The organism is Paenarthrobacter sp. CAP02, from assembly GCF_040137855.1.
Classification (GTDB): domain Bacteria; phylum Actinomycetota; class Actinomycetes; order Actinomycetales; family Micrococcaceae; genus Arthrobacter.
Map to the genome: position 1 here is coordinate 182390 of NZ_JBEEII010000009.1, position 45375 is coordinate 227764.

At 63.3% G+C, this 45375-nt stretch carries 34 protein-coding genes (1 of these 34 running past the window's edge); 19 read left to right on the forward strand and 15 right to left on the reverse strand.

What is annotated here, in order from left to right; all coding sequences use genetic code 11:
* The 5 genes from ABHM97_RS16530 to ABHM97_RS16550 all read left to right on the forward strand — a co-directional run.
* Positions 1-586 carry the 3' portion of an IclR family transcriptional regulator gene (locus ABHM97_RS16530; protein ID WP_349471532.1) on the forward strand. The gene continues 221 nt to the left of window position 1, outside the view, so 586 of the gene's 807 nt are visible here — the last part of the coding sequence; the start codon falls outside the window, past its left edge; its stop codon occupies positions 584-586.
* A gap of 251 nt (positions 587-837) precedes the next feature.
* Positions 838-2211 (forward strand): MFS transporter, encoded by a 1374-nt coding sequence (locus ABHM97_RS16535; protein ID WP_349471533.1) that lies wholly within the window; start codon positions 838-840, stop codon positions 2209-2211.
* Between the two features lie 186 nt (positions 2212-2397).
* Complete coding sequence (locus tag ABHM97_RS16540; RefSeq protein WP_349471534.1) at positions 2398-3537, forward strand: Gfo/Idh/MocA family protein; 1140 nt, start codon at positions 2398-2400, stop codon at positions 3535-3537.
* A 2-nt stretch (positions 3538-3539) separates the two neighbouring features.
* Complete coding sequence (locus tag ABHM97_RS16545; protein WP_349471535.1) at positions 3540-6500, forward strand: oxidoreductase; 2961 nt, start codon at positions 3540-3542, stop codon at positions 6498-6500.
* On the forward strand, positions 6497-8290 hold the full coding sequence (locus ABHM97_RS16550) for an FAD-dependent oxidoreductase (protein ID WP_349471536.1): 1794 nt from the start codon (positions 6497-6499) through the stop codon (positions 8288-8290). The genes ABHM97_RS16545 and ABHM97_RS16550 overlap by 4 nt, the downstream gene beginning before the upstream one ends.
* On the opposite strand, the gene ABHM97_RS16555 is transcribed toward ABHM97_RS16550, so the two are convergent.
* The 3 genes from ABHM97_RS16555 to ABHM97_RS16565 form a co-directional block, all read right to left on the reverse strand.
* The gene (locus ABHM97_RS16555) at positions 8215-10392 is read right to left on the reverse strand and encodes a transglycosylase domain-containing protein (RefSeq protein WP_349471560.1); all 2178 of its coding nucleotides are present in this window, start codon (positions 10390-10392) and stop codon (positions 8215-8217) included. The genes ABHM97_RS16550 and ABHM97_RS16555 overlap by 76 nt on opposite strands.
* A 108-nt stretch (positions 10393-10500) precedes the next feature.
* Positions 10501-11001: a sensor histidine kinase gene (locus ABHM97_RS16560; protein ID WP_235517492.1), complete on the reverse strand. Its 501-nt coding sequence runs from the start codon at positions 10999-11001 to the stop codon at positions 10501-10503.
* Positions 11002-11196: 195 nt separating this feature from the next.
* Positions 11197-11784: a DinB family protein gene (locus ABHM97_RS16565; RefSeq protein WP_349471537.1), complete on the reverse strand. Its 588-nt coding sequence runs from the start codon at positions 11782-11784 to the stop codon at positions 11197-11199.
* 145 nt (positions 11785-11929) lie between these two features.
* On the opposite strand from ABHM97_RS16565, the gene ABHM97_RS16570 reads away from it, so the two are divergent.
* Entirely contained in the window at positions 11930-14302 is a 2373-nt protein-coding gene (locus ABHM97_RS16570) for a polysaccharide lyase 8 family protein (RefSeq protein WP_349471538.1), read from the forward strand.
* Between the two features lie 12 nt (positions 14303-14314).
* On the opposite strand, the gene ABHM97_RS16575 is transcribed toward ABHM97_RS16570, so the two are convergent.
* The gene (locus tag ABHM97_RS16575) at positions 14315-15496 is read right to left on the reverse strand and encodes a substrate-binding domain-containing protein (RefSeq protein WP_349471539.1); all 1182 of its coding nucleotides are present in this window, start codon (positions 15494-15496) and stop codon (positions 14315-14317) included.
* A gap of 140 nt (positions 15497-15636) precedes the next feature.
* Between ABHM97_RS16575 and ABHM97_RS16580 the strand changes: the two genes are divergently transcribed.
* On the forward strand, positions 15637-17136 hold the full coding sequence (locus ABHM97_RS16580; RefSeq protein WP_349471540.1) for a sulfatase family protein: 1500 nt from the start codon (positions 15637-15639) through the stop codon (positions 17134-17136).
* Here the strand turns inward: ABHM97_RS16580 and ABHM97_RS16585 are convergent.
* The gene (locus ABHM97_RS16585; protein ID WP_349471541.1) at positions 17133-18146 is read right to left on the reverse strand and encodes a Gfo/Idh/MocA family protein; all 1014 of its coding nucleotides are present in this window, start codon (positions 18144-18146) and stop codon (positions 17133-17135) included. The two genes, ABHM97_RS16580 and ABHM97_RS16585, sit on opposite strands and share 4 nt — an antisense overlap.
* Before the next feature lie 236 nt (positions 18147-18382).
* Here ABHM97_RS16585 and ABHM97_RS16590 point away from each other — a divergent pair, with 236 nt between their 5' ends.
* The 3 genes from ABHM97_RS16590 to ABHM97_RS16600 are packed head-to-tail and all read left to right on the forward strand — an operon-like array spanning position 18383 to position 21634.
* Entirely contained in the window at positions 18383-19720 is a 1338-nt protein-coding gene (locus ABHM97_RS16590) for an ABC transporter substrate-binding protein (protein ID WP_349471542.1), read from the forward strand.
* Complete coding sequence (locus ABHM97_RS16595; protein WP_349471543.1) at positions 19717-20715, forward strand: carbohydrate ABC transporter permease; 999 nt, start codon at positions 19717-19719, stop codon at positions 20713-20715. The genes ABHM97_RS16590 and ABHM97_RS16595 overlap by 4 nt, the downstream gene beginning before the upstream one ends.
* 10 nt (positions 20716-20725) lie before the next feature.
* Entirely contained in the window at positions 20726-21634 is a 909-nt protein-coding gene (locus tag ABHM97_RS16600) for a carbohydrate ABC transporter permease (RefSeq protein ID WP_235517478.1), read from the forward strand.
* Positions 21635-21761: 127 nt separating this feature from the next.
* Here ABHM97_RS16600 and ABHM97_RS16605 read toward each other — a convergent pair whose 3' ends face one another.
* The 4 genes from ABHM97_RS16605 to ABHM97_RS16620 are packed head-to-tail and all read right to left on the reverse strand — an operon-like array spanning position 21762 to position 26900.
* On the reverse strand, positions 21762-22574 hold the full coding sequence (locus ABHM97_RS16605) for a bifunctional allantoicase/(S)-ureidoglycine aminohydrolase (RefSeq protein WP_349471544.1): 813 nt from the start codon (positions 22572-22574) through the stop codon (positions 21762-21764).
* Between the two features lie 13 nt (positions 22575-22587).
* Entirely contained in the window at positions 22588-23850 is a 1263-nt protein-coding gene (locus ABHM97_RS16610; RefSeq protein WP_349471545.1) for a DUF6986 family protein, read from the reverse strand.
* A 1-nt stretch (position 23851) separates the two neighbouring features.
* Positions 23852-25465, reverse strand: a complete 1614-nt coding sequence (gene aceB, locus ABHM97_RS16615) for a malate synthase A (protein ID WP_349471546.1) — start codon at positions 25463-25465, stop codon at positions 23852-23854.
* 34 nt (positions 25466-25499) lie between these two features.
* Complete coding sequence (locus tag ABHM97_RS16620; protein ID WP_257369697.1) at positions 25500-26900, reverse strand: NAD-dependent malic enzyme; 1401 nt, start codon at positions 26898-26900, stop codon at positions 25500-25502.
* 220 nt (positions 26901-27120) lie between these two features.
* Between ABHM97_RS16620 and ABHM97_RS16625 the strand changes: the two genes are divergently transcribed.
* Complete coding sequence (locus ABHM97_RS16625; protein ID WP_062071662.1) at positions 27121-27876, forward strand: IclR family transcriptional regulator; 756 nt, start codon at positions 27121-27123, stop codon at positions 27874-27876.
* Positions 27877-28064: 188 nt separating this feature from the next.
* Here ABHM97_RS16625 and ABHM97_RS16630 read toward each other — a convergent pair whose 3' ends face one another.
* On the reverse strand, positions 28065-29582 hold the full coding sequence (locus ABHM97_RS16630) for a nucleobase:cation symporter-2 family protein (RefSeq protein ID WP_349471547.1): 1518 nt from the start codon (positions 29580-29582) through the stop codon (positions 28065-28067).
* A 164-nt stretch (positions 29583-29746) separates the two neighbouring features.
* Entirely contained in the window at positions 29747-30661 is a 915-nt protein-coding gene (pucL, locus tag ABHM97_RS16635) for a factor-independent urate hydroxylase (protein WP_349471548.1), read from the reverse strand.
* Between the two features lie 370 nt (positions 30662-31031).
* On the opposite strand from pucL, the gene ABHM97_RS16640 reads away from it, so the two are divergent.
* Positions 31032-31208: a hypothetical protein gene (locus tag ABHM97_RS16640; protein ID WP_014922716.1), complete on the forward strand. Its 177-nt coding sequence runs from the start codon at positions 31032-31034 to the stop codon at positions 31206-31208.
* A 160-nt stretch (positions 31209-31368) separates the two neighbouring features.
* Here ABHM97_RS16640 and ABHM97_RS16645 read toward each other — a convergent pair whose 3' ends face one another.
* On the reverse strand, positions 31369-32304 hold the full coding sequence (locus ABHM97_RS16645) for a hypothetical protein (RefSeq protein WP_349471549.1): 936 nt from the start codon (positions 32302-32304) through the stop codon (positions 31369-31371).
* A gap of 440 nt (positions 32305-32744) precedes the next feature.
* Here ABHM97_RS16645 and ABHM97_RS16650 point away from each other — a divergent pair, with 440 nt between their 5' ends.
* A complete protein-coding gene (locus tag ABHM97_RS16650) occupies positions 32745-34376 on the forward strand; it encodes a hypothetical protein (RefSeq protein WP_349471550.1) in 1632 nt (543 codons plus the stop codon).
* A gap of 124 nt (positions 34377-34500) precedes the next feature.
* On the opposite strand, the gene ABHM97_RS16655 is transcribed toward ABHM97_RS16650, so the two are convergent.
* Positions 34501-35841: an 8-oxoguanine deaminase gene (locus tag ABHM97_RS16655; protein WP_257369704.1), complete on the reverse strand. Its 1341-nt coding sequence runs from the start codon at positions 35839-35841 to the stop codon at positions 34501-34503.
* Between the two features lie 410 nt (positions 35842-36251).
* On the opposite strand from ABHM97_RS16655, the gene ABHM97_RS16660 reads away from it, so the two are divergent.
* The 5 genes from ABHM97_RS16660 (at position 36252) to ABHM97_RS16680 (ending at position 43643) form a co-directional block, all read left to right on the forward strand.
* Positions 36252-36746: a nucleoside deaminase gene (locus tag ABHM97_RS16660; protein ID WP_142937997.1), complete on the forward strand. Its 495-nt coding sequence runs from the start codon at positions 36252-36254 to the stop codon at positions 36744-36746.
* A 6-nt stretch (positions 36747-36752) separates the two neighbouring features.
* On the forward strand, positions 36753-38342 hold the full coding sequence (locus ABHM97_RS16665) for an NCS2 family permease (protein WP_349471551.1): 1590 nt from the start codon (positions 36753-36755) through the stop codon (positions 38340-38342).
* A gap of 330 nt (positions 38343-38672) precedes the next feature.
* Positions 38673-39908 carry an XdhC family protein gene (locus tag ABHM97_RS16670; RefSeq protein WP_349471552.1) on the forward strand — a complete coding sequence of 412 codons (1236 nt, stop codon included), beginning with the start codon at positions 38673-38675 and terminating at the stop codon, positions 39906-39908.
* Entirely contained in the window at positions 39899-40834 is a 936-nt protein-coding gene (locus ABHM97_RS16675; protein ID WP_349471553.1) for an FAD binding domain-containing protein, read from the forward strand. Before ABHM97_RS16670 ends, ABHM97_RS16675 begins: the two co-directional genes overlap by 10 nt.
* The gene (locus ABHM97_RS16680) at positions 40824-43643 is read left to right on the forward strand and encodes a molybdopterin-dependent oxidoreductase (RefSeq protein WP_349471554.1); all 2820 of its coding nucleotides are present in this window, start codon (positions 40824-40826) and stop codon (positions 43641-43643) included. Before ABHM97_RS16675 ends, ABHM97_RS16680 begins: the two co-directional genes overlap by 11 nt.
* A gap of 18 nt (positions 43644-43661) precedes the next feature.
* Here the strand turns inward: ABHM97_RS16680 and ABHM97_RS16685 are convergent, their stop codons facing one another.
* On the reverse strand, positions 43662-44120 hold the full coding sequence (locus ABHM97_RS16685) for a GNAT family N-acetyltransferase (protein WP_349471555.1): 459 nt from the start codon (positions 44118-44120) through the stop codon (positions 43662-43664).
* A 19-nt stretch (positions 44121-44139) separates the two neighbouring features.
* A complete protein-coding gene (gene nboR / locus ABHM97_RS16690) occupies positions 44140-44775 on the reverse strand; it encodes a nicotine blue oxidoreductase (protein ID WP_349471561.1) in 636 nt (211 codons plus the stop codon).
* A gap of 159 nt (positions 44776-44934) precedes the next feature.
* Between nboR and ABHM97_RS16695 the strand changes: the two genes are divergently transcribed.
* Positions 44935-45126: a YegP family protein gene (locus tag ABHM97_RS16695; RefSeq protein WP_349471556.1), complete on the forward strand. Its 192-nt coding sequence runs from the start codon at positions 44935-44937 to the stop codon at positions 45124-45126.
* Positions 45127-45375: the final 249 nt, after the last annotated feature.

Sequence of the window (45375 nt, forward strand, 5' to 3'; positions counted from 1 at the left end):
GGCATCCCGCAGCAATCCCCTGGAGGAGTTCCGGCGTCGTGGCCTGCCGTTCCTGGAAGGTGTCCATGCGGCCGTCCGGGAACACGTGTCCTTATCCATCCCGGATATCGAGTCCAACAGCGTCCTCTACCTCGAACGGCTGGACCGGCACGGGACGGTGATGAACCTGGCCGAGGTCGCCGGGCGCTTGGACATCCACACCACGTCCTCAGGAATGGCCATGATGGCGCACATGCCCGGCTGGGTCCAGGATCGGTTCATCGCCGGGAAGTTGGAGAAGACTACCCCCGCCACGGAGACAGATCCTGCCCGCCTCAGGAGCAACCTCGCCCTGATCCGCGAGCGCGGTTATGCCCGTTTGGTGGGTGTGCTGGTGGCTGAAAATACTGCGTACTCGGTGCCCGTGTTCGGCCAGGGCCAGGCAGTCATAGGTGCCATATCCGTCGTCGTGCCTTCCGTTGACGAAGACGCGGGCCTGATCCTGCCGGTCCTTGTGGCCGCAGGCCGCGGCCTGTCCCGGACCATGGGCGCTGAGCGCCGGCCCTACGGCTCCCGGCCGTGGTTGTCGCAGGCTGGTTCTGCGTAGCAACAGGCAGTATCCACAGGGGGTATCCCGTTCAACGGGAAGTTCGTCCACGCGGTGTGACCTGGGTCCTACAGTCGATCCCAGAGGAACAATCGTCAGTGATCTGGAGCACACATCCGGAGTCGTTATCAACGGCAACATGATGGGCTGCACAACAAAGCGGCAGTCGGCGATCCGGACCTCATCCAATTCTTTGCCGGGCAAGGCACCATGGCGGTGCCACTTCCCGCGGCACTCAATGAGGAGACAGTATGGGACACGTGCAGCAGCACTCGCCCTCGGATGTAAACGAACCGGAAGCACTGCTTGGAACAGCGCCGGTTGAACACGTCAAAATGCCCAAGAAAGCGGCACTTGCCTCCTTCCTGGGATCCACCCTGGAGTACTACGACTTCTTCATCTACGGCACGGCCGCAGCGCTGATCTTCCCCAAGATCTTCTTCCCGGGAGGCGACCCCGTGGTTGCCTTGCTCGGAGCCATGGCGACGTTCGGCGTGGGCTACCTTGCCCGGCCGCTGGGCGGGCTCGTGATGAGCCACTACGGCGACAAGATCGGACGCAAGCAGGCGCTGATGGTCACGCTGGTGATCATGGGCCTCGCCTCGATCGGTATCGGGTTCCTGCCCACGTACGGGCAGATCGGCTACTGGGCAACAGCGCTGTTGCTGGTGGGCCGCCTTGCCCAGGGCTTCTCCGCCGGTGCCGAGTCCGCAGGTGCCTCCACCCTGACCATGGAGCACTCACCGGAGGGCCGCAGGGCTTTCTTCACCAGCTTCGTCATGACCGGCTACGCCTCGGGAATGGTGTTGTCCACCATCGTCTTCATCCCGCTCGCAGCGCTCCCCGAAGACCAGCTTCTCAGCTGGGGTTGGCGGGTACCGTTCTGGCTCTCGGTTGTGGTGCTGGCAGTCGCCTACTGGATCCGGACGCGCTTGGACGAGCCGCCCGTCTTCGAAGAAATCGTGGAGAACAGCAAGCCCAAGTCCATCCCCGCCGTCGCGGTCCTCAAGACCCAATGGCGCGACGTTCTGCGAGTCGGCGTGGTGATGCTGTTCTCCGTCATGCAGACCACTTTCACCGTCTACGCCCTGGCATACGCAACCGGACCGGCCGTGGGCATCGACCGCACGCTCATGCTCACGGTGAACGCTGTGACGATCGGCCTTTCGATGGTCACCATCCCCATCTCAGCCATGATCTCCGACCGCGTTGGCCGGAAGAAGGTCCTGCTGGTGGGTGCCCTCGGCTGCGCACTGACCACGGTGGGCTACTTCTGGGCCATCAGCGAGCAGAACATTGCCTTGGTCTTCCTGTTCGGCTTCCTCAACATGACAGTCTTCTATTCCTGCTGGAACGGCGTGTGGACGGTCTTCTTCCCCGAGATGTTCCCCGCCGCTGTCCGCTACTCCGGCATGGCGATCGGCAGCCAGATCGGCCTCATCCTGGCCGGATTCGCACCCGCTATCGCTACGCTGCTGGCCCAGCCCGGGCCGAACGGTTGGATGCCCGTGGCGGGCTTCACCATCCTTTGCCTGGCGGCCTCTGCCATCGCCATCATGACGGCGCGCGAGACCTACAACGTCCCGCTTGAGGATCTCGGCAAACCGCGCGCGGCACGCAACTAACGAACAAACCACGACGCCGGGCGGCATCTTCCAGCCGCCCGGCACCCGCCGCCGGCGCCAGCCGGCTTCCGGCCCGGCGGAGCGCCTGCGGCTTACGCCCCGGGCGCCGCGCCTGCCCGGCACCACGCCGTCCCCGCGACGTGCCACAACCACCAAGCAACCCCAGTTCCGAAAGTTGGATACCCCATGACTTCCCCAGCACTGGCAACCCGCACCTTCCGCGTTGGAATCGCGGGTTGCGGCGCCATTTCCCGCAATCACCTGGAGGCTTTCAAGGCCCTGGACAACGTCCGGGTGGTGGGCGTCTGCGACGTGGATGCGGACCGCGCCGCGGCAACAGCGAGAGCCTGGGACATCCCCAACGCGCTCACCAGCGTGGATGAGCTCCTGGCGCTGGATGTGGACATCATCTCCGTCTGCACGCCGCACCCCACGCACGAGGAAGTGGTCCTGAAGGCCGCGGCCGCTGGCGTCAACGTCCTCTGTGAGAAGCCCATCGCAACCAGACTGGAGCCCGCCGAGCGCATGGTCGCAGCCTGCGAGGAAGCAGGAGTCCAACTGGGTGTCCTGTTCCAGCGCCGATTCTGGCCGGCGTCGCAGAAGATCCGTGCAGCCATCGACGACGGCACGTTGGGCAAAGCCATCATGGCGCAGTGCTCAGTGATGCTTCACCGGGCGCCGGACTATTACAACCGTGACGCCTGGCGTGGTACCTGGGACAGCGATGGCGGTGGGGTCCTCATGTCCCAGGCTGTCCACCAGATCGACCTCCTCCAGTGGTACCTGGGCGACGTGGCCGAGGTCTACGGGAAGGTCAACACCTACCGCCACGGTGACTACATAGAGGTAGAGGATTCCGCGACGGCGGTGATCACCTTCACCTCCGGTGCCATGGCCACCCTGGAGGCCTCCACTGCCGTATCGCCAAACCTGGGGATCCAGCTCCGAATCACCGGCGAAACAGGTGCCTCGGCTTCCCTGACGGAGTTCCCGGAAGGCAGCGACGGACGGTTGGACCTGTGGGCGGTGGGCGAGCGGATCGTCGTCGAACCTGTCCACCCGGAAGGCGTGGAGCCGAACGTCGATCTCTCCGCCATCAACGGCCAGCTGATCCCATTCCATAAACTCCAGGTCCAGGACTTCGTCCAAGCACTCGAGGCTGGTACCGAACCGGCCATCACCGGTAAGGACGCGTTGAAGTCCCTCCGCATTCTCCTCGCCGTGTACGAATCTTCACGGACCGGCCAACCAGTCCGCTTCGCACCCGTTCACCCCGCACACCAGGCGATCCCGGGGCTCCGCGACCTCCAGAAGGTGGCTGGCTGACCATGGCACAGGCACGAATCGCCGGAACACCCGTGACCCTTGGCCGCAACGGCCGTACCCCCAAGACCCTCCGCAACCGACTGGCCTCCGCGCCCATGGAGCGCAACTACGGCACCACGGACGGCTACATCACGGAGCAATACATCGACTACCTGGTCACCCGCGCCAAAGCCGGACTGGGCATGGTCACCACTGAGGCCACCTACGTCCGGGCCGACGGCAAGGGCCGAACCCACCAACTTGGCCTGCACACGGATGACATGATCCCTGGGCTGCGCCGCCTTACCGACGCTTTGCATGCGGAAGGTGCGCTCGCCGCCGTCGAACTTAACCACGGCGGCCGCACGGCGCAGGCCGCAGTTTCCGGTTTCAAGAACCTCGCGCCGTCGCCGGTTCCATGCCCGACGGCGGGTGGGGAGGTTCCGCGCGAACTCACCGCTGCCGAGTGTTACGAGCTTGTGGCGGCGTACGCGGCCGCAGCCCGCCGCGCTGTTGCCGCCGGGTTCGATGTCATCAACCTCCACGGCGCGCACGGGTACCTGATCCACCAGTTCATGTCGCCCATTTCCAACCACCGGACGGACGAGTTCGCAGCTCCCTGGTTCTTCATGAACCTCGTGATCGACGCCGTGCGGGAGGCCGTGCCGGACACGATTGTGGGCATGCGGGTTTCGGTGGTGGAAGGCCCGGCCGACGGCATCAGCGCCGAGCAGCAAATGGCCATCATCGCCAAGGCCCACCTGGACAAACTCGACTTCCTGGACCTCTCGGCCGGCAGTTACGACGCCGGTGAATGGATCGTGCAGTCGGGGGAGTGGAAGCCCGGGATCCTGGCCGACTATGCCAAGGCATACAGGCAGTTCGGGCTTCCCCTGGGCATGGCTGGCCGCTTGAATTCGCCGGAAATCATCGAAGAAGTCCTGACCCAGGGCACCTGCGACTTCGTGAGCCTGGCCCGTGCCATCCATGCAGACCCTGCCTTTGTTGGCGGCGTCCTTCGGGGCGAACGCTACCGGCCCTGCATCGCGTGCAACGTCTGCATCGATAACCTAGGGCTCGGCCAGGTCACCTGTACGGTCAATCCTGAGGTTGGACGCTCACGGGTCCCTGTTCCTACTCCTGCTGTCCGTCCGGCGTCCCGGGTGTTGGTGGTGGGTGCCGGACCCGCTGGCCTCACAGCCGCCCGCGAACTCGCCGAAGCCGGTGCCCGAGTGACGCTCATGGACGACGGCGTGCGGCCAGGCGGCCAGTTTGCCATGGCTGAGCGCATGAAATCGACGCCGGACTTCCACCGCTTTGCTGAGTGGTCCAGTTCGGAAAACGAGCGGCTGGGCGTGGAAGTCCGTTTAGGAGCCTGCGTTGATATCTCCGACGCCGGCAAGCTGGCCCGCGAGGTCGGCGCCGATGCCGTGGTCCTTGCTACCGGTGGGCTGCGGCCGACGCCAGGGTTTATCGGGGCCGACTTGCCGCAGGTGTCCGATGTCCGGGACTGGCTCGCCGCCCATCCGGACATCCTGGACGGCGATTCATCGGCTGCTGTTCCCGAAGCTGTGACCATATGGGGTGGGGATTCCGTGGCCATGAGTGTGGCGGACACCCTCGCGTCCCTGGGCACAGCCGTGCTGATCGTGGGCCCCCAGGCGGCGCTGGCTCCTGAGTCGGGGCGCCGTGCCAAGATCCTTGCCGTGCCACGACTCGAGGCCAACCCCCAGGTGCGGATTTTCCTGTCCAGCACCATCGAGGAGTATGACGGTTCCCGGGTCCGAATCAGCCGAGCGGGTGTTGAGGACCAGTGGGTTGAGGCTCCGGGCGATCTCCTGGTTTCACGTTCCGTGCTGCCGCTGGATGGTTCCCTCACGCTGGAGGAACGGGAAGCAGGACTCAGCGTGGCTGCGTCCGTGCCGGTCGCGCTGGCCGGGACGGTTGTGGATACCTCTCCGGCTATGGTGTCCAACGCTGTGAAGAGTGGGTACGACGCAGCCCAACGCATCGCTTCGACGCTGGCCGGACGCGGGATGGGCGCCGAGTTCGCGGGAACGGTGCCAGGTCGCTGGAGCTCTCCAGCGAAGCCGCAGGCTTCCGGCGATTTCGGCGCACAGCAGAGCGAACGTCAGCCCCGGCGGCTGGGACTGGCCCAGCTTTCATTGGTCGGCACCGCGCCTCCGGACCTGGTGAGCATCGCAGCCCAGGCAGGATTCGATTTCATTGGCGCACGGGTCCGGCCGGTTACTGCATCCGAGCGACCCTATGACCTTCAACCGGGCTCGCCCATGCTTCGCGAAACCCTGGCCCGCATGGCTGACACAGGGATCACGGTTGAAGACATCGAGTTCCTGCTCTTGGACGGAACAGGGTTGCAGAACGGGACCGATCAGCGCCAGGCGTGGCTGCAGATGATGGAAGCCGGCCAAGCCTTGGGTGCCTCGACCCTGACGGTGGCATGCGCGGACCCGGACCTTGATCGCTTTGGGGACCACCTCGCGCAGATGACCCAGGACGGCAAGGCCTACGGCATCATGCCTACCTTGGAACCCATTGCTTACCAGGCCGTCCGTTCCATACCGCAGGCCGCAGTGCTGGCACGCCGGGCGGGCTGCAAGATCGTAGTGGATGCCCTCCACGTCAACCGCTTCGGCGGTTCACTGGATCAGCTTGTGGCCGCTGCGGACCTTGTTCCTTTGATCCAACTTTGCGATGGACCTTCCTCACCGCCAAGCACCAGGGAGGAACTGATCAAGGAGTCCCGTTCCGAGCGCGGCGTCCCCGGGGAAGGCGAATTCGACCTTGCGTCCCTCGTAGCTGCGTTACCTGCCGGCACTCCGGTCAGTGTCGAAACGCCATCGGACAGCCGGGTCGCGGCCTTGGGCGAATCCGGATGGGCCACACACCTCAAAGCGGCAGCCGGAGCTGTCCTCACCACCCTCACAATCAACAACGCAGCACTTACCGGGAGCACCAAATGAACACCAAGCAACCTCTGCCCACCGTGGACTGCGACGTCCTGGTGATCGGCTCGGGGGCCGGAGGCCTTTCAGCGGCAGTGACGGCCGCGTATCACGGACTGAAAGTCATCGTGGTGGAAAAAGCTGACGTGTGCGGCGGGGCAACATCGTGGTCCGGCGGCTGGGCCTGGGCACCGGGGAATCCCCTGGCCCAAAAGGAAGGTGTCAGGGAGGACAAGGACACCTTCCGCACGTACCTCAGAGGGGTCCTTGGGGAGGACTATCAGGAGGATAAAGTGGATGCCTTCCTGGAGGCTGCCCCGCACATGGTGGGTTTCTTCCACGACAAAACATCCCTGCAGTTCGTTCCCGGCAGCAAGATCAACGACATCTACGGCAAGCTGCCCGGAGCAGGAACCGGCAACCGGTCCGTAGGCCCCAAACCCCTGAACGCCCGCGCCATCAAACCCAGCGTGCGAGCCAGGATGCGCCACCAACTGTACGAAACATCGTTCCTCGGCATGGGCATCATGGCAGGCCCGGACCTCAGCAAATTTCTCTCGGCATCACAGGGAAACCCCAAAGGACTTTTCCACGCGGGCTGGCGTTTCGGCTTCCACCTCCTGGACCTCCTGACGCACCGCCGCAACATGCAGTTGGTCAACGGCACAGCGCTCACAGGCAGGCTCATGAAATCGGCTGATGACCTCGGCGTCGACATCCGCGTTTCCACACCGGCCACAGCGTTACTCAAAGACGACGACGGCACGGTGACTGGCGCCGTCGTGCGTTCACCGGAAGGTGAGCTGCAGATCAACGCTGCCCGCGGCGTCGTGCTGGCGTCCGGCGGCTTCCCCAACGATGTGCAGCGACGGAAAGAGTTGTTCCCCAAAACCCCAACGGGCCGTGAGCACTGGACGCTTGCGCCACGGGAGACCACCGGCGACGGCATCAACCTGGCCCAGTCTGTGGGGGCCAGCTTCAAGACTGCGGTGAAATCGCCTGCCGCGTGGTGCCCGGTGTCCTTGGTGCCCTACCGCAACGGCAGGACGGGGGTGTTCCCGCACATCATGGACCGGGCCAAGCCGGGCAGCATCGGTGTCCGCGCGGACGGTCAGCGGTTCGTGAACGAGGCCAACGGCTACTACGACTACGTCGAGGCGCTCCTGGCCGCAACGCCTGAAGGCGAAACCGTGGAGTCGTGGCAGATCGCGGACAGCCGCTTTGTCCGCAGGTTCCCGCTGGGCATGGCCAAACCTTTGCCCGTGCCTCTGTTCCCGTACCTCCGCTCGGGATACCTGATCAAGGGCAGGACGATCGAAGAACTGGCGGAGAAGTGCGGCATAGACCCCGCCGGTCTACGTCGAACAGTGGCCAGATTCAACGCCAACGCGCGTGCCGGCGTCGACCCCGACTTCGGCCGGGGCGAGACCGCCTTTAACCGGTACGGCGGCGATGCCGGCAACAAGCCCAACCCGTCGTTGGGTCCGATCGAGAAGGGCCCGTTCTATGCCGTGCGGGTGGTTCCGGGCAGCTTCGGCACGTTCGCTGGCGTGGAGACGGACGGCCGCAGCCGCGCCCTCAACCACGACGGCGAACCCATTCCCGGTTTATACGTCACCGGCAATGACCAAGCCAACGTCATGGGCGGCCACTACCCGGCAGGCGGCATCAACCTAGGTCCCGCGCTGACGTTCGGCTACATCGCCGGGCGGGATCTCGCCGGCGTGGACACCTACCGCGGCGCAGTAGGTGCAGGGGTGACCGGAGCCGGTGGGGGAGCCGGTGCAGGGAAGGGACCACTGGGGTAGAGCGCCGTGGCTTCCATCATGTAGTTTGCCCACTGTGGACCTGCGATCATGTAGCCGTCCAGCGACCTGTAGAACTTGCCGTTGATGGTGACGTTTTGGCCCGCCCGTTGCTGGCCCGCCGAGGTATCCCCGAAGAACGACGCCGTAGCGAGCGCCGTGGTGAAGCCGGCCACCCAGGTGGCTCCGTTGTTGTTCGAGGTTCCGGTTTTTGCTGCGACAGGGACCTGGTTCTGAACCTTGGGTTCGATGTAGACGCCGGAACCCATCTTCAGTACGTCCTGCAACACGGCATTGACTCCGCGGGCAACGGAAGGTTTGACGGCATCCCGGCACTCGGGTTGCTGGGCATCGTATTGCCGCCCCTGGGCGTCCTTGATTTCTGTGATGGCGATGGGGGCGCAGTAGGTGCCGTCGTTGGCGAAGGTGGCGTAAGCACTCGCCAGGACCACGGGCGCCACGCCGATGGAACCGAGCAGGTTGCCGATCTGGTGCATGTTGACCGGCGCGTTGTCCAGGCCGCTGTGCAGGCCCACGGTGTCCACCATCCGCTGGATACCGCAGAAATCCAGTTGCGCGGCAGTAGCGAACGTGGCCGTATTGATCGAGTTGTAGAGCCCGTAGTTGATGGGCATGGGACGGTAGTAGCCGGGGTCGTTGTTTTGCAGGTCGTCGTCGGCGCCCAGGTTGGCCGCTTTCTGGGCCGTGCTGTAGCCACCCATCACTTTCCCGCAACTGTCACGCCACGGGAAGCCCACCGGGTAGACCCGGCGGGAAGCATCCACCACCGCGGTTGGATTCTTGCCCTCATTGAGCCACTCGGCATAGATGAACGGCTTCATGGTGGACCCGGGTTGGAAGCCGCCGGCACCGTTGAGGTCGTAGCCGTTCTCGTCCTTGGCATCCACGTTGAAGTTCAGCTGGGTATCGTACTTCCCTTCCTCGGGAACGAACACCGTGTTCTGGGCCATCGCAAGGATTTTGCCGGTACCGGGCTGCACCGTGGTCATGGCCGCGCCCCACTTGTCAGGATTGTCGCCGGCCGAGGCATCGACCTGTTTTTGCGCGGCGGCCTGGAGCCTGCTGTCCAGCGTGGTGGTGATGGTGAGGCCGCCGCGGAACAGGAGCCGCTCGCGTTCCTCCAAAGTTGAGCCATAGGCGTCGTTGTTGAGGATGAGATGCGAAACGTAGTCGCAGAAATACGTGGCGATGGTGGCCCCCGCACAGCCCTGCATGGACGGGGTGATGTTGAGTTCCAGCGGTGCCGCCACTGCAACCCCGTGGTCCACGGCGGTGATCTTGCCCTGCTCCAGCATCCTGTCCAGCACCAGGTTGCGCCGGGCGACTGCGGCGTCCGGGGCAACGGTTGGATCGTAGACGCTGGGCCCGTTCACCAAGCCGGCCAGGAGTGCGGCCTGCGGCAAGGTCAGGTCCTTGGCGGACGTACTGAAGAAGTAGCGCGACGCCGCTTCGATGCCGTAGGCGTTCCGGTTGAAGAAGACAATGTTCAGGTAGCCCTCAAGGATTTGGTCCTTGCTGAACCGCTTTTCCAATTCCAGGGCCAGCTTGATCTCGCGGAGCTTGTCTCCCATGGTCTTTTCGCCGCTCAGGACCACATCTTCCGGCCGTCCCTGGGTGAGCCGTGACTCGTTAAGGACATTCGTCACGTACTGCTGCGTCAGCGTTGAGGCGCCCTGCCTGGTTCCCTTGGTCAGGTTGGAGCTCAGCGCCCGCATGATGCCTTGGGCGTCCACACCCGGATGCTCGTAGAACCGGCTGTCTTCAATGGCGACGATAGCCTCACGGATGAAGGGTGACATTTCCTCCAGCGGAACCTTCACCCGGTTCTCGGCATAGAAGGTGGCAATGTGTTGGCCGTCGGCAGTGACAACAGTGCTGGAAAGGGACGGCGAGTCGACGTTGAGTTCGCTGGGCAGGCTCTCGTAGAACCCGATGGATCCACCCACCGTGGTGCTGGTGAAGGCGACTACGGGCACCACGAACCCGGAGATCAGCACGCCGCAGAGGATACTTACAAAGAAGAAACCGAAGATCCTGAGCAGGACCTTCCCGAGAGCTGGCTTACGACCCTTGTTCCGCGCCATTTTCGATGCCATTCCGTAGGGATATGAGGCTGAAAAGTAGGTACAGAATACGTCCGGCTCTGCCGCCGATCCATGGGGTGGAAGCCTAAATAAGGTCCCAAATAGGACTCAATCCAAGGGAAGGGTGACCCTGACGCTGGTGCCCCGTCCAACCTCGGAGTCGATGTCCACTGTCCCGCCGGCGTCGTGCACTGCGATCGACATCATGAGGAGCCCGAAACCGTGCCGCCGTCCACTGGGCGCGGCATGGATTTCGAAGCCGCTGCCATCATCGGTGATGGTGAGTTGGATGCCGTGGTAAACCGCGTTGAGGCGGATGGTGAGCTCGCTGGCTCCCGCATAATTCAGAGTGTTGCTGAAAGCTTCCTGGGCCACGTGATACAAAAGGGCCGCCGCGGAGGACGAGATTTCGATTCCATGGTGCGGGGTGTGCCAGTGCACTGTCACACCGGCCCTGCGAAGGGGAGCAGCCAGCCGGTCGATGCATCCTGCGACACCCAGCGCGTAGAAATCCACGGGGTGCTGATCCTGGATGATGCCCTTGACGGCCATCACCTCACTGAGAGCTGCTGACTGGTCCATTGGGTCCCCCACATCGTCGTCTTTCATACTGGAAATTCGATGCCGAAGACTCCGTGTATTGGTGCTTCGACTGCTTCCAGCGTGGCGCTGATGTATCAAGGAACCTTTTCGATTAGCTCAAGTTCGTATCAAGTTTGCGGGGCGGACTTGCGCCGGTGGACTTCCCGCATAACAGCGCCCGACGGCGGTACGTGAGTACCGTCGTCGGGCGCTGTCAGGGTGTCAGCGGTTGCTGTGGTCTGCCTCCACTGCGGCCTGCTCGATGCGGGCCCGGTACGCTGCCCACTCCTCCGTGGACTTTCCCGGTATGTTGAGATCCCCTGGCCGCTGGCCTGCCGAACCGTCAATGAGTTCACGGAGAATATCCGCATGCCCGGCATGGCGGGCCGTTTCGACGCACATGTGCACCAGGATCTGGTGAAGCGTTACGTTCTTCTTTGCCTCGTTCCACCAGGGCACCACGCCCGCCGCGTCCAACGGCAGTGCCTCGATGGTGGCGTCGCTGTGTTCGGCAGAGAAACGGTGGAGTTCCATGATCTCTTCGCGGCTTTCGTTGGCCGGAACCCACATGTCCCCATCAGGCTCGGCACCATCGGCAAACCACGGAAGTTCCCGGCCACTGGGCCGCCCGAACGTCACACCGAAGTAGTCCAACTGGACGCTGGCGACGTGCTTGATGAGCCCTAAAAGATTAGTGCCGGTGGGCGTCATGGGCCTGCGGGCGTCGTACTCGCTGAGGTCCTCGACTTTGCTGAGGAGATCCTCCCGCCGATTCCTGAGGTATGTGAGCAGCGTCGCTTTGTCATCCATGTGCTGCACTCTACCGAAGGGGTCCGACAGGAATAACTGCTTTATTCCTCCCCTCCTCCTCGCGTTGACTACAACCCAAGCCAGTGGAGGGCCCCGGCCAAAGGATGCCGGACCGTGTCCATCCACGAGTGTTAGGAGCAACTCCTTGTCACTTCAATTCCCTCGCCGGACCCTTCTTCAGGGAGCCGGTGCCCTGTCCCTCGCAGCAGTGGTCAGCTCGATGTTTGCCGAAAATGCGTGGGCCGACACACCTCCGGATGCCTCGGAGTTCGCAGCGTTGCGGAACCGCTGGGTGGACCAGATCACCGGCCGCAAGGTCATCCAGGCCGGTGATCCGGATTTTGCCGCGGCGATCGCTGCCCTGAACAGCAAGGCCGCTGATTCCTTGGCAAAGCTCAACCGGGTGTCCGGCCGTGCATCGGTTTTCACGGACCTGTCCCTGGCCAAGGACGCCGAGATGGTCACCACCTATACACGTCTTTCCCAGCTGGCCACGGCCTGGGCAACACCTACTGCGGCCGTGTTCGGAGATGCCTCGGTGTTGGCTGACATCAAAGCCGGCCTCGCTGATGCCAACGCCCTTTGCTATAACGACACCAAGGAAGAAGTTGGCAACTGGTGGTCGTGGGAAATCGGCGTGCCCCGCGCCTTGGCCGACGCCATGGTCCTGCTTCATGGGGAGTTGTCCGCGGCTGAGATCCAGTCATATTCGGCAGCCATAGATCACTTTGTTCCGGACCCTTGGCTGCAGTTTCCACCGAAGCGCGGCAAGATCACCTCCGTGGGCGCCAACCGGGTGGACCTGTGCCAAGGAATCATCATCCGGTCCCTGGCCGGAGAAGACACGGGCAAGCTCCAGCACGCCATTGCCGGCTTGAGCCAAGTGTGGCAGTACGTCACCAGCGGGGACGGCATCTTCCACGACGGCTCGTTCATCCAGCACAGCACCACGCCCTACACCGGTTCCTATGGGGTTGTCCTGCTTACTGGCCTTTCCAAGCTCTTCGCGCTCCTGGGCGGTACGGCGTTCCAGGTTTCGGATCCGTCCCGCAGTATCTTCTTCGACGCAGTGGAGGGATCATTTGCTCCGGTCATGGTGAACGGGGCCATGGCCGATGCCGTGCGAGGCAGGAGCATCAGCCGGGAAGCCAATACCGGATACGACCTGGGGGCATCAGCGATCGAAGCGATTCTCCTCCTCGCCCGCGCAATGGATACCGCTACCGCCGCCCGATGGAGTGGGCTGTGCGCAGGGTGGATTGCGCGCAATACGTACAGACCAATCCTCAAGGGCGCCAGCGTGCCAAGGACCGCGCTGGTGAAGGAACTCCAGTCCGCAGGGGTTGCACCGGTGGCTGAACAGGCCGGGCACAGGCTCTTCCCGGCCATGGACCGCACCATGCACCGGGGGAGTGGTTGGGCGCTTTCGCTTTCCATGTCCAGCAACCGCATCGCCTGGTACGAATGCGGGAACGGCGAGAACAACCGCGGCTACCACACGGGTTCCGGCATGACGTACTTCTACACCTCGGACCTGGCCCAATACGACGACGCCTTCTGGGCCACCGCCAACTACAACCGACTTCCAGGCACCACGGTGGACACCACGCCCTTGCCGGACAAGGTAGAAGGCGAATGGGGTGCTGCCGTTCCGGCGAACGAGTGGACCGGGTCCGCGGCGCTTGGTGAGGTGGCCGCCGTCGGGCAGCATCTAGTGGGTCCGGGCCGGACCGGACTGTCGGCACGGAAGTCCTGGTTCGTGGACGGGGACGTCACCGTTTGCCTTGGTGCCGACATCACCACTGCTTCCGGTGCCAGGGTGGAAAGCATCGTTGACCACCGCAACCTGCATCAAGGCACCAACGCACTCACGACGGCGTCGGGCACCATAGCGGACACGACGGGTAACGCCGTTGTGCTGAGTGACGACCGGTGGGTCCACTTGGAAGGGTTTGGCGGTTACGCCGTGCTGGATTCATCTCCCCTTACGGTGCTCAGGGAAAGCCGTTCCGGAAGCTGGTCGGCAGTGAACATCAACGGCAGCAGCACTGTACAGAACCGGAATTTCGCCACCTTCTACTTTGACCACGGCGCCGGTTCTGCACCGAAGAGCTATGCCTACCTGGTGGCCCCGGGAGTGTCCTCGAAGGAATGCAGCAAGCTTGCCAAGGGTGAGCAGTACGTGGTGATCCGAAACGACGCGACCGCGCAGTCCGTGGAATTCAAGGCTGCAAAGGCCACTGCAGCGACTTTCTGGAAGCCTGGGACCGCGGGCGACCTCGGAGCCTCCGGCCCGGCGTGCGTGGTGTATTCCAGGCACGGCAACGTGCTGAGCCTGGCTGTCAGCGAACCAACGCAAAAGGCCGCCAGCCTTACTTTGATCTTGCCGGAAGGTACTTGGTCAAGCGTGGTCGAAGGCGCAGGCACCTTGGGAATTGACGCTTCGGGCAGGACTACCCTGACGCTGGACACGTCCGGCCTTGGTGGGCAGGCGCGGGTTGTCAAGCTCGGCCGCTAGGCCGCCACGGGGCTAGGTACGGGTGACTGCCTTGGCCCCACAGGAATCACGAATCACGATCCTTGGCCGCAAACGGATCTGGTACAGCGGGCAAGCATCGCCCTCGGTCAGACGGCGCAGCAGGACATCGGCTGCCATGACACCGAGGCGATGCTTGGCCGGTGATACCGCGGTCAGGGGAACCTGGGCGAGGTCGGCCATCTCGTCGTCATAGGAAACCAAAGCCAGGTCCTGGGGAACCCTGACACCGTGCCTGGCCGCCGCACCCTCCAATAGCGCAGCTTCCCGGTCGCCGAACACCAACGCTGCAGTGGCGCCGCTGCCGGACAGGAGCTGGAACATGTGCTCAGCCTGGTCCGCCTCCCATTCGGGCTTGGTGGCGCTGAAAGCAATGGTGTGCCCCTTGTTATCCAACCCCAAGGATTCGACGGCCGCCGCGTACCCTGCGATCACGGCGGCCTGGGTGGGGTTGCTGCTTCGTGCGGCTTCGTTGGCCCGCGTGAGCAGCCCAATCCTCCGGTGACCCAAGCGATGAAGGTGCATGACGGCGTCGTACGCGCCGCCCTGGTGATCGGAGCAGACGTGTTCGGTCCGGTCTCCCGGTCCCAGGTCGTCCAGGCTGCGTTCCAGCAGGACAACCGGGACCGGAAGGGCCATCAGCTCGGCCACCCGCTGCTGGGGATTAGCCAGGCCGGTCAAGGTCGGCACCAGGATGAGCCCGTCAACGCCAGCGTCCAACAGGAACTCGATACTGTCGTTTTCCCGGGTGAAGTCGTAGTGGTACGTGGAAAGCTGGAGGCTCGCACCGCGGGACGACAGATGCTCCTCGATGCCCTGGAGCACTTGCGGATAGTAAAGCTGAGTGTCCGGCAGGAGGACGCCAATCACGTACCGCGAACGCTTTGGCGAGCGCTGCGCTGCGGCCACGAAGCTCCCGGCGCCTTGCCTCCGGACCACGAGCCCCTTGTCCACAAGGTCCTCGAAGGCCCTGCGCACGGTGGTCAGGGACAGGCCGGTTTCCACGGACAGCTGCTGCTCGGTTGGGAGCTTTGTGCCAACAGCCCAGGTGCCCGCCAGGATGCCCCTGCGCAGGTTGTCGCTGAGGTTCTGGAACTTCAGGTTCTGCTTGGCGGTGTCGCGGATGGTGGCGGAGGCGGGAGCAGCCTGCTCCGGCCCGGGTGTTTTCCTTGGCATGCTGGGGCTCCACGTGTCGGCGGTAATTCCTCCCATCTTGCCGCATCAAAGAGGGAGTATTTAGATACTATTCCGCCTCTCAGTGACGTAATCCTGAATGCTCATTGATTCCTCGCTTCCTCGGCACATAGCAATGAAGGGTGTCCAACGAAAAGCCGAACATCCTCTTTATCCTCAGCGACGACCAGGGCGCCTGGGCCTTGGGGTGTGCTGGAAACAGCGAGATCCGCACACCAAACCTTGATGCCCTCGCGGAGAGCGGCACACGCCTGGAGAACTTCTTCTGCGTCTCGCCCGTCTGCTCGCCGGCCCGTGCAAGCCTCATGACAGGGAGCATCCCTTCACGCCATGGCGTCCATGATTACCTGGCAGGTGTTGAAACCGGCCCGGGAGCGGTGGACTATCTTCAAGGCCAACCTCTCTTCACCGACGCCTTGGCCGAGGCCGGATATCGTCTGGGGCTCTCGGGCAAGTGGCACCTTGGTGCAAACGATGTCCCCCGGCAAGGTTTCAGCCACTGGTTTGCGCTGCAGGGTGGAGGCAGCCCCTATGACAGGTCGGTGATGTACAGCTTCGACGGGGGTTCCAGCCGCCGGGAGACGGTCACCGAGTACCTGACGGATGCGATCACCCGCGACGCCATCGCATTCGCCACCGATGCCGCGGAGCAATCCGGGCCCTTCTTCCTTGCCGTCAACTACACGGCACCCCACAAGCCCTGGAAAGGCCAGCATCCGCCGGAGTTTGAAGAGCTTTATGCCCATTGCGACTTCACCAGCTGTCCCCAGGAACCCCTCCACCCATGGACTCCCACCGTGGATGGGGTACCGATCGGGGGCGAGCCGGATGTGCGGGCTGCCCTGGTGGGATACTTTGCGGCGGTCAGTGCCATGGACGCCGGAATAGGCAGGCTCCTGGATCACCTGGACCACCTGGGGATCAGGGATAACACCCTCGTTATCTTCAGCAGCGACAACGGCTTCAACTGCGGCCACCACGGCATCTGGGGAAAGGGCAACGGTACATACCCGCAGAACGTCTACGACTCCTCCGTTAAAGTCCCCGCGATCTTCGCCTTCCCCGGCCGGATCCAGCAGGGGGCTGTCCGGGAGGATCTGCTGTCCGCCTACGATGTCGCCGCCACCGTTCTGGAACTCGCAGGCCTGGACCCGGAACCTTTCGAAAACGGACCTGGCCAATCCTTCGCGGGGTTGCTTCGCCCACTGCCGGAGGCGGCAGTCAACAGCACCAACGAGAACCCCGACGACGACGGGCCGGCCAAGGCTGCCGGGGGACGCGCCGTCGTGGTCTTTGATGAGTACGGTCCGGTGCGCATGATCCGCAGCACTGAATGGAAGTACGTCCACCGGTACCCGCTCGGTCCCCACGAACTTTACGACCTGGGGGCAGACCCCCAGGAAAGGACGAACCTCGTGGATGACCCGGCGCATGCCATCCAGGTGTCGGGTATGAGGGCCCAACTCCAGGAGTGGTTCCAACGCCATGCGCTTCCCGGGCTGGATGGCAGTTGGCTCCCGGTAGCCGGTGCGGGCCAGACTGCGACCGTGCTGGAGGATCCCCTGGGTGCTTTCACTCCTCCCAATTGGGACGGCACGGCCGCGGCCCGGCGGAGCCCTTAGCGGATGTGGCTCAGGATCTTGTGATCCGCACGTGATGCCAGCACCACTTCATTGCCGGACGCCGCTGCCTCGTAGGAGGCCAGGACTACTTCCACAATGTGGCGGGCGTGTTCAACGCTGACTTTCGGTGATCCGCCGTCGAGTACATTGACGAAGTCACTGAGCTGGCGGAAGAAGCCCTCCTGGATATCTTCCGGTTTCGGCACCCACACGGTCCGTGTTTTTCCGTCGAACCGGACCTGGGTTCCATGGTGGGGGCTGCAGGAGACAGCGCCGCGCTCGCACACGATGAGCACCTCATCCATGCGTTGGGCGGCGTCAGAGACCACCACGACAGTGACATGGACGCCGTTGCGGAGCGTCAAAGAAATAGTGCCGTCCGTTTCCACAGGAACCCCGAAGCGTTTGAGGGTCGAGGCGGTCAGCGACTCGACGGACGCGCCACCGAACCAGATGCTGCGGTCCAGGCAATGGCCGCCGATATTCATCAGCGCCCCGCCGCCGGCCATGGCCTCGCTGAAGAACCAGTCGGGGCGGGTGCCCGGCCGGTAGTCGGTAGTGCGGTAGTCGCGGATCATCAGGACCCCGCCGAGTTCGCCAGTAGCCAGTACTTCCTCAACGGCCAGTTTCTCCGGGAGGAAATGCTGGATCTGTCCAATCACCAAGGACACCCCTGCGTTGCCGCAGGCCTCGATCATGCGATCGCAGTCCACCACTGTGGTTGCCATCGGCTTTTCCACCAGCACATGCAAACCCTGGGCGGCCGCGGCCAGCACCATCTCCAAATGCAACCCATGTGGGGTATTGATGATCACCGCATCCAGGCCGGCTTCACGGAACATCACCGTGTAGTCCGTATATACGCGGGCACCCCAAGGTGATGCGACCCTGTCCGCCGCTTCCCGTTGCAGATCGCAGACAGCAGCCAGTTCCACGTTGCTGATCCGCCCGGCGGATTCCGCGTGGAAGTGCGCCACGGCACCGGCACCAATGATTCCCAGTCGTATCAAGTTCCCTCTTTAGCTCGGAGCCGAAATGCAGACAGTGTCTGCCTGAACAGATCATCTTGATTGTTGAGGAGCGTCATAAGAGGAATAAATGCCTAATCCACCGAATCCTCTGATGAGCACTCCGGGAAAACAGCAGACTTTGCGAAGTACTCATTGAATCCTGCTTTCCGTGGCTGTGAGAGTCGTCTCACCGAACCGCATCCGGCCGGTTCCCCCACTCTCGAAAGGTGATCCCCATGGGCAAACCAGCCCGTCATCTTCGCTCACTGGCTGCCCTGATGGGCGTCGCACTAGCACTGACCACGACTGCTTGCGGTGGAGCCACTGACGCCTCCACCGTGGCCGATGCCGTGGACATCTCCGGCTCCATTTCCGGGCAGACCATCAACTATTGGTCCATGTGGAAAGACGGTGAGCCACAGCAAAAGGTCATTGCTGCTGCCATCGCCGACTTCGAAAAGGAAACCGGGGCCAAGGTCAGCGTCCAATGGCAGGGCCGCAGCAATAGTGAAAAGCTCGTTCCTGCATTGAACACCAACAATGTGCCTGATTTGGTGGACGGAACACTGGCCAAACTCGCGCCCGTCATCGGCGAAACCGGACAGGCCAGCCCGCTGACTTCCGTGTACTCATACAAGGTTGATGACACCTCAATCAGTGAGGTGATTCCGCAGAAGTTCACCAGCAACGGAGCCTTCAAAGGGGAAGACGGCCAACCGTGGATGGTCCCCTACAGCGTCAGCTCCGATGGCATCTGGTTTGATGCAGCAAAGCACCCTGAGCTCAAGGCCAAACCCCCTGCCACCTGGGATGAATTCATCAACGTACTGGACAAGTTGAAGGCAAGTGGGACAGCTCCCGTCGCCGCGGACGGTGACATTGCCGGCTACAACGCCACATGGTTCGTGACTTCGCTGCTCCGGCTCAAGGGCGCGGGAAGTTTCAAGGCGCTGGTGGAGGACAAGTCCGGCGACGGTTGGAATGCTCCTGAAGTCCTTGAAGCCGCCCGCAAAGTAGAAAGCCTGGTCAAGGGCGGGTACCTCAACAGTGGCTACAACGCGAGCAAGTTCCCTGCGCAGCAGCAACTGTGGGCGAACGGCGACGCGGCCCTGATGCTCAACGGTTCCTGGACGCCCACCGAGACCGGCTCCTACGCTGCCCCAGGATTCGAATACTCGTCGTTCCAGTTCCCGGCCATGAGCGATAAGCCGGCAAGTGCCCGGGTGGACTTCATCGGCTTCGCGGTGCCCGCAAAGTCGAAGAACCAGGTTCCCGCACAACGGCTCGCAGCCTTCATGCTCAACTCCAAGTACCAGAACGCCCTCGGCACAGAAGCCAAAGTGCTCCCGGTCAGGCCGGACGCACCGGTTGCACCCGCCGTCGAGTCCGTCAAGGCGGCCATCGACGCGGCCCCCGCAACGCACCTCCAGAACGACGGCGTGACCTTCCCCGGCTACATGGAGAAGGTCTTCTTCCCCAAAGACGACGAACTGTTCCTCGGGAAGACCACTGCAGATGAGTTTGTCGGAAAGATGAAGGCCGCCCAGATCCAGTATTGGAAGGACAACGGATGACACTGAGCCTGAAGGACCGCCGGGTTGGCCGCACGGCCGATCGGGGATCGGAATCCCGAAAACCGCTTCAGCACACATCGCGGCGCGGCAGCCAACGCGGCGGAAGTTCCATCGACGTGCAGCGCAAGAAGCTGCTGATTCCCTTTGTCGGCCCGGCCTTCGTCCTGTACACGGTGCTGTTCATCGTTCCCGCCCTGGGCGCAGTGTGGATCAGCCTGCACAAGTGGGCCGGTTCGGGCCCCATGAAATTCGTAGGGCTGGACAACTACGGCAGGATCTTCCGCGACCAACTGTTCATTTCCTCGTTCGGGAACACACTGCTCCTGCTTTTCGTAGTGGGGGCGGCAATCTTCGTCCTGGCCTTCGCCTTGACGCTGGTCCTCAGGGACATGGCAGGGAAGAAGATCGCCCGCAACGTCATCTTCTTCCCACACCTCATCAACGCACTGGTATTCGGCGTACTGGCCGGGTTCATCTTCAATCCCGGTGGGATGGTCAACAGCCTCCTCGCTCCGCTGGGCGTGACGGATCCGCCAAAGTGGCTGGCGCAGGACAACATTTTCCCGCTCATCATGGTCACCCTGGTGTGCACCACCACCGGTTACTTCACCACCATCCTGATGGCCGGTGTCGACCGAATTCCGCCCTATTACTACGAGGACTGCGCCTTGGCCGGAGCCACGGCCTTCCAACGGCTGCGGTACGTCATCCTGCCGTTGACCTGGGATGTCTTTGGCACCTGCGCGGTGCTGTGGACGATCTCCTCCGTGAAGATCTTCGAGATCGTCTGGGTCTTCGGTGGAAGCTCCGGTGCCGGTGTGCCACCGACGCAAAGCTGGACGGCCGCTGTCTACACCTACGTCAATGCGTTCTCAGGACAGTCAACGCCGGCTTATGGCGCGGCAACAGCGTCAGCGGTGCTGTCCCTTGCCCTGATCTCCGTCCTGGTGGTCCTGTTGCGCCGCGCCATGCGGCGGGATGCCGTCGAATTCTAGAGGAAATGACATGACTGAAGTTGAACTCCTGGTCCCTGCAAAGTCCATCCGCCGGAGGGGGCGGCGTGGGGTCAGCCCGGCCCTGCGCGGAGAACGCAACGTTGTCCGCGGGGCAGGGGTAGCACTGCTGTGGCTGGTGGTCGTCATTAGCATTGCTGCCTTGGTGTGGATGGTGGCCCAGGCGTTCCGCGATACCAGGTCCATCCTCGATGACCCCTGGGGTGTCCCAACGTCCCTGGATTTCGGGAATTTCGTCCGTGCCTGGACCGTGGGTGACTTCGCCGTCGCAACGTGGAACAGCCTGCTGACCACTGTGGTTTCCTCGGTCCTGACGGTAGCCATCGCGGCCCCGTGCTCCTATTACCTCAGCCGCGTGGACAACAGGCTCACCCGGGGCCTGAGCCTGTACTTCATCCTGGGCTTGGGCATTCCGGCGCAAGTCATCCTGATCCCGCTGTTCGTCATGCTCAACAAGGTGTACCTGACCGACAGCATCATCGGGTTGAACCTGGTCTATATCGGGGTGTCGATGCCGTTCACGGTCTTCCTGTTGACGGCGTTCTTCCGATCCCTGCCCCTGGAGATGGAGGAAGCTGCGGCCTTGGATGGGACCACAGCGTTCGGCACGTTCTGGCGCATTACGCTGCCGCTCGCCAAAGGTGGCATCCTGACGGCGTTCATCCTCCAGGTCATCTCGCATTGGAATGAAACGCTCCTGGCCCTTACCCTCCTGCAATCCACGGAAAAGTACACCCTGCCAGTAGCCCTGATTTCGTTCGTGCAGCAGCAGACGTACTCCGGGGCTGACTGGGGCGGACTGTTCGCCGGACTCGTGATCGTGGTCCTGCCGATGCTCATCATCTACGTCTGGTTGGGCCGCCGTCTGACCGAGGGACTGACGCTTGGGATGGGCAAGTAGCCGGATCGCCATCGGCCGTCGCCGCTAAACATCTGAAGCACCGAGTCCGCCGGAAAACGACGAAATCGCCGGAAAACTCCAGCGAACTGGCAGCTTTCCGGCGATCTCGGCGCAAGTGGGGTAAGGACTAGGTGAGCTTCACCTGGCGGTTCATGTCCTTGTACAGCAGGTAGCGGAACTCGCCCGGGCCGCCGGCGTAGCAAGCTTGCGGGCAGAACGCGCGCAGCCACATGAAGTCGCCGGCCTCCACCTCAACCCAGTCGTTGTTGAGCAGGTACATGGCCTTGCCCTCCAGCACGTATAGGCCGTGCTCCATGACGTGGGTCTCCGGGAAGGGGATCACCCCGCCGGGCTGGAAGGTGACGATGTTGACCTGCATGTCGTGGGCGAGGTCGCTGGAGTCCGTGAAGCGGGTGGTCTTCCAGACGTCGTTGGTGTCCGGCATGGACGTGGGCTCCACGTCCTTCTCGTTGGTCACGAACGACTTTGCCTCGTACCCTTCCAGCCGCTCGTAGGCCTTGCGGATCCAGTGGTAGGAGACGATGTCGTCGGAGATGTTCTCCACGCCCCACTCAGCGCCGGCCGCGAGGTAGGCGTAGCCGCCTTCTTCGAGGTGGTGCAGTTCGCCGTCGAGGGTCAGGTTGAGCTGGCCCTTGGTCACGAAAATGACGCCTTCGACGCCGGACTCGAACTCAGCCTTGGGAGCGCCGCCGCCCGGAGCGATCTCAACGATCAGCTGCGAGAACGTGGTGGCGAATCCGGAGATCGGCCGCGCGATGATCCAGGAACGGGTGTTCGTGAAGCCCGGCAGGTTGCTGGTCACGATGTCCGTGAGGACGCCCTTGGGGATCACGGTGTAGGCCTCGGTAACGATGGCCCGCTCGGTGGTCAGGTGGGTCTGCGGCGGCAGCCCGCCCTGCGGGTAGTAATAGTTGCCCATGCGGTGCTCCTAGTCAGTGCGAAGTCGGTTGTGCGAGCCGGGGATGCGCAAGCGCGGTCAGCTGGGGAAGTTCGACGCCGGCAAGCGCCTTGACCTCGTCGGTCCCCACTGCGCCGCACTGGACACCGCGGAGGACGAAGCCGGCCAGGGCACGGGCCGTTGCGGGCTCGTCCATGACACCGCCTTCGGTCCGTTCGACGTAGTTCCGCAGCCGAAGCGCGGCAGCGGGCAGACCTTCGCGGTAGAAGGCGTACGACGCCGAGAAGCGGCTGGGCAGTTGCGCGGCGTGGAGATCCCAGCCCTGGTAGTAGCCGTTTTCCAGGGAACGTCGGACCAGGCGGCCGTGCAATTTCCATGCATCTTCCACGGCGTCTCCGACGGGGATGATGTTGGTGGAACCGTCGGACAGGCGGATGCCTGTGCCGGCGACGGCCAGTTGCATGACCTGCTTGGCGAAGTCTGCCACGGGGTGTTCCATGGACTGGTATTCCGCAGAGATGCCCAGCGACGCGCTGTAGTCGTAAGTCCCGTAGTGCAGGGCGCTAATGCGGCCGGGCACCACGTGGGGGAGCTGGGCCACAGGCGAGGTTCCATCCGCGCCGATGATGAGCTGCGGGGTTTCCACCTGCACCTCAAAGCGGAGCCGGCCAGCGGGGAGCCCAAGGACTTCCTCCAGGCGGGACACTGCGTAATCCATGGCCTGGACCTGGGCCACAGTGGTGACCTTGGGCAGGGTGAGGATCAGGCCCGGCGGGAGCTCCCCGGCTGCTGCGAGCGTGGACACGAACAGGTCCAGGGTGCGCAGGCCGCGGGCCCGGGTGGGGGCTTCGAAGCACTTGAAGCGGATACCGATGAACGGCGGTGCTGTTCCGGCTGCGACAGCAGCTGCAACGGCGTTGGCGGCAGCAACGGCGTCGGCGTCTTCTGCCTCGTCGCCGCGGTCACCGTAGCCGTCTTCAAAGTCCAGGCGAAGGTCCTCAATGGGCTCGGAGGCCAGCTTGGAAGCTACCCGGGCGGCAACGGCTGCAGCCAAGTCGGGCTCCTGGCCCAACAGCTGTCCGAGTTTTTCGAGACCGCCGTGGGCTTCCGCCGTCGCGAGTGCCTGGGCGCCCCAGTCCGCCAGGAAGGTGGGCGTGAAGCGGTCCGCCGGGATGTAGACGGTGTGGATGGGCTGGCGGGAGCCGTCGTCGCCGGGGTAGTTGCGGTCCAGCAACTGGTCCGTCGCGGTCAGCTGTTCCTCGATGTGGGCCAGGTCAGATGAACTCAGTGAACCCATCTCAGCCCACCAGCTCATACGCCGGCGTGGTCAGGAAGTCCGTGTACTCATCGGAGAGACAGATGTCCTCGATCAGCTTGGACGCGGGCTCGTAGTACTTGGTGAAGTTCTCGTCGCCGAATTCGATGCGCAGGCGCTCGGTCTCTTCGCCCAGGATGCGGGTGACCAGTTCGCGGGTCACTGTGTTGCCGGTGTCCGCGAGGATCGACTTGTTGCGGAGCTGCTGCCACACCTGCGAGCGGGAGATCTCCGCAGTCGCGGCGTCTTCCATCAGATTGTGGATGGCCACGGCACCACTGCCGGAGATCCACACGCCGGTGTAGGCGACGGCGACATACAGGTTCAGGCGCAGCCCGGCTTCGGTGACGGTACCGTCGGCGGACGCGACGTCGATCAGCTGCTCAGCAGTGACGTTCACCTCGGGGCGCTGCTTATCCAGCTGATTCTTCTTACCGCCGTTGGCAGGGTCGCCAAGCACGGAATCGAAGACTTCGCGACAGGTGGGCACCAGGTCCGGGTGGGCAACCCAGGAACCGTCAAAGCCATCGTTTGCCTCGCGGGTCTTGTCGGCACGGACCTTGTCGAAGGCTGCGGCGGTGACGTCCGGCTGCTTGCGGTTGGGGATGACGGCGGCCATGCCACCCATGGCGAAGGCGCCGCGCTTGTGGCAGGTCTTGACCAGGAGTTCGGTGTAGGCGCGCATGAAGGGTGCCGTCATGGCAACGGTGGCGCGGTCAGGGAGCACGAACTCTTCGCCGGCATCACGGAAGTACTTGATGATGCTGAAGAGGTAATCCCAACGCCCGGCATTGAGGCCGGAAGCGTGGTCACGCAGTTCGTAGAGGATCTCGTCCATCTCGAACGCTGCCGGGATTGTCTCGATCAGCACTGTGGCGCGGACGCTGCCCTGCGGGACGCCGAGGTAGTCCTGGGCGAAGACGAACACATCGTTCCAGAGGCGTGCCTCCAGGTGGCTCTCCATCTTGGGCAGGTAGTAGTACGGGCCGTGACCGTTTTCCAGCAACTGCTTGGCGATGTGGAAGAAGTGGAGGCCGAAGTCCACCAGCGCACCAACGGCGGGTTCGCCGTCGAGCAGTACGTGGCTTTCCTCCATGTGCCAGCCGCGGGGGCGGGCAACAACGACGGCCAGGGGAGCATCCGTGCGGAGCCGGTATTCCTTGCCCTCGGGGGAGGTGAAACTCAAGGTGCCCCGGGCGGCGTCGCGGAGGTTCAAGATAGCGTCGATGACGTTGGGCCACGTGGGGGTGCTGGCGTCTTCGAGGTCAGCGAGCCATACCTTCGCGCCGGAGTTCAGGGCGTTGATGGCCATCTTGGCCGGGGTTGCCGGACCGGTCATCTCAACGCGGCGGTCCTGCAAAGCCGCAGGAGCCTCGGCGACTTTCCAGTCGCCGTCGCGGATTTCCTGGGTTTCCGGAAGGAAGTCGAGGCGGGACGTGTCCGCAACCTTCTGGCGCTTGACCTTCCGTGCCTGGAGAAGCTCGTTGCGGGTGCCGGCAAAGCGGGTGTGCAGTTCTTCGATGAAGGCCAGTGCCTCCGGGGTGAGGATCTCCTCGGCGCGATCGATCGGCCGGGGATCAGTGACTGTAATAGCCATGTGAGCGGATTCCTTCTTCTAGGGTGCGCTGGTGCTACAGCGCGCTGGCGGCGTTTGCGTGCGCGGCGGCTGCCACCGCAGCAGCGACATCGGCAGCAACATGGGGATCGAAGACGCTGGGGATAATGTAACTCGCGTTCAGCTCATCGTCAGCCACCCGGTTGGCGATCGCCTCGGCGGCGGCCACCAGCATGTCAGGCGTAATGTCCGATGCCCCTGCGTCCAGCAGCCCACGGAAGAATCCGGGGAAAGCCAGCACGTTGTTGATCTGGTTGGGGAAGTCACTGCGGCCGGTAGCTACGACGGCGGCGTGCTTGGAAGCGATCACGGGATCGATTTCCGGCGTCGGGTTGGCCATGGCGAACACAATCGCATTTTCGGCCATCGAGGCGACCTGGTCCTCGCCGATCACGTGCGGCGCGCTGACGCCGATGAACACGTCAGCACCCTTGAGGGCATCGTGCAGGGTGCCGGAGAAGCCTTCTTCGTTGGTGTTCGCGGCGATCCAGCTGCGGTGCTCGTCGCTGTATTCCTCGCCCGAGTGGATGGCCCCCGAGCGGCCCGCGGCGATAATGTGCTGCGCGCCCTGGGCCTTGAGGAGCTGGATGATGGCGGAGCCGGCAGCACCGACGCCCGAAACCACGATCTTGACCTCCGACAGCTTCTTGTCCACGACGCGCAGGGCGTTGACCAGGGCTGCGAGCGTAACGATCGCTGTGCCGTGCTGGTCGTCGTGGAAGACCGGGATGTCCAGCTCTTCGCGGAGGCGGTTCTCGATTTCGAAGCAGCGCGGTGCGGCGATGTCTTCAAGGTTGATGCCGCCGTAAACGGGGGCCATGGCCTTGGCGATCATGATGATCTCTTCGGTGTCCTGGGTGTCCAGGCAAACCGGCCAGGCGTCAACGTTGGCGAACTGCTTGAACAGCGCAGCCTTGCCTTCCATGACCGGGAGGGCCGCGGCCGGGCCAATGTTGCCCAGGCCCAGGACGGCGGAACCGTCAGTGAGGACAGCAATGGTGTTTCGCTTGACCGTGAGGTTGCGGGCGGCGGCCGGGTCTTCTGCGATGGCCATGCAAACGCGGGCGACGCCGGGAGTGTAGGCGCGCGAAAGATCGTCGCGGTTGCGCAGGGCTACTTTGGGGACGACCTCGAGCTTGCCGCCGAGGTGCATGAGGAAAGTGCGGTCCGAAACGTGCTGGACGGTGACGCCGTCGAGTGCGTTCAGGGCGTCCTTGACGCGGGCTGCGTGGTCGTCGTCGGTGGTGTTGCAGGTGACGTCGACAACGATCTTCTCGTGGTGGGATTCCGTGACGTCCAGGGCGGTGATTGCTGCACCGGCTGCGCCGACGGCTGCTGCCAGTTCGCTGGTAGCGGTGAAGCTCGACGGTGCGGCGACGCGCAGGGTGATCGAGTTTCCGGGGCTCGGATTCGCCATTGAAATTCCTCCTGTTAGGCCCGTTCCCGGGCCGCCGTTCCTACAAAATGTTTTCGTATTATGGATATTATTATCTACAAAGTGGAAACACAACCCCTTGCTTGGTCATGTTCGGTGTCATCGCGCCGCTTGCATGCGTGCTGTATGTTGGGTGTTCTAAGCAATTCTTTTCACGATGCGGATAAGAGTTGTCGGAATCTGAGTCATTGGAGACAAGGGAATGGCTGAAAAAGCCTCCGGAGGCGTGCAGTCCGTTGAGCGCGTCTTTGAACTGCTGGAACTGATCACGGACGCCGGTGGCGACGTCACCTTGAGCGAGCTCTCCTCGTCCACGGATTTGCCCCTGCCTACCATCCATCGCCTGTTGAGGACCCTGGTCTCCCTCGGCTACATTCGCCAGCTGCCGAATCGCCGCTACGCCCTGGGCCCGCGGCTTATCCGGCTCGGCGAAGGTGCCAGCAAGCAACTCGGTGCCGTAGCCCGCCCGCAGCTCAAGACCCTCGTAGAACGACTCGGAGAGACCTCCAACATGGCGGTCCTGGACTCGGACATGGTTATCTACGTGGCCCAGGTTCCGTCCATGCACTCCATGCGCATGTTCACCGAGGTTGGCCGTCGCGCCCACACGCACGATACCGGCGTCGGCAAGGCCATCCTGGCCCAGCTGGATGACGAGGTTGTCCGCGGCATCGTGGCCCGCACCGGCATGCCCACCCCGACGGCGAAGAGCATCGGGGACATCGACTCCCTGCTCGCTGACCTGGCATTGATCCGTGAGCGCGGGTACTCCATTGACGAGGAAGAGCAGGAGCTCGGCGTCCGGTGCTTCGCGATGGCTGTTCCCAACGCCCCCACGCCCACCGCAATCTCCGTGTCCGGCCCCATCACCCGCGTGGACCAGAGCTTCGCCGATCGTGCTGTGCCCATGCTGCGTGAGGCGGCCAAGGCGATCTCCGCGGAGCTCAACCAAAACTAAGACCCTGCCGAGTGGCATTTGATGGCAATGTTCCCCGCGAAGATTGCCATCTTTTGTCATCTGGGCGGTCCCCGGAAGGTGAGTGGTGCACCCAAGGCGAGTGCCGACGTCGTGCGCTTCCCTGGCACCGCGAAAGGCGGCAGTGTCCCCCAAGGAAACACTGCCGCCTTTCATCCGCGGAAGAGTGGTCAGTGCTCTGACGCGCTGGAAGTCTTGAGCGGGACCTCGTTGCCGTCGGCGTCGATCAACTTGCCGTTCTCAAAGCGGTCGCCTTCGCTGAGGCACTTGATGTCCTCTTCGCTGACAATCCGGTCCGTTCCTGCAACGAATACCGACTGGTTGTCCGAGTTGCCGGCCTTGAAGTGGTTGAACAGGATGTTCAGCAGGATCGCCATGACCGCGGCCGAGCTGATGCCGGAGTGGAAGATCGTGGAGAACCAGGACGGGAACTGGTCGTAGAACTTCGGGGCGGCGATCGGGATCATGCCGAAGCCGATCGAGGCCGCCACGATGATCAGGTTCATGTTGTTCTTGTACTCGACCTTGGCCAGGGTGCGGATACCGCTCGCGGCAACCGTACCGAAAAGTACGACGCCGGCACCGCCCAGGACGGGCGTGGGAACCGCTGCGACTACTCGCCCAAGAATCGGCAGGAGACCCAGGACCACCAGGATGAGGCCGCCGGCGCTGACCACGAAGCGGCTCTTGATGCCCGTGATGGCAACGAGGCCAACGTTCTGGGCGAAAGCGCTCTGGGTGAAGGAGTTGAACAGGGGGGAGATGGCGCTGGAGAGCATGTCGGCGCGGAGTCCGTCACCGATGCGGCGGGAATCAACCTTGGTGTCCACGATCTCGCCCACCGCGATGATGTCTGCGGAGGTCTCGGTGAGGGTCACCAGGATAACGATCAGCATGGAGATGATGGCGGCTACTTCGAAGGTGGGGGCACCGAAAGCGAAGGGTGTGGGGAATGCGACGACGTCGCCCTGGCCCACCTTGGAGAAGTCGGCCATGCCGGCAATGAGCGCAATGATGGTGCCGATCACCATGGCCAGCAGGATCGAGAGCCGGGAGATCGCGGCGTTGCCAACCTTGCTCAGGAGAAGCACGACGCCCATGGTTGCTGCGGCCAATCCGATGTTGGCCATGCTGCCGTAGTTGTCAGCCTTGGCGTTGCCGCCCATGGCCCAGTTCGCGGCCACCGGCATCAGGGTGAGCCCGATGGTGGTGATTACTGTGCCGGTAACAACCGGTGGGAAGAATTTGATGATTTTCGAGAACAGGGGAGTGATGGCCAGGCCGATCAGCGAAGCCACGATCACCGAGCCGAACACCGCCTGGATCCCGCCGCCACCCTGGACGATCGCCACCATGGTGGAAACGCCGGCGAAGGACACGCCCTGGACCAGCGGCAGCTGCGAGCCGAACCACGGGATGCCCACCGTCTGAAGGATGGTGGCGAGCCCGCCTACGAACAAACAGGCGGCGATCAAAAGGCCGATGTCCTGTGAGTTCATGCCGGCCGCTGCACCGATGATCAGCGGCGGGGCAATGATTCCGCCGTACATGGTGAGGACGTGCTGGAAGCCGTAAGCGAAGGTGCTTCCGATGGAGAGGCGCTTGTCCTCGGGCCGTTCGGGCTTGTTCGCGCGGTCCGTCCGGGACGAGGTGGTATTCGCGGGGCGGGATTTCTTCTTGATGTTCATGGCAGACTTTCTGGGTTCATGGCAGACGTCTTCGTCTGGCTAACTGTGTCTGGCTAACAAATCTTGGGGTTTTAGGGGTCGGGTTTGTGTACAGGTGAAGCCCTAAAGGGGCTCTGAGGGGCAGCACCTGTACACAAACCCAGGGGTTGGCATTCGCCGGGTGGTTAGCAGAAGCCGGCGATGCCGCTCCATGCAACGGGTGCAGCGTCGATGTCTTCGCGCTGGACGGTTGCTTCGATGAGGCCGTACGGGCGATCAGCCGCGAAGAAGACCTCGTTGGGGTTGTCCAGGCCGAACGGGCTCAGGTCAACCAGGAAGTGGTGCTTGTTGGGCATGGAGAACTTGATTTCGTCCACTTCGCTGTGTGCTTCGAGGACCTTCTTGCCCATGTCGAACAGCGTCTGCTGCAGGGCGTGGGAGTAGTTCTCGGTGAAGCCTTCCAGCAGGAGGGCCTTGATGTCCTCGTAGCTCTTGTTGAAGTCCGTACCGGCGAAGTCCAGGTTGGTGTTGTAGCGCCAGCGGGCGGAGACATCCGTTGCGAGGATGCGGTCCGTGGTCTCCGGCAGGGTGGTGTACTTATCCCGCGGGTAGCCGACAAAACCTGACTGGGTGGTCTTCAGGACGGTCAGGTCCTTGAGGCCGCTGATGAGGTGGGTGGTTGCGCCATCACGGACGACGACGGCGGTACGCACCTCTTGTCCGTTGCGGACGAAGCTGTGGTCGTGTCCCTCGCCGTGTGCCTGGATGCGATCCCAGCTGTAGGCCTCGGCTTCCCAGCGTCCGCCGGTTACCCAGTCGAACCCACCGGTGAAGTGATCGGCAAGGCGCAGGAGGAAGGCTTCGGGGGAGCCGATGCCTTCACGAGCGAAAGCGTAGACCGTGTTCTTCTGGGTGTCGGTGGCAACGACGTGGCCGTTGTCTCCTTCGAGGTGGGCTGCCTGGAAGTCGCCCCGCAGCTGCGAGGTGACGTTCAGGTCTTCGATGTGGTGGCGGTCCGTATCCCGAGTGACCTTGACGACGCGGACTTCTGCTTTGCCGTACTGGTTTTCGCCGAGGACGATGTTGTTGCTCATGGCCATATCCCAACTTCTGTGAGGTGGAACCTAGGTTCCATCAATGAAATTAAGCGCGTGTTTCCACCGCGTTTCTGGTGGAGCCGACCCAACAAAAAAGAGCCGACATCCATTGATGCCAGCTCATTACGACCCTGCCTGCTGCTCTCAGGTTACGTGACCTACGCCACGAACTGATACGAGAGTAGCGCATGGTTTCGGCCTGTGTATACGGGTTCCCAAGGATCGTTATGAACTACCCGAATGTGACCGGGGCAACTCACTTTGCTCCGGTGGGGCTCTTGACGCCCAGTTTCCCAGCTGCCTACACTTTCCACATAACAATAAAAGTTTTCCGAAGTACGGAAACTGAGTGCATGAAAAAGAGGAGGAACAGATGGACTCGAAGGATACGAACAACGTCGTGGAATTCCCGGCACCGGGTCAGGAGCTGTACCTGCCCTTCGGCGCAACAGATCCGGACTTCTACATTCCGGCCGACTGCGACCGCAAAGCCGGCGGGTTCTCCCGTTGGCTGCGCGCGCTTCCGGTATTCGGCCGGCAGCGCCCCTGATTTTCCTGCATCACGGGCGCGGACTCTGCGCAACAGAGCCAAGGAAGCGGGCGATACCTGGGGAGGTGTCGCCCGCTTTCCCGTTAGCGCCCGATTCGACGCTCCGCTGCGCAGTGTGCCGTGCGCAGCATCGAATGCGCAGCGTGCCCCCGTATTGGATTCAGCGCTTCTCTTGCAGGGCGCGCAGTACCCTCATTTTGAACTCTTGTTCCCTGTGCAGGTCCTGCCACTTGATGCGAAGGAACCTCCAGCCCAGCTCAGTCAAGGCCTTCTCGCGTTGGCGTTCCTGGTAAATTACCTCGGCGGTGGGCGCGTAGTCGAAGTACTTCACCTTTCCGTCGAACTCCATGGCCACCTTCTTCTTGCGCCAAGCGAAGTCCAGCCGATGGCGGCCCTCGGTCGACGCAACTTCTACCTGGAGTTCGGGGAGCTCGATCCTTAGCCGTTGGAGCAACTCACGGGTCAGGGTTTCGCCGGGGGACTCGGATCGGGCGTCCGCGTACGCCAAGGCCCGGCGCAAAGTGAGAACTCCGTTGCGCCCGGTCAGCGACGCGCACATCTCCTGAAGTCTTCGGGCATCGGCCCCCATCCGCAGGGCGTGATCCGTTAGCACCAGGGATTGCTTGTAGTTAAACATGAGGCAGCAGTCCACAATGGTTCGCTCCAGGGACGTGCATGGCATTCCGTCAATGAACACAACCTCGCCAGGGCCCAGCGTGCGGGTGTGCGGAACGACGCCGAAACCATGGGATTTGGAGGACGCAGTTGATCCAGTGGTGACGTGCACGCGGTCATCGACGTTCCAGAGAAACAGGCCATGGAGGCGAGCGGCTGAGTTGTGGCTGTAGACCAGGCCCCCAGCCGACGTCGTAAGTGTTCCGTGCGCGTGCGCGGCGATGAGTTGCCGACTGCGCACCCATGGCTTTTGTGCTGCCCATGTGCTCCCTCGAATGTAGCAACCCCGACGAAGCCGGACCAGCCCTCCCTCGCGCAACAAAGCGACTATTTTCCTGTCGTTGAAGCCGAGTTCGTGGAGTTCGCTGGTTCGCCACAGATGTATTCCCGCTGGCAGCTCTCCTGGGGCGTTTTTGATCACGTGATAAGCCTCGAATGGCGCCCCCGCAGGGAGAAGGTGTGGGCTGGCCTATGTGGATAAACCCATTTCGATGCGTCGCTGCGTACTGTGCCGTGCGGACGGCTCAGGACGCAGCGAGGCGTCGAATTGGAAAAAATGGGCTCGTCATATTCCGATGGGATGTGGCGTGGGTCACGTATGCTGGGGTGGCGGCCGCCGTTTGATTCCAACCGGTCGTGGCGACCCCCATGGAGGGGTTGTACTTGCTGGCTCGATGGCGCCGGACGCATTGTCCGCACGTGTCGCACCGCAGCAGGTCGAGCGCTGTCGACGCTCGTCATCGGGTAGTGCCGGGAAGTGATCCCGGCTGATATGTCCTGCCATTGCAGGCAATAGAGAACCGGTTGGGGAGCCGGTAACGCAGCAGCCCTTCTTGGCTGCTACCCCAAAGGAACACCGCCATGAAACTCAAGGTCTCACTGTTTGTCGCCACCTTCGCAATAGCTCTGACCGGATGTACAGACCCCGGCGCGCCACCGCCTACAACAAGTCCGAGTGCCACATCCACCGCCGAGCCGACGCTCACTGCCGAGCCGACGCCGGACCCGACAGATACCGTGACCTCCACCGCCACGGCCTCGCCAACTGCAATGCCGACGACGACGGTCACGTCCAGCCCGACTGAAACCCCGGCGACGCCAACTGCAACTGCAACGCCGACGACGACGGTCACGTCCAGTCCGACTGACACCCCGACGACGACGCCAACTGCAACGCCGACGCCGACGACGACGGTCACGTCCAGTCCGACTGACACCCCGACGCCGACGCCCACCGCAACGCCGACGACGAGCCCGACCGCCACGCCCAGCCCGACTGTCACACCAACGCCAACGCCAACTGCAACGCCCACCCCCACACCAACACCCACAGGCAGCCTGGCCAATCTCGCCCGGGTCCCGTGGGACGGCGGCCCTGCGTACTGGTCAAAGTTCCCGGGTGCGGCGAAACTCAACAACCCGAATCTTTTCCCCATCAGCGTCTACTACGGCAAGCCCGAACACGCCGCCCAGTTGAAGGACATCGGCGTCAACGTGTACCAAAACGCCGAGCACGATGGGTCTTCCATGGCGTCAATTACGGACACAGGAATGCTGGTGATCGCCGGGACAGAGTGGTCGCGCGCTGAGGTGGGCACCAACCCTGGAGTGGTGGGTTGGGATACCTACGATGAGTGCGACATGCTCGGCTTGGGTTGCGATGGCGCAACCTACGCCCAGAATCTCCAGCAGATGCAGGACAAGGTGGCCCAGATCCATGGGTTCAACGATGGCAGGTTCGCGTTCGCCAACTATTCCAAGGGCATCCTGGGAACCTACTGGGCTCCGGGGCTGATGGACGATTTCATGTCCGCGGTGGACGCTGCGTCTGTGGACAACTACATGTACGCCCGGGCGGATCTTCAGGATGAACTGAACCGGACTCCGTCGTGGCCGCAGGGCGCCATCACGGCAACCTCCGCGGCTTACGGCTGGCAGGTGGATCAGATGCGAAGCTTCCATTCCTCGCCAGGCGTCCACCCGAATTGGATCTTCGTGGAGTCCGCAAAACCGTTCCTCAATGATGTGAATGACCGGACCATCACCCCGGAACAGATGGAGGGTGCCATGTGGTCCGGCATCATCCACGAGGCCAGGGGCATCAGCATTTTCCAGCACAACAACAATGGCCAGGCTGGATTCGGCACGTATTCACTGGTCCAGGCGCCCGCTGATCGCAAGGCAAAGATCAAGGTAGCGCTGGCCGGCATCCAGGCGCTGGCACCTGTCCTCAACACCCAGAGCTATGTGTGGAACGCAGGTGCTGCCGGCACTGACACCATGCTCAAGGCCAAGGATGGCAGCGCCTACCTCTTTGCTGGCATTGGCTTGAAAGGCAGTACTGGTTCCAAGACCTTCACCCTGCCTGACGGAGTCACCGGTACACAGGTGGAGGTTGTGGGCGAGAACCGGAGCATTTCCGTGCAAAACGGTAAGTTCACGGACTCCTTTGCCAACGAATACACGCACCACGTTTACAAGGTCACCATTTAGGGAGGGCCGCGCCACCGGCGAGTTCGCGGGAAGAGTGCGAAATCGCCGGAGCGCTCCCTGCGAAGTGGCAGCGTTCCGGCGAACTCGCGCGCCCAGCCCCCATGCGACAGCCACAACCAACGCGCTACCCGGCCACCAACTTCCGCGCAGCCGCAGAGTGTTCCGCGATCAGCCCGGCCACGTCCAGGTCCGGGATTGCCCCGTCAACGACGCGCCAGGATCCGCCCACCATCACCCGGTCGGCCCGGTCTGCCCCGCAGAGCAGCAACGCAGCTACGGGGTCGTGGCTGCCGGAAAACCTCAACGAATCGAGCTTGAACAGTGCCAAGTCCGCCTGCATCCCGGGAGCCAACTGGCCGATGTCGGACCGCCCAAGAACTGCGGCGGACCCGCGCGTGGCCCATCCAAGCGCGCGTGACACGGGGACCGACGCGCCATACCGCAAGCGCTGCAAATACAGGGCTTGCCGGGCTTCGAGGATCATGTTGGACGCGTCGTTGGAAGCGGATCCGTCCACGCCCAGCCCCACGGGAACGCCAGCGGCTTCCAGCTCCAGGACCCGTGCGGTCCCGGAGGCCAGGCGCATGTTCGACGTCGGGCAGTGAGCCACCGCTGTTCCGGCAGCTCCCAGACGCGCGATCTCCTCGTCATTGAAGTGGATGCCGTGTCCAAGCCAGGTTCGGGATCCGAGCCACCCCACGGACTCCAGATAATCCACGGTCCGCAGGCCGAACATGGACTGGCAGAAGTCTTCCTCGTCGATGGTTTCGGCAAGATGCGTGTGCAGCCGGACGTCGAAGCGCTCGGCCATGGCTGCGGACTCGGCCATGATTTCCTTGGTCACGGAGAACGGCGAGCATGGGGCAAGGGCAATCTGGACCACAGCCCCATCGCCGGTCTCGTGATACCTGCGAATCAGGCGTTCGCTGTCCGCGAGGATTGCCTCAGGTGACTGGACCGTAGTCCTGGGCGGCAGCCCGCCGTCGTCCTCTCCCAAGGTCATGGACCCGCGGGTCAAGGTAGCCCGCATCCCCATGGACCGTACGGCGGACACCTCGATGTCGATGGCGTCTTCCATGCCGTCGGGGAACAGGTAGTGGTGGTCGGCCGCGGTGGTGCAGCCGGACAGGAGGAGCTCGGCAAGCGCTACCTGAACCGCGAGCTCAAGGCTGCGTGGAGTGAGCCGCGCCCACACGGGGTAGAGGTTCTGCAGCCACGGGAACAGGGGTGCGTTGGCCACGGGGCCCCAGGCGCGGGTGAGGGTTTGGTAGAAGTGGTGGTGCGTGTTGATGAGGCCCGGGAGCACGACGTGGGAGGACGCATCGAACACGGAACACGGCATGGAAGGCTCAACGCCGGAGGGCACCAGTTCAAGAATGGTTCCGTCGTCGGAGACCACCAGGCCGTTGCCGGCGTCGAGGTCGTTGGCGGTGAAGATACCCAGCGGGTTTTTGATCCAAAGCATGGAGGTCCTTGTCTGGTCGGCGTGTACGCGTTCCAGCTCAGTTAGGCCCTGTCTGCTGATCCAGGTTTCCGGTCCGCCAGAGAGCGGTACGGTCCCAACAGCGTAAAATGGGCGACGCCGGCCGTCAACGCCCGCACACGGGTTGCAGTCACATTCGGGCACCAAAAGCACGGCGCAACTTATTTCGCATGACGAAATTAAATTTTCAAAAAACTATGGCGCGGCTCACAAACCTGGTGCTACGCTCTAACTGCCAAAGGCGGGCACCCGGACTTCGGGAAGCTATCTACCAGGCGCAACTTAACCTTCATCGCACATGCTGAAGCCTGGTAACCAAGCTAACTGGAGCTCCTTTTTGCAGCGCGCTCAAACAGGTCACCTGGCTTCCACAGCACTAAGGAAGTCGCAACATGAGTACAACCGTCACGGCCGAGCAATTCCTGGCCACCTCCATTGAGCTGGCAACAGCCAATGTCCTGAACAGTGGTGGCCCTTTCGGCGCCGTCATTGTCACCGCGGACGGACGAGCCTTCGAAGGCGTCAACCGCGTGACCGCCACGAACGATCCCACAGCGCACGCAGAAGTCACGGCAATCCGTAACGCCTGCCGCGAACTGGGAACGTTCGATCTGAGCGGAGCAACTCTCTACACCAGCTGCGAGCCATGCCCCATGTGCCTGGCCTCCGCGCTCTGGGCACGCGTGGACCGCGTGTTCTTCGCCGCAGACCGTCACGACGCCGCATCCGTTGGCTTCGACGACGCCGTCTTCTACGAGTACTTCGAGAACGACAACCGGGACGCGCTGATGCCGGTAGCCAAGCTGGAACTGGGCGATCCCCAGGCTCCGGAGGCCCTCCAGCCGTTCACCACATGGAACACGCTTGATTCCAGGATTGATTACTAGGGCCCGGTGGCTGACATGGAAATCCTGGGTACCGCAGAAATGCGCACAGCAGCTGAAAAGCAGGCTGCGCTCTTCCCCAACGGAGAGAACAGCGCAGAGCCCACAGCGGCAGAAGCAAAGCACACGGCAGCCGGCCTGGCAGATGGCAACAAGAAGCCCCCGGCGTCGAACTCCTTCCTGGACAAGTTCTTCCAGATCTCCCAGCGTGGCTCCACACTGGCCCGCGAATTCCGCGGCGGCCTGGTCACGTTCTTCACCATGGCCTACATCGTCATCCTGAATCCGCTCATCCTGGGTGGCTTCTCGGCAGAGAACGCGCCAACTGATGTGGCGGGCGGTTGGTTGTCGGCCGCGCAGGTCGGTGCGGTCACTGGCCTCACTGCCGGCGTCATGACGATCATTTTCGGCCTGGTCGCCAACCTTCCCTTCGGCCTGGCCGCAGGTTTGGGCATCAATTCGTTCCTGGCCGTTGCGGTCATCCAGGAAGTCACATGGCCAGAAGCCATGGGCCTGGTTGTCATCAACGGCATCCTCATTGTCCTCTTCGGTGCTACCGGGGCCCGGACAGCGATCTTCAAGGCAGTGCCCAAGGAACTAAAGGCCGCCATTACCGTTGGCATCGGCCTGTTCATTGCCTTCATCGGCTTCGTGGACTCAGGGTTCGTCCGTCCCACAGCGGGCGGCCCACCGGTCCAGTTGGGTAACGACGGCTCAATCACCTCCCTCCCGACCCTCGTTTTCATCGTCGGTTTGCTGGCCATGGGCATCCTTGTGGCCCGCAAGATCCAAGGTGGCCTGCTGATCGGCATCGTCGCCACTACCGTCCTCGCCGCAGTTGTCGAGGCCGTATTCAAGATCGGGCCAGGCAGCGCCACCAATCCCGGCGGCTGGCACCTGAACGTGCCTATCTTGTCCAGCCAGTTGGTGTCCGTGCCGGATCTCAGCCTGGTGGGCCACTTCGATCTCTTCGGCTCGTTCGCCCGGATCGGTGGACTTGCCGCCACCATGTTGGTCTTCACCCTGGTGTTCACCAACTTCTTCGACGCCATGGGCACCATGACCGGGCTGGCGAAGAGCGCTGGGGTGGCGCACAAGGACGGTACGTTCCCCAGGCTGAAGTCGGCATTCATCGTTGAAGGCATGGGTGCCGTGGTGGGTGGGGCAACCTCCGGATCATCGAACACTGTGTACATCGACTCCGCTGCCGGTATTGGCGAAGGTGCCCGCACGGGCCTGGCGTCGGTGGTCACCGGCCTCCTGTTCCTGGGGTCCATGTTCTTCACGCCGCTCACTTCGGTGGTTCCGCTGGAAGTTGCTGCGGCCGCACTGGTTGTTGTGGGCGCGATGATGATGGCGCAGATCCGCGAGATCAAGTTCACCAAGTTCTCGGTCGCCTTGCCTGCGTTCCTGACCATCGTGACCATGCCGCTGACGTACTCCATCGCCAACGGCATCGGGGTCGGGTTCATCTCCTTCGCTGTGGTCAATGCCGCGTCGGGTAAAGCCAAGAAGGTGCATCCGCTCATGTGGGTGGTCACGGCCGGCTTCATCATCTACTTCGCACGGGGTCCCATCAACGCCCTGATGGGTGTCTAGCCAGGAACCCCAGCCCGCGCCGGCGGGTCATCATCCGGCACTCCGATCGACGGTCCCCCGGTTCCCTCCGCACGAATAGGCGCCCGCCGTCGTCGTCCCTGAAAACAGGCACGACGGCGGGCGGCGGCAGGGTGCCGGTGCTCCGTCAGGGAACGGGGGCAGGGAGATGAAGCCCTTGCCCCCGTTCCTATGAACCCTTACTGACTGAACTTTTACTGAACAGCCGCGACTGCCCCTCAACAGCCTCTGCGAATGAGATTATGGGGCAAGATCGCGCACTGCTCCGGCCGGGCCACCTGGCCGGGACACCTGGAATAAGGATGTGTTGCCATGCTGGATCTGATGCCTTCACTGGGCGGCTGGCGGACGGCGGTCTCCGGCCAACGATGCGCTGTGGCCACGATCGTAGGGACCGGCGGCTCTGTGCCGCGGCCCCTGGGGACGTCCATGATGGTCTCCGAACACGGCGAAATTTTGGGCAGCTTGTCCGGCGGCTGCGTGGAGGGTGCCGTTGTGGAGGCGGCCTTGGAAGCCATGCGCGACGGCGGCCCCCGCCTTGAGTCCTTCGGCTTCAGTCCCGAGGACGCGTTCGCGGTGGGACTCACCTGTGGAGGGGAACTGGAAGTCCACATCCAGCCGCTGCAGGAAGGCTCGCCAGAACTCTCAATGCTGGCCGAAACCCGACGCCCTGGCGCACTCATCCGCCGCCTTGATGCTGGTGGTGGAGTCATGGTGGTGGATGATCCCGCACGGTTCCGTGCCATGGAATCCGAAGAACTGGCCAAATTGGTGGGGGACCACCCGGCTACCCTTTTCGCGGCAGCCGCCCAAGTGGAGCCCCTCCTCCAAGGGGGCCGCGCAGGCCTTGTCCGGCTGGCCCCGCCCGAGGGCTGCATCGATGGGTGGGTAACAACCGAGAGGTTGGCTGCGCCGCCCCGGGAAAAGGAAGAACCTCAACCCATCACCTTGCTGGTCGAAAGCAGGTTGCCGGCAGCGAGGATGCTGGTCTTTGGCGCCAACGACTTTGGTGCCGCGTTGCTTCCCGCTGGACAACTGCTCGGCTACGACGTCACGCTGTGCGATGCCCGGCCTGCTTTCACTCAACAAAGTCGATTCGCCGGAGCCGACCAGGTGGTGACGGACTGGCCGCACCGCTACCTCGAAGCAGAGGCCGCAGCAGGACGGATCGACTCCCGGACCGTGGTCTGCGTCCTGACCCACGATCCCAAGTTCGACATCCCCTTGCTGGAGACGGCCCTCCGCCTCAACCTGGCCTACGTTGGCGCGATGGGTTCGCGCCGGAGCCACCGCCAACGGGTCGATGCCCTCCTCGAGTCAGGCACTTCCTCAGAGTCCTTGGCGCGGCTGCACTCACCCATCGGCCTGAACCTTGGTGCCGTGACACCAGCAGAGGTGGCGGTCTCCATTACGGCCGAGATCATCGCGGAGCGCGGTCCCGGAACCCGGGGAGCGCACGGCACGCCCGGTTTCCCGTCCCTCAAAGACGGCACCGGCCCGATTCACCCAGCACCTCAACACCTCACCCAGGAGGACCCATGGACATGAACACCATCGAGGCCGTGGTGCCCACAACGGACCCGGCCCTGTGGCGCGACGGCGATGCCTGGCTCGCCGGCGGCACGGTCCTTTTCTCCTACGGAAGCACCGTCCTCAAACGGCTCCTCGACCTTGGCGAAGCCAATTGGCCCGCTGTGACCGTGACCGATGACGGCATCGAACTGGCTGCCACCTGCACCGTGGCCGAGCTCTACGCCTTGCCGGCCAGCGAAGAAGCAGCCCACCGCGAATGGCCCGGGCTGGCTCTGATCCGGCCTAGCTGCGACTCTTTCGTGGCGTCCTTCAAAATCTGGAACATGTCCACTGTGGGCGGCAACATCTGCACGGGCTTGCCCGCGGGACCCATGACGTCGCTGTGCGCCGGACTCGACGGCGTCGCCACCATCCTCAGCCCGGACTGTTCCAGCCGCATGGTCCCGGTTGCCGACTTTGTGATCGGCGATATGCAAACCGTCCTCGCTCCGGGGGAGTTGCTCCGCAGCATCCATCTCCCCGCCGAGGCACTCTCGGCGCGCGTAGCGTTCAGGCGCTTGTCGCTGAGCAACCTCGGCCGCTCCGGCGTGCTGCTGATTGGCAGGCTCGATCCCGTCTTCGGCTTGGTCATCACGGTGACTGCCTCGACCAAGCGCCCGGTGCAACTCAGGTTCCCGGCCGGAAAGGTTCCGGACGCGCGGACGTTGGCCGACGCCGTCGAACGTTCCATTCCCTGGCCGCTGTACCACGACGATATCCACGGGCTCCCGGCATGGCGCCGCGACATGACGCTCAAGCTGGCAGAGGAAATACGGGCGGAGTTGATGGACGAGTCGATGACCGTTTCCGGCGATTTCTGGCCCCCGCACGCCACGTCGCCCCAGCCGTCCACGCAACCGGAAAACCCTGGCTCCCAGAAGGAGGCCTCCCATGGCAATTGAGATCAACGGCGCTGCCTCGCAGGCCACACCCCGTCCAGGCCAATGCCTGCGCACCTTCCTGCGGGAGGAGGGCAACTTCGGCGTCAAGAAGGGCTGCGACGGCGGCGACTGCGGAGCGTGCACCGTCCACGTCGACGGAACTCCCGTGCACAGCTGCATCTACCCGGCCGTCCGCGCCGAAGGCAAGGCGGTCACCACCATCGAGGGCCTGGCCAAGGACGGACAGCTCCACCCTGTGCAGGAGCAGTTCCACCAGGGGCAGGGTTTCCAGTGCGGTTTCTGTACCGCAGGCATGATGATGACCGTCGCGACCTTCGACGACGAGCAACGCGCCAACCTGCCCCGCAACCTCAAGGGAAACCTGTGCCGCTGCACCGGCTACCGCTCCATTGCGGACGCCGTCTGCGGCCACGGCGGAGGCCACGGCGGCCAACACCAGCACGACGCCGGAGCTGACGTTTCAGGGGCAAAGTCGCCTGCTGTTGTGGAGGCGACCCCCGGCCAACTTGGCGACAACGTCCCCGCCCTGGCCAGCGACGCCGTGATCACGGGAACGGCCAGGTATGCCTTGGATGTTCCGGCGGAGCAACTCCCCGGCTTGCTGCACCTCAAAGTGGCACGTTCGCCGCATCCCCACGCCCGGATCGTTTCCATTGACAAGGCTCCGGCATTGGCCGTGCCGGGTGTGGTTGCAGTGTTCACGCACGAGGACGCGCCGCAGCAGCTCTTCTCCACGGCACAACACGAGAACTTCACCGACGACCCCGATGACACCCGCGTCCTGGACAACGTGGTGCGGTTCATCGGGCAGCGTGTGGCCGCGGTGGTGGCCGAATCCGTGGGAGCAGCCGAAGCTGGAGCCCGGGCTTTGGCCGTGGAATACGAAATCCTTGAACCGGTTTTCACGCCCCAGGAAGCCATCCTTCCCGGTGCCCCGGCGATTCACGGCGAGAAAGACGGCGTCGAGTCCCGTATTTCGCGGCCGCTCCAGAACGTTGTGGCCGAGGTCCACGCGGAACTGGGCAGCGTGGAAGACGGCTTCGCCGCCGCGGACTACATCCACGAGCACACGTACCAGACCCAGCGGGTGCAGCACGTAGCCATGGAAACCCATTCGTCCATCTCCTGGCTCGATCAGGAGGGCCGTTTGGTTGTCCGTTCCTCCACCCAGGTCCCGTTCCTGGTGAAGCGGACGTTGAGCAGGTTGTTCAACCTGGCACCGGAGGCCGTCCGTGTGGTGGCAGGCCGGGTCGGAGGTGGTTTCGGTGGGAAGCAGGAAGTCCTCACCGAAGATTTGGTGGCTTTGGCAACCCTTGCACTGAAGCGTCCCGTGCAGTTGGAGTTCACCCGGACCGAGCAGTTCACGGCAACCACCACCCGCCACCCCTTCACCATCCACCTCAAAGCCGGTGCCAACAAGGACGGATACCTGACGGCCCTGCAGCTGAACGTCCTGACCAACACTGGTGCCTACGGAAACCACGCTCCCGGCGTGATGTTCCACGGCTGCGGGGAGTCGTTGGCCGTGTACAAGTGCGTGAACAAGAAAGTGGACGCCCACGCCGTCTACACCAACACAGTTCCCGCCGGGGCCTTCCGCGGATACGGGCTGAGCCAGATGATCTTTGCCATTGAATCGGCGATTGATGAGCTGGCCATTGGGATCGGCATGGATCCTCTGGAGTTCCGGCTGAAGAACATGGTCCGGCCCGGTGACCACATGCTATCCACAACCCCGGAGCCCGAGGAAGACGTCCACTACGGAAGCTACGGCCTGGACCAGTGCATCGCCTTGGTGCGCGACGCCCTGGACCGCGGGAAGGAACGATACCGGGCCGCGGGTCTTGATGACCTCGGCCCGGAGTGGGTGGTGGGAGAGGGGTCGGCCCTGTCCATGATCGACACCGTCCCGCCCCGCGGCCACTTCGCCCACACCCGGGTGAGCCTGGAAGCGGACGGCCGGTTCGCCGTCGACGTCGGTACTGCCGAATTCGGGAACGGCACCACCACGGTGCACGCGCAGTTGGCGGCCACAGCGCTGGCGACCTCAGCGTCCAAGGTGACCGTGCGCCAGTCCGATACAGACCTCGTGGAGCACGATACCGGTGCGTTCGGCTCCGCGGGAACGGTGGTTGCCGGCAAGGCGACCCTCGGCGCGGCGCTGGAATTGGCGACCCGCATCCAGACCGTCGCGGCCTCGCTCACCGGGGTGGCGCTGGCGGACTGCCGGTTGGTGGATGACGCTGTCCAGTGCGGCGAGCGTACCGTGCAGCTGACGGACATCGTCGACGCCGCCCGGCTGCAAGGCGTCCGGCTCGCCACCGACGGCAACTGGGGAGGGACGCCGCGTTCGGTGGCATTCAACGTCCACGGCTTCCGGGTTGCCGTAAACACGGGGACCGGTGAGCTGCGGATCCTGCAGAGCGTGCAGGCCGCCGACGCCGGAGTGGTGGTCAACCCGCGGCAGTGCCGTGGGCAGATCGAGGGCGGAATCGCGCAGGCCCTCGGTGCGGTGCTGTACGAGGAAGTGAAAGTGGACGACGCCGGCCGGGTCACCACGGACATCCTGCGGCAGTATCACATTCCGTCGTTCGCGGATGTGCCGAGGAGTGAGGTCTACTTCGCCACAACCAATGACAGCACGGGTCCCCTCGGGGCCAAGTCCATGAGTGAGAGCCCGTTCAATCCTGTGGCCCCGGCGCTGGCGAACGCCATCCGCAACGCTACCGGGATCCGTTTCGGTGAGCTGCCCATCGCCCGGGACAAGATCTACCTGGCGCTCCGCGACCGGAGCCCTGCCTCCGTGTAGCCCGCCTGCCAAATCGGGTTAGAGGGGGAGCTCCATGAAGACGCTGTTCGGGTCCAAGGTGTAGTCCGCAAAGGGCCCGCACTCCGTAAAGCCGTGCCTTTCATACAGGCGCCGTGCCGGGGCGAAATAGTCCTCGGTGCCCGTTTCCAGGCACAGCCGCTGGTACCCGCGGCTTCGGGCGTCGGCGACGATGTGTTCCAGCATCAATGTCGCCACGCCCCGGCCGCGGGCGCTGGCCGTGGTGCGCATGGACTTGATCTCGGCCAGTCCACCGTCGTGCTCTTTCAGGGCACCGGATCCCAGCAGTTGTCCATCCTCCCGGGCAGTCCAGAACGTGATGGACTCGTGGGACAACGCGGAATGATCCAGCGCATGGACGCTCTCCGCGGGGGAAGTGGCGAACATGTCAGCCAGGTGTTCACTGAGGAGCCGATGGACATCCGGGCGTGCGGGATCGTCTGTTTCGATGCGGATCATGCACCCAATGTACCTGCCGCTATCCGTCCAGAAGATGCAGCTGATCCTTGGTGTCCAAGTCCTCACCCGAGCACAAATCGCTGCAGTCCACCAGGTCCACCAGGCCCGGATGCGCCTTGAGGAAGGACCGCGCGCCGGTGTCGCCATTGGCGGCGTCGGCGGCCTGTCCGCGAAGCCCGACGTCGAATATCACCGGGTGCCCGCGCTTCAACCTTCCTGACTCGTCAGGGTAGGCGGAGGCGGTGACCCGCCCTGGACGATGGCTGCCCAGCAACCGGCTCACCACCGTCAGGGTAAGCCCGGGCTGATCCACCAGAGCCACCATGATGTTGTTCCCAGGGGCTGCTGCTTCGATGCCCGCGCGGAAGGATCCGGCCATCCCCTTGGCCCAATTCTGGTTTTCTACGACGGTGTGCGCGCCCAGGTCTGTACTGTTCCGCACGTTTTCGGCTTCGGCTCCGAGAACCACCACCACCTCGCTGCAGCCGCCGTCGAAAAGGGTGTCGGCGAGTACTTCCACCAGCGTGCGTCCGCGGAAGGGCAGCAGCGCTTTGGGGCCGCGCCCCAAGCGGGTGCCGGCGCCCGCAGCGAGGAGGACGCCCGTGGTGGGCGTGCCGGATGGAGTCATATCCTCACCATACGCGCGGCCATGCATGCGGTGTCTAGCTCCTGAAGTGGTTTCCATTTGATCTACCAATATCGGTTTCAAACTACTGATGAGTAGGTCTTTTGGCCCCGCGAAATGGCCGTTAGGGTCGATGAGGGAGTTATGAAGTCAGCTCGAGGACGCAACGACGCGTTAAGGACGGGGATCATGGCGGGCAGTTTCGAAATTCTCAAAGCAGGTAATAATTCATTCCGGTTCCGGCTCACGGCCGACGATGGCACGGTGGTGGCAGTGTCACCACAATTTCCGAACCTCAAAGCCGTGGTGGCCGGTATCAATGCCGTTCGCGAGAATGCGGCTACGGGCTTTGTGGTCGACAGGAGGAACCTGGGCACCTGACGTTGCCCGTCCGGTTCGGAAACGACAATCGGCGGCAGTGTTCATCATGAACACTGCCGCCGATTGTTGTCCCGGGGCTTTAGGCGTCGCCGCCCGCGCCACCGGTGGTGCCGGCGTTCACGTCAAGCAGCTTGTAGCGGTCAATGGCGTACGACGGCGCGCCCTCCTCGACCTCGCCCCTCGCCGCCAGCATCTGCAGGGTTTTGGCGACGATGGAGTGGGTGTCGTTTTTGAAGTAGCGGCGTGCGG

Excerpts from the sequence above, each read along its gene's own strand:
- ABHM97_RS16680 (WP_349471554.1), top strand. The coding sequence starts at position 40,824 with ATGGCAATTGAGATCAACGGCGCTGCCTCGCAGGCCACACCCCGTCCA.
- ABHM97_RS16590 (WP_349471542.1), top strand. The coding sequence starts at position 18,383 with ATGGGCAAACCAGCCCGTCATCTTCGCTCACTGGCTGCCCTGATGGGC.
- ABHM97_RS16660 (WP_142937997.1), top strand. The coding sequence starts at position 36,252 with ATGAGTACAACCGTCACGGCCGAGCAATTCCTGGCCACCTCCATTGAG.
- nboR (WP_349471561.1), bottom strand. The coding sequence starts at position 44,775 with ATGCATGGCCGCGCGTATGGTGAGGATATGACTCCATCCGGCACGCCC.
- ABHM97_RS16675 (WP_349471553.1), top strand. The coding sequence starts at position 39,899 with ATGGACATGAACACCATCGAGGCCGTGGTGCCCACAACGGACCCGGCC.
- ABHM97_RS16650 (WP_349471550.1), top strand. The coding sequence starts at position 32,745 with ATGAAACTCAAGGTCTCACTGTTTGTCGCCACCTTCGCAATAGCTCTG.
- pucL (WP_349471548.1), bottom strand. The coding sequence starts at position 30,661 with ATGGCCATGAGCAACAACATCGTCCTCGGCGAAAACCAGTACGGCAAA.
- ABHM97_RS16640 (WP_014922716.1), top strand. The coding sequence starts at position 31,032 with ATGGACTCGAAGGATACGAACAACGTCGTGGAATTCCCGGCACCGGGT.
- ABHM97_RS16535 (WP_349471533.1), top strand. The coding sequence starts at position 838 with ATGGGACACGTGCAGCAGCACTCGCCCTCGGATGTAAACGAACCGGAA.
- ABHM97_RS16670 (WP_349471552.1), top strand. The coding sequence starts at position 38,673 with ATGCTGGATCTGATGCCTTCACTGGGCGGCTGGCGGACGGCGGTCTCC.
- ABHM97_RS16685 (WP_349471555.1), bottom strand. The coding sequence starts at position 44,120 with ATGATCCGCATCGAAACAGACGATCCCGCACGCCCGGATGTCCATCGG.
- ABHM97_RS16545 (WP_349471535.1), top strand. The coding sequence starts at position 3,540 with ATGGCACAGGCACGAATCGCCGGAACACCCGTGACCCTTGGCCGCAAC.
- ABHM97_RS16610 (WP_349471545.1), bottom strand. The coding sequence starts at position 23,850 with ATGGGTTCACTGAGTTCATCTGACCTGGCCCACATCGAGGAACAGCTG.
- ABHM97_RS16695 (WP_349471556.1), top strand. The coding sequence starts at position 44,935 with ATGGCGGGCAGTTTCGAAATTCTCAAAGCAGGTAATAATTCATTCCGG.
- ABHM97_RS16600 (WP_235517478.1), top strand. The coding sequence starts at position 20,726 with ATGACTGAAGTTGAACTCCTGGTCCCTGCAAAGTCCATCCGCCGGAGG.
- aceB (WP_349471546.1), bottom strand. The coding sequence starts at position 25,465 with ATGGCTATTACAGTCACTGATCCCCGGCCGATCGATCGCGCCGAGGAG.
- ABHM97_RS16625 (WP_062071662.1), top strand. The coding sequence starts at position 27,121 with ATGGCTGAAAAAGCCTCCGGAGGCGTGCAGTCCGTTGAGCGCGTCTTT.
- ABHM97_RS16620 (WP_257369697.1), bottom strand. The coding sequence starts at position 26,900 with ATGGCGAATCCGAGCCCCGGAAACTCGATCACCCTGCGCGTCGCCGCA.
- ABHM97_RS16550 (WP_349471536.1), top strand. The coding sequence starts at position 6,497 with ATGAACACCAAGCAACCTCTGCCCACCGTGGACTGCGACGTCCTGGTG.
- ABHM97_RS16560 (WP_235517492.1), bottom strand. The coding sequence starts at position 11,001 with ATGAAAGACGACGATGTGGGGGACCCAATGGACCAGTCAGCAGCTCTC.
- ABHM97_RS16555 (WP_349471560.1), bottom strand. The coding sequence starts at position 10,392 with ATGGCGCGGAACAAGGGTCGTAAGCCAGCTCTCGGGAAGGTCCTGCTC.
- ABHM97_RS16575 (WP_349471539.1), bottom strand. The coding sequence starts at position 15,496 with ATGCCAAGGAAAACACCCGGGCCGGAGCAGGCTGCTCCCGCCTCCGCC.
- ABHM97_RS16630 (WP_349471547.1), bottom strand. The coding sequence starts at position 29,582 with ATGAACATCAAGAAGAAATCCCGCCCCGCGAATACCACCTCGTCCCGG.
- ABHM97_RS16565 (WP_349471537.1), bottom strand. The coding sequence starts at position 11,784 with ATGGATGACAAAGCGACGCTGCTCACATACCTCAGGAATCGGCGGGAG.
- ABHM97_RS16540 (WP_349471534.1), top strand. The coding sequence starts at position 2,398 with ATGACTTCCCCAGCACTGGCAACCCGCACCTTCCGCGTTGGAATCGCG.
- ABHM97_RS16655 (WP_257369704.1), bottom strand. The coding sequence starts at position 35,841 with ATGCTTTGGATCAAAAACCCGCTGGGTATCTTCACCGCCAACGACCTC.
- ABHM97_RS16595 (WP_349471543.1), top strand. The coding sequence starts at position 19,717 with ATGACACTGAGCCTGAAGGACCGCCGGGTTGGCCGCACGGCCGATCGG.
- ABHM97_RS16605 (WP_349471544.1), bottom strand. The coding sequence starts at position 22,574 with ATGGGCAACTATTACTACCCGCAGGGCGGGCTGCCGCCGCAGACCCAC.